The organism is Shewanella maritima (assembly GCF_043643735.1).
GTDB lineage: Bacteria > Pseudomonadota > Gammaproteobacteria > Enterobacterales > Shewanellaceae > Shewanella > Shewanella maritima_A.
Genome location: NZ_JBHZSM010000003.1, coordinates 329,678 through 387,348 on the forward strand (window position 1 = coordinate 329,678; position 57,671 = coordinate 387,348).

The window sequence follows — 57,671 nt, forward strand, 5'->3', positions numbered from 1 at the left end:
CCCTATGGGATACCAATTCTTTTCATTTGAAAAGAGCTTAAAACCACCGCCAGGTGGTTTTTTTGTACCTGTAATTTGAGGTAAAGCAAAGTAATTGAAAAGTTGTCATTCTCTTACCTAAAGATATTTCCCATTTGTTTACAAGGCTCGGTAACAGAAGGCCAAACCTCACAAGGAATACCAATCCTCTTCCATAAAAGCCCTTGAAGCATCCACAAGGGGGCTCTAAGCGGTAGCGAGCATTACGATTTAAAAGTTATTCTTTGCCATGGTTTACACTAATATATTCCTGCTTTTGCTTGTTTTGATTATTTACTCTAATGCAGTTCCCCAGTAAGGTAAAACAACGTGTTTGTTTTTGAGAGTAGCGGCAATGGAAAATGCCAAGTTATTTAATCTGAGCTCACTGATCCTTGCGCCAGTATTTTTGTTGCAGGGTAAATGGGTGAGGTTTCGAACCACTAAGTTACCTGAACCTGATGGTGATAGAGCTGGCGTGAGTGGAAAGGGAGATGAACTTCGTGTGATGATAGCTGGAGATTCCGCTGGTGCAGGGGTAGGCGTGCCAGAGCAAAGTCTGGCATTGTCAGGACAGCTTGCCCTATCTTTATCGCATTCTTATCAAGTCACTTGGCAATTACATGCCAAAGATGGAGATACATCTTCTCAGTTGTTGTCGCGCCTTCAATCTTTGCCAAAGCAGCAATACGATTATGTGGTGCTGTCTATTGGCGTAAATGATGTCACTAAGCAAACTTCATCTGGGCAGTGGCGAACTAATATCCAAGCCATTATTGAACTGTTACAGCAAAAATTTGCTGTAAAGGGGATTTTGTTCACTGCTATTCCACCGGTTCATCAATTTCCCGCCTTACCCAATCCACTTCGATGGTGGTTAGGCCAACGTGCGTCCAAGCTCAACCATTTGCTTGAAAAGGTATGTGCACAACACAAAGGAGTGAGCTTTGAGGCCATTCCCTTTCCGTTTGATGCAACACTTATGGCCAGTGACGGCTTTCATCCTGGTAAGCAGGCTTATCAAGTGTGGGGGCAATATATGGCACAGCGAATAGATCAGTTAACTACTGAAGCATAAAAAAGCCAGCAATGATGCCGGCTTTTTTGGACTAAATACAATCTAGCAGGGTAATCACTTCAATTTAATCGATTCCCAAAAAGCCGCCAGTTTGATGTGACCAAAGTTGGGCGTAAATTCCACCAGACTCGATTAATTGTTGGTGTGTACCCTGTTCTACGATTTGGCCGTTATCTAACACGATTAGTCTATCCATAGAGGCAATGGTCGATAATCTGTGCGCAATGGCAATCACGGTTTTGCCTTCCATCAATTGATACAGTGACTCCTGAATTGCTGCTTCAACTTCAGAATCGAGGGCTGATGTTGCTTCATCAAGCACCAAAATGGGCGCATTTTTCAATAAGACTCGGGCAATGGCAATTCGCTGACGCTGGCCGCCTGATAATTTAACACCTCTTTCTCCGACTTGTGCATCTAACCCTTGGTTACCGTATGGGTCAGTGAGATCATCAATAAAACCGGAGGCTTGTGCTTGTTCAATCGCTTTGAGCAGACTTTCTTCATCAGCATTAGGGTCACCATAAAGAATATTCTCACGGATTGAACGGTGCAGCAGTGAAGTATCCTGTGTCACCATGCCAATATGCGCTCGCAATGACTCTTGCGTGACATCAGTGAGCTTTTGGTTATCAATCAAAATGTCGCCTTGTTCAACATCGTGAAAGCGCAATAACAAATTAACGAGTGTTGATTTACCTGCGCCTGAGCGACCCACTAACCCTACTTTTTCACCTGGTTTGATATTGAGATTTAGGTTGTCGATGACGCCTGATTTTTCACCGTAATGGAAACTAACCTGCCTAAAATCTATTTCACCATGATTGACAACAATATCGGGTGCGTTAGGTTTATCTTGAATAAGAATCGGTTTAGACAAGGTATTCATGCCATCTGTGACTGTACCAATATTTTCAAATAGAGAACTGATCTCCCACATGATCCACTGTGACATACCGTTAAGTCGCAACGCCAAACTCACCGCGATAGCAATTGCACCTACGGTAATAGCATCATCTGCCCAAAGCCAAATCGAGATAGCGGCAATGGTAAAGGCGAGTATGTAGTTGATAACTTGGACAGATACATTAATCACTGTCACTAAGCGCATTTGTTTATAAACTGTTTGCAAAAAGCCAAACATGCTGTCCTTAGCGTATTCAGCTTCTTGGTTGGTGTGTGAGAATAGTTTCACGGTTGAGATATTGGTATAACTATCGACCACACGTCCAGTCATGGTTGAGCGTGCATCAGCTTGTTCAGCTGATACAGCTTTTAACTTAGGTACTAATTTCCATTGAATCGCCACATAAGCAAATAGCCAAATCAACATTGGCAGCATTAAACGCACGTCAGCGCTAGCAATCATCACTAACATCGAGGTGAAATACACCAAAATATACATCAACACATCGAGTAGCTTCATCACACTTTCACGCACCGCGAGGGATGTTTGCATGACTTTAGTGGCGACACGGCCGGCAAAATCATCTTGATAAAACGCAATACTTTGCTTGAGTAAATACCTGTGGGATTGCCAACGAATTGCCATTGGGTAATTACCCAATAACCCTTGGTAAACAATAGATGCATGCAACCAAGTCAGAAGTGGAATAATCACCAATACTATTACCGACATCATAATCAGTGTGCTGGCTTCATCTTGCCATAAAGTGTCTGATTCTTTGCTCACTAGCCAGTCTACCAATTGCCCCATAAAACCAAACAGCGATACTTCTAATATCGCGAGGGTTGACGTTAGAATTGACATGATGATCAGTAATTTGCCGAAACCTTTTGTGTAGTGACGGCAAAAAGCCACTAGTTCTTTAGGCGGCTGGCTTGGTGTTTCATCAGGCATAGGTTGAGTCAAAGACTCGAAAAATTTAAACATATGATGTGTATCACTTGCGGGCAACAATTGGGACATAGGATACAGGAGTGAGTGTAATTAGCAGCTTATTTTGCCCTTGGTAAATAGATTCACATTATTAAGTTCCGTTTTCCGCTAGTTTAAAAAGGCATCTGGTGTAACATGAAAAACTAATTAAACACCTAATCTATTTTAACTGGGCGAGCAAATGACCAAGTCCACAGCATTAACTGATTGCCAAGTTCCACAACAAGTGTGTCGTCAGGCGCGTCTCAGTCGCGACCCTCGATTTGATGGCAAGTTTTTTACAGGGGTGCTGTCTACTGGTATCTATTGTCGCTCTATTTGCCCTGCCACGGCTCCGCTTGAGAAAAATGTACGTTATTTCGACTCACCGATCCAAGCATCTAACGCAGGGTTAAGACCGTGTTTACGTTGCCGACCCGATAGTGCGCCACATTCACCCGCTTGGTTAGGCGTACAGACGACAGTTCATCGCGCAGTAAGTATTATTGAAAGTGGCTATTTGCAAGGTGAAACTGCAGCGAGTGTCACTGATTTAGCAACTCGTCTTGGGATCAGTAGCCGATATCTCTCTCAATTGTTCAATCGTCATATTGGCTGCTCTCCCAAGCAGTATGCTTTGTATCAACAACTGATGTTTGCTAAGCAGTTACTGGTTGAATCTCAACTATCTGTGACTGATATTGCCAGCGCGAGCGGTTTCAGCAGTATTCGTCGTTTTAATGAAGCGTTTAAGCAAACATTGCAGCTGACACCAAGTCAGGTGAGAAAACGACAAAATTTTGCTGGTGTCCGCAATAAGGGGAACAATACAAAAACAATCGTAAACGAAGCTTCCGATAAAGATAATTTACTCAATGTAGAGACTGCACCTGATGTCAGTATTGCGCTAAGTTATCGCCCCCCATTTGATTGGCAATACTTGATAGATTTTTACAAATTACGACAAATTAACCAAATGGAGTGGGTGAGTGAAGGGGGATATCAGCGTACTTTTGATATTGAAGGTGTAAAAGGATTACTGTGCATAACGCATAAGGCAGATAAACATCAACTGCAGTTATCCTTATACTTAGCTGAACAGTCTGACATTTCGCAGTTAATGCCGGTGATTAAAACACTGCGACGATGTTTTGATTTAGATGCAGATATGCAGATCATTGATGCCAATATGGCTCACATTCTAAATAAACATTATTTACCCCAGTCAATACGCATTCCTGGCGTTCCTAGTGCATTTGAGGCGGCATGTAGAGCAGTATTAGGTCAGCAGGTGAGTGTTAAGCAAGCGACCAATCTGGTCAATACATTAGTCAAGGAATGTGGTCAGTCAATTCATGTGGCAAATGGTCAATCGGTGAAGCTGTTTCCGACACCTAAAATTGTTGCTAATGCTGATTTGAGCAACCTGAAAATGCCAGCTTCTCGTCATCAAACATTAAGAAGCTTAGCGCAATATATTGTTGAAAACCCATTGGCTGAAATTGATGATTGGCTGACCGTTAAAGGTATCGGTCCTTGGACTGTCGCTTACACTAAGATGCGAGGTTGTCAGGCTCCTGATATCCTTTTATCTGGCGATCTGATTGTTAAAAATACCCTTAAATCCATGTGGCAGCAGCAAGGGCGGAATATCGAATCGAATAAAGCGTATCAGCAACAGGTCGAAGCACTGGCAAAGCAAATTAGCCCATGGGGCAGTTATTTAACACTGCAATTATGGCATTTGTCTGTCCATGGTAATGAAAATTATTAAACACTTGTTTACCTCAGTTTGGAAAAAGTAGAAAATTAAATTGTATACTGAATCAGTATTTTAGGAACTGAAGCATGAGTCATCAATCTATTCAATATCAAGCGCCTTGTATCCAAGCAACGGTTGTGTGCCCTGTGGGGACGATATCAGTAAGTGCTTCACACCTTGGCATTACGCATTTAACCATGGCATCAGTGGCTGAAACACCTGACGAAGCCATAGAAACCCAGTTGTTAGATACGTTGCTATTAGAAAATGGCAGTGGTGAACCGCATCCTACTCACTTGTTTCATGCTCGGATCCACTTAATTAAAATGATCCGCCAATTACAAGAATATTTTGCAGGCACGAGGCTAACCTTTGATGTGCCATTAGCCGCTAAAGGCACTGAATTTCAACAACAGGTTTGGCAAGCGCTAACACAAATGCAGTACGGTGAAGCATGTTGTTATTCAGATATCGCCGAACAAATTAATCGACCTAAAGCCATGCGGGCGGTGGGTGCGGCAAATGGCGCAAACCCAATTGCGATAGTGGTACCGTGTCATCGTGTCATTGGTAAAAATGGTAAATTGACTGGCTATGCGCATGGACTGCCGATGAAATCATATCTATTGTCTCTCGAATCCAAGTATCGTGTGAGCCAATAAGTGTTGCCGTTACAGCTTGCTATGAGGTGGCTGGTAGTGCTTGGCTAAACGATTGGACGCATGTTGTTTTTTCACCCAAACTTAAATGGATTAATATTAGTATTCGTACAGCTTGATGAGGTAAAATGTCAGGCTGACTTTGTATCTACCTGGCGCCTCCTATGACCCAAGCTGTTGCTTCATTCTCTGATTTTGCTTTTGCCCCTTCGATTGTTGAGCGTTTACAGACGCTAAATTATCAACAACCGACACCTGTTCAAGCTCAGGCAATTCCATTAATCCTGGCGGGCAAAGATATCATCGCTGGCGCAAATACAGGGGCTGGTAAAACAGCTGCATTTGCTCTGCCAATAATTCAGAATGTGATTACAGGTAAAGCCAGAGATAAAGGTAATTGGGTATCTCACTTGATTGTGGTACCCACGCGTGAGTTAGCTAAACAGGTTGCCGATAACATTGTGTCTTACAGTGCACACACCAATGGCAAAGTCAAAGTCGTTAGTGTTTTTGGTGGTGTCTCTGTTAATTCACAGATGTTGTCTTTACGTGGTGGCGCAGATGTTATTGTTGCCACCCCTGGTCGGTTGCTGGATTTGATTTCATCCAATGCTGTGAAGCTAGACAAAGTTACCCACCTCGTGCTTGATGAAGCAGACAGATTACTTAATCTGGGTTTTACTCAAGAATTGCAACAAATCTTAGCCTTATTGCCCAAGCAAAAACAGACGCTATTGTTCTCAGCAACCTTTCCTGAAGAAGTAATAGGGTTAGCTAAAGAGTTACTCGTTAATCCTGTAGAACTCGCGCTTCAAAATGAGCAAGAAAGCACACTCGTTCAGCGTGTGTTTACGGTAAACCGTGAAACTAAAACAGCGTTACTTGCGCATTTAATTAAACAGCATCAATGGCAGCAAGCGTTGATTTTTGTGAGTGCGAAGAAAAGTTGTCATCACTTGTCGCAAAAACTGGCAAAGCGTGGCATCAATGCCCAAGTATTTCATGGTGATCAAGCTCAAGGTGCCAGAACCCGTGTGCTCAATGAGTTTAAGAATGGTGACATTGATGTGCTTATTGCCACAGATATCGCAGCGCGTGGTATCGACATCGATAAGCTGCCTGTTGTGATTAACTATGACTTACCTAGAAGCCCTGCTGATTATATGCACCGAATCGGCCGCAGTGGCCGTGCTGGTGAGGTGGGCTTAGCGGTAACATTGTTGAGTCATGATGAGTATCACCACTTCAAAGTAATTGAGAAGAAAAATAAGATCAGCTTGCCACGTGAGCAGGAAGCTGGCTTTGAAGCGGATGAAGCCATGCCAGAAGACATTAAAACAGTGGCAGTGGCTAAACCTGAAGGTACAGGTAAGAAAAAACGCAAGAAAGTACCCGCAGCCAATCAAGATATCTGGTCAAAAAGCTAGTTTTGAATTAGTGGCATGTAAATAGCGGAAGGCTTAACAGTGAGTACAGCATTTTTCTGGTTAGTAGAGCAACAAATCGCTGGCGCAAGTCGTCAGCATCTTGATGCAAATATGATTGAGCAATTAGCATGTGATGACATTAACCAAGTTATTTGCATTGGGAACCAACATACTGTTGAACATGCTCTAGCCGCAAAATTCGGTGTGTCAGTCACATCTGTTGCTTTACTAGAGATGATAACGTGCAATACCAACTCACTTGATGTGTGGACAGAGGTTTTACCTGCAGTTGTGCAAAAAATGCAGCAGTCTGACACATGTTTGCTTTTAGGTGATGAACAAGTGGTGGCGGTTTCAATGGCATATTATTTAATGGATATAGGTGCCGCACCAGTTAATGCTGTCAGTCAAGTGCGTGCAGCGAATGAGAGTGCATTTCAAAGTCCTTGGGATCAATTTGTATATGATGTGCTATATCATTTACAGTAAAGTGATATAGGCATATTTTAGCGTGTAATTCGTGTGGAGGAATCACATTGAAAATCATAGGGAAATGCTGTTTTTTAGCCTTTATCATTATCGTCTTTTCAGGCTGTACCAGCCATTATATTTACCCTAATGCTCCGCTAGAATATAAGTTACCTCAACCGATAGGTACGCCATTAGCTGACTATTATCAGCAATACTTTGAGCAATACCCTATTGCACATCAAAACACAGCTCTCTACCCCTTAGGTGATGGCATTGATGCCTTTATTGCGCGGCTTGCGACCGTTGAGATGGCCACTGAAGCAGTTGATGTGCAGTATTATATTTACCGTAATGATGACACCAGCAAAATCTTGACCTTATTTTTAATGCATGCCGCTAACCGAGGTGTAAGGGTTAGGTTGTTACTCGATGATATGGGCACCTCTGGCTTAGATTCGCCATTAATGTCTCTGTCAAATCATCCTAATGTTTCAGTACGCATGTTTAATCCAATCAAAGATAGGAAAAAACGAGTTTGGTCGTTTCTCAGTGACTTTGGCAGAGTCAATCATCGCATGCACAACAAGTCATTGACCGTAGATAACATGCTGAGCATTGTAGGAGGGCGCAACATTGGGAATGAGTATTTCTCTGCAGATGAAAATGTCGAGTTTGGTGATTTCGATGTGCTATTGATGGGGCCTGCGGTAGATGAGGTTTCAGATCAATTTGATCTATATTGGAATGCGTCTCAGGTTAAGCCTATTGAGCAATTAGTGGAGGCATTCGATGATTTATCATGGGACGTAGAGCTTAATCGGTTAGCTGAGTTTCAGCAAATATTTGAACAAAGCCAATATTATACTCGTTTAAATGAAAGTGAATTCCTTAAACAATTATTGAATGACAAATTGCACTGGTACCATGTGAACGCCAACGTGATTTTTGACCCTCCAAACAAACTAAGCCAAATTGAGCAGGCCAATATCGTTGATGATTTAACCTCATTCTTTGATACAGCAGCAAGTAAGGTGCTTATCATATCTCCTTACTTTGTACCCACCCAAGCAGGCACAGACTCAATTATTGCTAAAGTGGAGCAAGGTATTGAGGTGAGAGTTGTCACCAATAGTTTAGCGGCAACTGATGTATTAGCTGTGCATTCCGGTTATACGCAATACCGTAGACAGTTAGTTGAAGCGGGGGTGATTGTTTATGAGCTTAAGGCCAATCTAGCCAGCCGTTATAAGAAAGAAAAGAAGATATCATTTAAAGGCAGCTCACGTTCTAGCTTACATGCCAAAACATTTGTGGTGGATGATACAGCGTCTTTTGTCGGATCATTTAATTTTGACCCTAGGAGTGCTGTGCTAAACACTGAAATGGGGGTGATCATTGACGATCAGCCGTTTACTCAACTTTATCTTGCGGAAATTGACGCTAAATTAAACAATAAAGTCTATCAGGTAAAAGTTGAGCAAGGTAGGCTTGTATGGCTTGATCTAGCCACGGGGGAAAAACTTACCCATGAGCCTGATACAAGTTTATGGCAACGTTTTATGGCGAACTTATTGTCTTACTTGCCAATCGAGTCGCAACTATAACAGTAAAATTAGCCATAGTTCGCAGACCGTTATCCACTTGTAATGCTATAGTCTTATTTAGGCGACAATTAGATAGGCAAAGGGTACGATGGCAGTGATGAAAAATAAAGCGAATCAATCTCAAGGGTTACTGCTTTTTAAACTGAATCATACGCAGTTATTTGCTCTGGGCACCCTGAAGATTCGTGAATTAATGCCGTTTACTCCATTAACTAAGTTACCTAAGTCTCATCCCTCTATTGCCGGTACCGCAACGGTACGTGGTAAAACCATTCCCGTGATTGATATGGCTGCTGCTATTGGCTTTAAACCTCTGTCTCAAGAAGAACTCGCCAAAAGCTATATCGTTGTAACGGATTGTCAGCGCATGGTCATCGGATTCATTGTGCGTGGCATTGAAAAAATCATTGAATGCAACTGGCGCGATATTGAGCCGCCGAGTAATAATTTAGGTGCTAATGCTTTCTTAACTGGGGTTACCCATGTTGATGATCGCATCGTGCAGTTACTGGATGTGGAATTGTTATTGTCCAAGATATTTCCTGGTGATCCTGCTACCAACAAAGCCATCATTACCGATGTGCAACGTGAGCAATTAAAACCGCTAAACATATTGTTAGTTGATGACTCTAAAGTGGCAAGGAAGCAGCTATCTGATGCGTTAGATTTGCTCAATATTCCTTATCAAGTCACATCAGATGGTCGAGACGCGTTATCTTTGATGGAGCAAGCTGCCCAAAATCAGGCGGCAATAGACATTCTAGTTAGTGATATTGAAATGCCTGGATTAGATGGCTATGAGCTCGCTTTTGAAGTGAAAAATAACCCTCTTACAGCCGATGCGTACATTATTTTGCATACTTCGTTATCCAGTGAGATAAGTGTCGGTCAAGCTAAGCAAGTTGGAGCAAATGAAGCTTTAACTAAATTTGATGCTAAAGAATTGATTGAAGCTATGCTTCGTGGTGCACAAGCGCCCAAAGAGTAAGCATCTTTAATGCATGGGTTTGTTGTGAAAATGTGTTTTGAATGCACTTGCGAAGTAAAGTTCTACAGTAAATTCATCTGATTGCTAGACTTTATCTGCTCCAAACTGATATATACCTATCATAGGCTTTACGATATAAATAACCAGAAACTGGGTTTGTATCGACATAAAATAAAAAAGCCATAAAAATATTATAATCCATAGGTCAAGACATGAATCAAAATACATCACTATTAGCACGTATTGCTAATGGCAGCCTCGTGCTACAAATTATTTGCGGCATTATCTTAGGTGTGATCCTCGCATCTATTTCTCCAACTGCAGCGGGTTATGTTTCTTTTTTAGGCAGCTTATTCGTTGAAGCGTTAAAAGCTATCGCTCCTGTTTTAGTATTTGTACTGGTCGCATCTTCTATTGCAAACCAAAAGAAAAATGCTCATACCAATATGCGCCCAATTATCGGCCTATATTTAGTGGGCACATTAGCGGCTTCGTTAACTGCAGTACTATTTAGCTTTGCATTTCCAACGACATTACTGTTGGCAACAGGCATCGAAGGTTCTAACCCACCACAAGGTATCGGCGAAGTATTGAGCACGCTGATGTATAAACTTGTCGATAATCCAGTCAATGCACTGATGACCAGTAACTATATTGGTATTCTAGCTTGGGGTGTTGGTTTAGGTATTGCGCTGCACCACGCGTCAGATACAACCAAAAAAGCGTTATCTGATGTCAGTGACGGCGTATCTTCTATTGTTCGCTTTGTTATTCGCTTAGCGCCAATTGGTATTTTTGGTTTAGTAGCGACAACGTTCGCAGAAACAGGCTTTGAAGCATTAGCGGGTTATGCGCAGTTACTCTCCGTATTAGTCGGTGCAATGCTGTTTATTGCATTAGTTGTAAACCCATTGATTGTTTACATCAAAATCAAACGTAACCCATACCCGCTAGTACTAAAATGTTTACGTGAAAGTGGTGTAACGGCATTTTTCACTCGCTCAAGTGCGGCTAATATCCCAGTGAACATGGCGTTGTGTGACAAGCTAAAACTTCACAAAGATACTTACTCAGTGTCTATTCCACTAGGTGCGACTATTAACATGGGTGGTGCTGCAATTACGATTACAGTATTAACGCTGGCTGCAGTTCACACACTAGGTATTTCAATTGATTTTGGTACGGCATTATTATTGAGTGTTATTGCTGCCGTTTCAGCTTGTGGCGCATCTGGTGTTGCTGGTGGTTCACTACTGCTTATTCCACTAGCATGTAGCTTGTTTGGTATTTCTAACGATGTAGCAATGCAGGTTGTTGCAGTTGGCTTCATTATTGGTGTTATTCAAGATTCAGCTGAGACAGCATTGAACAGCTCGACTGACGTAGTGTTCACTGCTGCGGCGTGTGAAGCTGCAGAGAATGCACAAAAAACTGCCTAAACCTAGGTATATAACTACAAAAGAGCGACAAAAAAGCGAAGCATGAGCTTCGCTTTTTTTATGGAACATCTTGGAAGAATATGTCATTCCTACTATGCGAAACAGCGACTGCTAATCGTATAAGGCGTTATTTAATGTATGAACCAACATGTTACTGAAATGGATGACGGCTGTGGAACGTCATCGGCTTATTTTTATAAGGATGTTCTATGGTGAGCGATTGAGCGTGGAGTCGTAATCTAGAGCTTGCTGCAACGCACTGCGAATCTCCATAGAATTGATCTCCCAAAATACAATGGCCTAACGCGAGCATATGCACTCTTAACTGATGAGTTCTCCCTGTTTGCGGCGTTAACTTAACCAATGTGGATTGTACTCTATGGTCTATCAGTTCAAAATCAGTTACCGCTGTTTTCCCATCAGGGTTGATCATTTGCAGTGGGCGTTTGTCTTTATTTGGCGCAATGGCGAGAGCGATTTGCCCATGTTGTTGCTCAAGCTTACCTTCAACTTCCGCGATATACACCTTGGTAGTAGTGCGGTTTTGAAACTGGGTTTTGATATGTGACTCAGCTTGTTTCGTTCGAGCAAATACCATGACCCCTGAAGTGTCACAATCTAGCCTGTGCACCAATATGACTTCTGGATATAAGGCCTGCAAACGCGTTAAGGCACAGTCGTGGGTGACTTCTGCAATACCTGGGTTTGATAATAACCCTGAAGGTTTATTGATGACGATAATGTCGCGATCAATATAGCGAATATCGAGCCAAGGAATTGAAGGTGGATTGTATTGAAAAACTTGCATGCAGTGCTCGGTTGGTTGGCTGAAACAGTTACAGGGGTGTTGTCTTTTGCTTATAATAACAAAACTACCAAAATTCCACAGGAATTAATCGAGCTAACTCAGGCCTAATTAGTTGGTATTTGCGGCTAACCACATTCTTATTTTCATTCCCCAAGTGGATGTCGCTCCCTGAGTGACATAACGGATTTGTTGCTTGTCATCGATAATATAAATTGCAGGCAGTGCGAATGCACCCCATTGTTCACTCATATCAGGTTGATTATCTGGTGCATCTTGATTGATAACCTCAAATTGATATTCATTTTCCTGCATATAGCGTTGAATATGATTGTCTGTATTTGATGCTACCGCAATAGTCAGCACTTGATAGTCATCAAGGTGTAACTGATTTACCATCGGAGAAGTAATACGACACACTGCGCACCAAGTGCCCCAAAAATACAGCAGAGTAGGCCGATCGGATTGTAAAGTATCGCTCGAAGAGAGTGTACTGAATGCTGGGTTTTGGGTTTGAGATAATGGCAGCTTGTCTTGTTTATCAAGATTAAACCCATGAACGGCTTGGCCATGAATATTTATGCCATTAATGGCTATCGCTTGTCCCCGATGCATATCTCTTTGCAAATAACTGCTAATGGCAAATAATATTACGAATAAAATGAGTAAATCTCTAAGCTGTGTTAACCAAAAGCGACCACTTCGAAGTTGTTGTTTAAGTGTCAGCTTTGTCGCTTTATTTGTCATTGTGCCCACTCATTTTGAGAAAGTGCTGTGTGAGGTTTACAGCGATTATTCTGGTAAATACAGTTCAGGGGTTTTACGTGAGTATATTTTGCTATATGCCATTAACTGTGGGTAGAAGGTTCGAAACGCAATTTCTATATCCACATACAGTTTGTCGATATCTTTGATTGCTGTATTAAATAACTCCGGCTTACTCAGACGTTTACTCACACCTTTAATAGCTTGGTTTAAGCCTTCTCGATGTTGATAACTCCCTAGCCAATCTTGCTCAATGATATTTGGCACGATAGTTTGCAATTTTTCAGGTAACTGAGTTGTCTGTTGAATATCTAGATAGGCTTTTTGGCAAAAATCTTTCAAAGATTGATGATGATACTCATCCCAGTAGTAGGCAAGGTAGTGATCAAACGTGAGGTCAATTAAGATTGGTGCGACTCGGCGAGAGCTATTTGGAAAGGATTTAATTAAATCCACAATTATTTCATGGTTATCGGTGATGTTATCAATTTTTCTATGTAGCCAGATCCCCTGCTTTAAATGTTGAGGGTGGTGATTAATATCGCCTTTGGCGAAATCGCCAGCTAAGTTTGCTGCTAAACCAGTTTCACTAATGTCAGCCAAGTGCAAATGTGCGAGAAAGTTCATAAATCGCTCTTTTAATTTAAAATAGTTCGCGTAATATGTTGCTTATAAGTTATACAGCATAGCTCGCATGAGACCTGACTTTATCTTCTTAATAGGGCTAATGTCGAGGGTTAACTTAGAAATATTAGCAAGATAAACCAATAGTTAGCTTAACAGTACGCTATTGGTGATGATAAATTATTGAGTTCGGTTTTAAGGATCAAGGATGATGAAAAACTGGTTTAACAAATTGTTAGGGAAAGACGCTGCGCCTAAACGCAAAAAAGTTCAAATCAATCTTAACTATGAAGCCCATAGCTTTAAGCTACAGGACTTAGATACAGAGGTTGTTGAAGATTTGAATAAGCAAGATGCGCGATTGTCTCAAGAAAAACTGACAAAATAAGCTTTACGCTTGATATTATACGGCCGCAGTCATAGACTAGCGGCCGTTTTTGTTTGCAGAGAAATAATACTATGCGTGTTGCTGATTTTAACTTTGATTTACCTGATGAATTGATTGCGCGTTACCCAACCGCTGAGCGAAATGCATCACGCTTATTGACTCTTGATGGGCCTACTGGCGCATTATCTGACAAACATTTCACTGATATATTGGCAATGATTGAGCCAGGCGACCTGATGGTATTTAACAATACTCGGGTTATTCCAGCACGTTTATTCGGCCAAAAATCTACAGGCGGTAAGCTTGAAATATTAGTTGAGCGTATGCTTGATGATAAGCGTGTGCTTGCGCATGTTCGCTGCTCTAAATCGCCAAAAGTGGATAGCATGATTGAGCTTGATAATGGTTATCAAATGAAAATGCTTGCCAGACATGACGCGCTATTTGAGCTTGAGCTGCAGCAAGACAACACTATTTTGGCCGTATTAGAAGAAATCGGTCACATGCCATTACCGCCATACATTGACCGCCCTGATGAAGAGACAGACAAAGAGCGTTATCAAACCGTTTATAACGATAAACCTGGTGCAGTTGCAGCCCCAACGGCAGGGCTTCACTTTGATGATGCTATGCTGGCGGCATTGAAAGAAAAGGGCGTAGATGTCGCCTTTGTGACATTGCATGTTGGCGCGGGTACGTTTCAGCCGGTGAGAGTTGATAATGTTCTTGAGCATAAAATGCACTCTGAGTGGGCTGATGTGCCAGAAGATGTTGTGCAAAAGATTGCCGAGACTAAAGCAAATGGTAACCGTGTTATTGCAGTGGGCACTACATCCGTACGTTCATTAGAAAGTGCAGCAAAAGCTTCTGGTGAGCAACCATTAGCCCCGTTTAGTGGCGATACCGATATTTTTATTTACCCTGGTTACAAGTTTAAAGTGATTGATGCCATGGTGACTAATTTCCATTTACCAGAATCAACATTAATCATGTTATTAAGTGCATTTGCCGGCTATGACGAAGTGATGAGTGCTTACCAACATGCAATATCACAAAAATATCGCTTTTTTAGCTATGGCGATGCCATGTTTGTGACAAAAAAAGCCGACTAACGCTGGTTTTTGCTTTAAAATAACCGCCCACAATCATGTGGGCTTTTTTGTTTTTGCAGCTTGTTTATTTTAAACATGCTTGAAGCACAGAAATTAGCCCTTATCTCTATTGATATAAAGGTAGTCAGACTGTTTATCTGGCAAGGTGATATATGAAATTTGAATTAGACACCACAGACGGCCGTGCTCGTCGTGGTCGATTAGTATTTGAACGCGGTACCGTTGAGACACCGGCATTTATGCCAGTGGGTACATACGGCACAGTGAAAGGTATGACGCCTGAAGAAGTTCGAGCAACAGGTGCCGATATCCTATTGGGCAACACATTCCATTTATGGTTACGCCCTGGTGAAGAAATCATGCGTAAGCATGGCGATTTACACGACTTCATGAATTGGCAGCGTCCAATTTTAACTGACTCAGGCGGGTTCCAAGTATTTAGTTTGGGCGACATCCGCAAAATCACCGAAGAAGGGGTTCACTTCCGTTCGCCTATCAACGGTGAGAAAATCTTCCTCGACCCTGAAAAGTCGATGCAGATCCAAGATAGTTTAGGCAGTGATGTGGTGATGATTTTTGATGAATGTACACCGTATCCAGCCACACACGATGAAGCGCGTAAGTCAATGCAGATGTCACTGCGTTGGGCTCAGCGATCTCGTGATGAGTTCGACCGCTTAGAAAACCCTAACTCACTATTTGGTATTATCCAAGGTGGTGTTTACGAAGATCTTCGTGACGAAAGCATTAAAGGGTTAACCGACATTGGTTTTGATGGTTATGCAGTAGGTGGTTTAGCCGTTGGTGAGCCAAAAGAAGATATGCACCGCATTCTTGAGCATGTTTGCCCACAAATTCCAGAAGACAAACCGCGTTACTTAATGGGTGTCGGTAAGCCTGAGGATTTAGTAGAAGGCGTACGCCGTGGCGTAGATATGTTTGACTGTGTTATGCCAACACGGAATGCGCGTAATGGCCATTTATTCACCAGTGAAGGTGTGATTAAAATTCGTAATGCTCGTCATCGCGATGACACATCACCATTGGATGAGAAGTGTGATTGTTATACCTGTAAAAACTATTCACGTGCCTATTTGTACCATTTAGACCGTTGTAATGAAATCCTAGGTGCGCGTTTAAACACCATTCACAACCTACGTTACTATCAAATGTTGATGGAAGGTTTGCGTGGCGCCATCGAGACAGGTACATTAGACGACTTTGTTAAAGACTTCTACACCAGTTTAGGCCGTGAAGTGCCGGAACTGACTGAGTAATTTTACGTAAATAAGAAGAGAGAACTATGTTTATTTCAAACGCATATGCAAACGCAGCTGGCGCACCTCAAGGTGGCGAAACCATGCAACTTATTTTCATGTTAGTTGTGTTCGGTTTAATTTTTTACTTTATGATTTTCCGCCCTCAATCTAAGCGCGTAAAAGAACATAAGAACCTTATGGGGTCACTCTCTAAAGGTGATGAAGTGCTAACTAATGGTGGCATTTTAGGCAAGATTACTAAGATCACGGCTGAGAATGATTACGTGCTATTAGAAATCAATGACAATAACCAAATTACCATTAAAAAGGATTATATCGCGGCAGTACTACCGAAAGGTTCTATTAAGTCGCTGTAAGCCAAGAGGGCTCAGTAGTGTTAAATAAATATCCAATGTGGAAAAACATCATGGTGGTGCTTATCATCGCCATTGGTGGTTTTTACGCAATTCCTAACCTGTTTGGTGAGGACCATGCAGTGCAGGTTGTGGCGACCCGAGGCGCAGAAGTCACGGCAAGTACGCAAGCAACTGTAAATGACTTATTAGCGAGTAAAGACATTGCGGTAAAACGCTCTGAGCTCGAAAATGGCCAGTTATTAGTACGTGTTCAAAATGCTGAGCAACAATTATTAGCTCGTGAAACCATTGCTGCTGGTTTAGCTGATAACTATACCGTGGCCTTGAACCTTGCACCGGCAACCCCTCAATGGTTAGAAGCCTTGGGTGGTGGACCAATGAAGCTTGGTTTGGATTTACGTGGTGGTGTGCACTTCTTAATGGAAGTGGATATGAGTGAAGCCATCCGTAAAATGGAAGAAGCTAAAATTGCAGATTTCAGAGGCCAATTACGTGAAGAACGTATTCGTTACTCTGGTGTACGTAAAACACCTCGTGGTATCGAAATCAAGTTCCGTGATGCTGACACTGTGTCAAAAGCCGAGCGTTACTTGAAAACCCTGGGCAACGATATGGTTTATTCTGATATCAGCTCAAACGGTAACTTTGCTTTATTGGCAACTATGAGTGAGGTGTACCTCAAGCAAATCAAGGAAGAAGCACTTCAGCAAAACATTACCACTATTCGTAACCGTGTTAACGAGTTAGGTGTGGCTGAGCCCGTCGTTCAACGCCAAGGTGCTGAGCGTATTGTTGTGCAGCTTCCAGGTGTTCAAGATACTGCACGTGCTAAAGAGATTTTAGGCGCTACGGCTTCTATTGAGTTCCGTATGGTTGATGACAACGCTGATCCTGCTGCAGCAGCAAGTGGTCGTGTTTCAGGGCTTTCTGAAGTTTATCCTCGCCGCGGCGGTGGTGTTGCCGTACTGCGTAAAGAAGTCATGTTAACTGGTGATCATATTACCGGCGCACAGCCTTCATTCGATGAATACAGTCGTCCACAAGTATCAATTCAACTTGATGCTAAAGGCGGTAACATCTTCTCAAACGTGACTCGCGATAACATTGGTAAGCCAATGGCAACGCTGTTTATTGAATATAAAGACAGTGGCGAGCGTAATGAAGATGGCAGTGTGAAGATGAACAAGATTGAAGAAGTCATCTCTGTTGCGACTATTCAAGCCCGTCTTGGTCGTAACTTTGTGATCACAGGTCTTGAGCATAAAGAAGCGCAAAGCTTAGCGTTACTACTTCGCGCTGGTGCATTGATTGCACCTGTCACGATTGTTGAAGAACGCACAATTGGTCCAAGTCTTGGTCAGCAAAACATTGAAAACGGTATGCAGGCGATGATTTGGGGCATGATTATCGTGCTTCTCTTTATGCTGGTTTATTACCGTGCATTTGGTGTGATTGCTAACTTAGCTCTGATGGCTAACCTGATTATGGTTGTGGGCGTGATGTCGATGATCCCTGGCGCCGTACTTACCTTACCAGGTATTGCCGGTATGGTATTAACGGTCGGTATGGCAGTTGACGGAAACGTGCTGATTTATGAGCGTATCCGTGAAGAGCTATTAGCTGGACGAAGTGTACAGCAAGCTATTCATGAAGGTTATGCCAATGCATTCTCAACCATTGCCGATGCTAACATCACCACCTTTATGACAGCACTTATCTTGTTTGCTGTGGGTACGGGTGCCGTCAAAGGTTTTGCCGTGACACTGATGATTGGTATTGCCACTTCGATGTTTACTTCTATCGTGGGTACTCGCTCTATCGTGAATGCGATGTGGGGTGGTAAACGCGTTAAGAAACTATCGATTTAAGGAGAAGTTGAGCATGTTTCAAATATTTTCAGTAAAGAAGACTATCAACTTCTTACGCCATGGCAAGGTCATGAGCATCTTCTCGCTCTTGATTATTTTGGCGTCATTTGGCTCTTTAGCCACAAAGGGCATTAACTGGGGCTTAGACTTTACCGGCGGTACAGTGGTAGAGCTTGAGTTCCAAGAAGTGGTTAACCTTGAAGAGTTACGTACAACGCTAAACAACGACATAACTGAAGGCGCATTGGTACAAAACTTTGGCTCTAGCCGCGATATCCTTATTCGCCTACAGGTGAAGGAAGGTATTAAGAGTGATGACCAAGTTTCTCAAGTCATGATTGCTGCTAGCAGCCTTGATGAGAATGTTATCCAAAAGCGTGTTGAGTTTGTTGGTCCACAAGTGGGTAAAGAACTCGCTGAGCAAGGCGGATTAGCGGTATTAGTTGCGCTAATTTGTATCTTGATTTATGTGTCATTCCGTTTCGAGTGGCGCTTAGCATTAGGTTCTGTATCCGCATTGGCGCATGACGTTATCGTTACCTTAGGTATTTTCTCAATCTTACAGCTTGAGTTTGACCTAACTGTTTTAGCGGGTCTACTCACCGTTGTCGGTTACTCGCTTAACGATACAATCGTTGTATTTGACCGTATCCGTGAAAACTTCCTCAAAATGCGTAAAGGTAGTTCTGAAGAAGTGGTTAACCGCTCGATTACTCAAACGATGAGTCGTACAGTGATTACCACAGGTACAACATTGATTGTGGTTGCAGCACTTTTCCTAAAAGGTGGTGCAATGATCCACGGTTTTGCTACCGCATTATTACTCGGTATTTTTGTGGGTACTTACTCGTCGATTTACGTCGCAAGTTACTTAGCAATTAAACTGGGGATTAATCGTGAGCACATGATGCCAGTTGAAGTTGAAAAAGAGGGCGCAGATCAGCCTTCTATGATGCCTTAATTGCTAACAAGTTTTACTTGATTAAGCCCACCTACATGGTGGGCTTTTTATTTTCAGCCCTAAACCACCTACTTCAGTAGGTGGTTATCATCAATTAGGGTTTGCCTGTATCTTTGTTTGTATGGCATGCCAGCTTGAGGTTGATTCAGCTATGCAATGATATTTAAAGCACGCAGCAAGCACATCCCTGTGGGCTCGACGAAAACATCCATGTTTTCAACGGCTTTAAATATCATTACTCATAGATGCTACTGAGGCTACAAAATAACTGAATCGCCCCCTTTTAGGGGGCTGAATGAAAGCCACCTTCTTCAGAAGGTGGATTCTTTACTGCCAAAATGAATGTAAAAATTAAAGCTAATAAATAATAGTGGTTTTGATTTTAACGGTGACATAAAGGTGACGAGAGTAGCCACTTTGTTGTTGCATTAGGCTACAGTCATGTTCGATTAACACCTGAAAAATAATGCTAGGTGTTAGCATCAGAGTTGAATCTTAAGTGTTTATGGACAGATTAATCTATAGTAAGTGATGAGACATTGATGCTTGCGGGTGAGCTAGAGTTAGCGATTAAAGTTCCAGTGGGTGCTGAATGCCTTCGTAAGTTAACCCGAATGCCGCTTATTCTATAAAAAGAACTCGCTGTATTTTAGTCAATCGATGCAATGCCTATTGCTCTGATGGCAGGCACACACTGGTGCCTGTTTGAGCCAGTTGATTAAGATTTTTACTGATCACATTGGCACCAACATGGTGTGAGGTTTCAGGGCGTGCAATAAGATACCCTTGTACACAATGAATGCCTAAGTTTTTCACTAGCTCAAATTGAGATGCTGTCTCTACACCTTCTGCAACAATCTTAAGGTCGAGTTGTTTACCTAGGTCACTGATAGAGTTTAATATTTTCTGGTATTTAGGATTTATGTTGGCTTGGTCGATAAACAATTTGTCAATCTTAATCACATCCACAGGGAGGTTAGCTAATGTTGATAAAGAACTGAAGCCAGTTCCAAAATCATCAATCGCAATCAGCACACCATCATCTCTGAGCCTTTGTAAGTTATTAATGACTTTCTCAGACGCATCAATGAAACAAGACTCTGTTATTTCGAGTAAAATGGCAGTGGTTGGTAAGTCGACTTTCTCGAGCGTATCCATCAACAATTGATGTAAATCTAAATGCTTGAGTTGCACTCCAGAAATATTAATCGAAATTCTAACTTTGTTCATGCCTGCGTTATACCAGGCTGACATTTGTCTACATGCCTCAAACAATATCCAGTTACCGAGTTCTAATATCAAGTTTGATTCTTCTGCAATGGGGATGAACTCCGCAGGAGAGATGTTACCTTCAACCGGATGATGCCAGCGAATGAGGCACTCAAAATAATCAATACTGAAATCATTGACCTTTACAATAGGTTGGAAAGACAATTTGAAGTTCTGACTAGCAATGGCTAAGCGCATTTCTTCGAGTAGGTAATGATAACGTCTTATCTTGCTACCCATTTCAGGTGAGTACACTCTAAAGATACCGCGACCGTCGGTTTTGGCACGATACATAGCCACATCAGCCATTTGCAATAGCGCGTTGGGATTTGCCGCGCTATCAGGGTAGACAGCGATACCGATACTGGCACCAATCTTTATCACTTTATTGCCCAGTACAAAGTCACGTTCAATCTCTTGTAGGATATTGGTTGCAACTTCGATAATGGCTTCGTCTGAAGTGATGTTTTCAATGAAAATAGAAAATTCATCACCACCTAGACGCGATAAGTTGAGTTCAAGGTTAGCATTATTACTGGTTTTACTTAGCCCATGGTTGCGTACGACTGTCGTTAGACGTTGTGCTACTTGGATTAACACTTCATCACCAAAAGAGTGGCCAAATGAGTCATTAACTTGTTTGAATCCATCTAAATCGATAAACAATAATGCCTGACGCTTATTGAATTTTTGTGCATCATCAAGCTCATTTTGCAAGTGTTTTAGATAGGCGTGTCGATCAGCTAAACCTGTGAGTTTATCTTGAAAAATGCTGATTTCATTAGATTTTAAATGTTCAGCGACACTCTTGTTTATTTCAATAAGTGCCTGGTTTAGTTTGGCAATAGGATCTTGTAGTTGGATTGGGGCTAACTCAATATTGAATACATCAATCAACTTTTCAGTTTCTTCATTTACTTGTCTTAGTGAGCGATTGATTTTTCTGGAGGCTTTTGCATTGATGTAATAAGGCACAATGAATGCTAGCAGTACGATTAATAACAGTGGGATATTACTGAACATAATTACTTCAGTGAAAATATCTTTTATTTTCACCGCTGAAATATTGCCTGAGTCGTCGCGACCTATGACGGCAAAATAGGCATTATTATTATGGACAATTTCATAATCGAGGAAAAATAGTGTCGTGATTTTTTTGTCGATATCCGTGACATGATTCTGGTTTAATTGTTGAATTTTAGGATGAAAATTTTGGTTTTGTAATACACTCATTCCCTGACTGAATGCCACAACCGAAATAAATAGCATAATGGCTAAAGCGCTTAAGAAACTTAAAATAGTTTTTGATGTGCGCAACATAAAAAAATCCAAATTAATACTATAGAAAATACAAAGAAAATTATAAGTTAAGATTTGTTTGGGTACAATTAAATAACAGTGTTAAGAATGTTGCTATTGTGGTTCGGGCGTTGTTGTAAAACTTGTATTTTAGTGGTTTCTCACTATCAAAATGAATAGTTAAGTTCAGTTTAAGCACATTGAAAGCACCTTTGTCAGTGATAAAATTATTTTATGATTTCAAAATTGAATACAGTCAAAATACTCATGCGAGTAAGAAGGTGTTCGGCAGTGAAATATTGGTATATTTAATTCAATACTCATGGCGTCAATTGATGTTCTGAACACAATAATATGAAGTGAATTTAGTTTGATGCAAAGAAAAAAATTTTTTCATTCAATGATTCTGACCCAGTGCTGTAACCTCGTACTAAATATACAAACAAATGTGGCTAAAGATTGCCCACAATCAAACCTCGACACTGCATATCTATGTCGGTTAGGATGAATAAAATTTGCCAACAAGAGCAATGCAGTAGGGATAGCATGGAACAACGAAAAGTTTTTCTCACGGGCGGTAATTTGTTACAGGCTCACACATGGAAAGGGTTACTTGAAACGCGCGGTATTACGGTTGAACTAAAAGGTGAAGCGTTAATGGGTGGCGTAGGTGAATTACCGGTTGACATGCAAAATGTTGAGCTTTGGGTAATGGAGCAACAACTTGAGTTGGCACAATCCGTTTTAGACTCCCAAGATGCTCAGCGCCCACAATGGCAATGTATGCAATGCCATGAAATCAATGATGGTAATTTTGAGTTGTGTTGGCAATGCAGTGCTCAAAAAAGTGAATCTCATAACTAATCTCATAGCTAACTCATAGCTAACTCATAGCTAAGTCAGAACTAAGCATCAAATGGGGACTGCACAGAGCTTTTTTCGTATGTGTAGTTAAGGCTTGTAACCCCAACAGCAAGTATTAATTTTCGCACAGTAAAAGTCATTTTTGCTGTGCATGAGCTTGTGTATTATCTGTGTTTTTTTAATGCTTCCATGTAGTTGTAATGACTAGGCAAAGCCTGATTTAACAGGTATTCTGAAAACCATTCCCGTACAGTATTTTTAGCTTTTTTGGAGCGTATATGCAGCATTCCCCAGGTTTTGTCTCTTTAGTTGAATCTATCCGTCCGAGTGTTACTGAAATTTCAATTGAGGCGTTTCAAGCTGAACCACAATTAATACTAATCGATGTAAGAGAAGATCATGAATGGCAGCAAGGGCATATACCTAATGCTGTCCACATGGGGCGCGGTATTATCGAACGCGATATTGAAAAGCGCTTTACTGATTTTAATGTCAGCTTGGTACTGTATTGTGGTGGCGGTCATCGCTCTGTGATGGCTGCAAGTCACCTACAAAAGATGGGCTATACCAATGTAAAATCGCTTATTGGTGGTTATAAATCATGGATGGCTGCAGGTTTACCGATAGCGAAAGAATCAAAATAAAATGCAGTATTTCCCTTTATTCGTCGATACTAACAAATTGTCAGTCTTGATTGTTGGGGCGGGAGATGTTGCCACTCGCAAGCTCGATTTACTGGCTAGAACAGAAGCTCAAATCGATGTTATTGCCCCAGAAGTAGCAGAAGATATTCGTGCTTATGCGGCGCGTGGCAGAGTCAGTTTGATTGAGCGCAAAATACAAGAACAAGATCTACAAGGCTATGAGTTAGTTTATTTAGCCACGGCAGATGAACAGTTGAACAGTCAGTTAGCAGTGCTGGCGAAGCAGCGGGGCATTTGGGCCAATGTTGTCGATAATCCTGCTTTTTGTCAGTTCATTACCCCCTCGATAGTTGACAGAGGTCGGTTAACCGTTGCCATCAGTACATCTGGTGCAGCACCTGTATTTGCGCGGACTATTCGCGCTAAACTTGAAACCATGCTGCCGCAATCTTTATCACCCTTATTTGATTTTGTTGCCCAAAAACGGGGAGAAGTGCAACAACGTCTTACCAATGGTAAAGACAGGCGATTATTCTGGGAGCGTTTTTTTACGCTGAACCAGGATAAATTTGATGAGCATACTACATCACACTATCAGGCTTCGTTTGAACAATACGCGGCATCTGGCGAGTTAATCATATTAGATGCAGCGACATCCGCAGATTTATTACCATTAGCTGCAATGCCGATACTGCAACGAGTCGATAATGTATATTGTGATACTGAGCTGCCATTAGCGTTAATGGAACTTGTGAGAAGAGATGCTGGTCGTCATCAGATGCTGCTCAAAAGCCAAATTAGCCAAAATGTCGAGCATGGTGAACGGATGTTGTTAATTCTACCTAGTAACGCAATTGAGGAGTTTGTTGCTCACTTCCCAAATGCTAAGCATATTCGCCCAGGTAAGCTTTAGAATCGTGCTATTGACTTTTATTCAGTTCGTTAGATGCCTTAGAGTCGTTTCTTTTTCTATCGGTTCTTGTGGTGTCTATTTTTTTTGTGTCTATCAATGGCAATATCATGATAATAGCTTCAATCTCAATTAAAAAACTCCTTAAGGTTATAGGTTTTAGTCGATCTACAGCCTTTATTAATTCTTAGACTTCTGGAACATACATGGCACTTAAATCCACCGTTTTTAAGGTAACACTGCAAATTGCAGATATGGACAGACATTACTATCAAGATCATCAACTGACTATTGCCCAACATCCATCTGAAACCGATGAACGCATGATGGTGCGATTATTAGCATTTGCCCTAAATGCCAGTGAAAGCTTGGCATTCAGTAAGGGGCTTTGTGTGGATGATGAAGCCGAATTATGGGATGTAGAGTTAAACGGTGATATCAATTTATGGGTTGCCTTTGGTCAGAGTGATGAAAAATGGTTACGCAAGGCAGCTGGACGGGCAAAACAAGTTATTTTGTACACCTATGGTGGCCGGAGTGTGCCTGTATGGTGGCAGCAAAACCAATCAAGTTTTACCCGATATAAAAACCTTAATGTAGTGAATATCCCCGAAGATGTCGTGAAAGCAATGGCGGCATTTGTTGATAGAACAATGACACTTCAATTTACGATTACAGATGGTGAGGTTTTGTTGTCTAACGCCAGTGATAGTTTGACCATTGCACTAGAGACACTCAAATAAAGCAATAGCAAAGATGCTTATCGAGTGGAATGATGCGAGTTAAAGGGAATTATTTATGATCAGAAAAGCGGGTGCTGAAGATGCCATAGTGGCATTTGATATTCGCAATCGCGCTATCATGGCACAGTGTGTGGCTGAGTATCCATTAGATGATATGCAGCGCTGGACAAAAGGCATAATGCCAATCCTCTTTGCTAAAGCATTTGCTCAGGAAGCTTATGTCTATGAACTAGAGGGACAAATTGTGGCTACTGGCATGCTGTCATTGTCTTTGAATCAGCTTGATGCCTTGTTTGTTGACCCACAATTTATGGGAAAAGGTATAGGAGCTCAGATGGTTGGCTACCTTGAAAGGATAGCGCTTCAACATGGTGTAAAGGCGCTTGCGTTAGAGGCAACATTAAACGCAGCAGCTTTCTATAGACAGTGTGGTTACATAGGTGATGACGTTGGCGTATATCATTCACCTAAAGGGTTTGATTTAGCTTGTATTCCAATGGTGAAAACACTGTAATCCGTTTATTTGGGCTTTGTCACTGAAAGGTACTGAAGTCCGCCACCGTTATACGTGTCAGTGTATCCCGCTTTTACTAACTCCTCATGAGCAATGCCGCTGCGTCTTCCGCTGCGGCAATACAACACAATGTTTTGGCCTTTATCAATATTCAGTTTTGCTAGCTCAGTGACTATTCGCTCAAATGGGATGTTGATTGCCCCGGGCAAGTGGCCGGCATCAAATTCTTGTTGAGTACGCACGTCAATAATTTGAGCGCCTTGATTGATTTTTTGCCAAGCAACCTGAGGGTCTTTCTGTGCCGTACCCTTTGAAGGTGAAATAGGCGCAGATGAATTATCAGCTGTTGCATTGCTAAAATTACTGATGGCAAAAAACAATAAACCAAATACCACAATCAGGCTTAGTTTTAGGCGTAATTGTTTAACTGAGAGCATATTTATCCTATTACTGAATGACCGACGTATTTTATGCCGTGTGAGTAATAGTTTTTATCAGCTTTTAGTGTCTGATGCTAGTGCGATTTGTGCTGCAGTTTTGACCCCGAAGCGCTTAAACACCATAGCTGCAGGGCAAAAGCCGGTAAATGCACTCTGAAATAAATTTGCACCCACAAACACGGTTAGCCAAATAAAATGGTGACTGACCATCGCTGTTAACAATACCGATACCAGCACCATAAAACCGGCAAATGCCATTATTGTTCTTTCTAAGCTCATGATGTTACTCCTTTAGTTAGCATGAATTTCATTTTGATAAGTTTGCTTATTCATCACTGCGTAATACAACACTGGGATCACTACTAAAGTGAGAACAGTGGAGATGAATATACCGAAGATGAGGCTGATGGCGAGGCCATTGAATATGGGATCATCAATAATAAATAGCGCGCCTATCATGGCAGCAAATGCAGTTAACATAATCGGTTTAGCTCGCACCGCGCCCGCGTTAATCACTGCCTGTTCTAAATTAATCCCTTCAGCTGTTTGTTGATTGATAAAATCAACCAGCAAAATAGAGTTACGCACAATAATGCCGGCCAGCGCAATCATGCCTATCATAGATGGTGCGGTAAACTGAGCCCCTAACAAAGCATGCCCAGGCAGTACACCAATCACAGTAAGTGGAATTGGCGCCATGATGACTAATGGCACTGTGTAAGATTTAAATTGTGCTACCACCAACAAGTAAATGGCAATCATGCCAACAGCGTATGCCAGCCCCATATCGCGGAAGGTTTCATAGGTGATTTTCCATTCTCCGTCCCATAATATGGCCACTTCATTATTTGCGTTCGGCTTGTTGATAAAGTACTGATTAACTTCATAATCCATGCTTCCATCAGCCTGCTGCTGGTTAATTTGCCCCACCATATCGAACATGCCATATAAGGGGCTGCCAGTTGGTCCTGCCATATCGGCAACGACCATGATCATCGGCTGCATATCTTTATGGATAATCGTGGTGTCGATATGGGTTTTATTGATACTAACCAGTGACGCCAAAGGGATAGATGCACCAGATTGACTCGGCACATTGAGGGCTAGCAACTGTTGCATATCTAACTTGCTTGATTCATCTAGCTGTAAGTGAATCGGTGTTGGTTTAGTTAGGTGTGCTTGATAAAGGTAACTCGCGGTTTTTCCGTTAATTAAACTTGAAATCGTATTGACGATGTTAGGTGTTGCCACGCCTAGTAACGCTGCGCGTTGATGATCAATGTTTACCTGCCATTTTTGTTGTAAATGCGGTAAATAAATGTCCACGTCAACCACGTCTTGGGTATTGTTGAAGCGCTCTAGTAAGTCATTGGCGGCTTGTTCACGTAGCGCGGCAGTGGGTGCGTAGACTTCAGCCACAATCGGTGACCATACAGGCGGCCCAGGAGGTACTTCTACAATTTTGATGTTGGCATTGTAACTAAGACCAATCTGCTGCAAAGGTGCTCTCATGGATTTAGCAATGGTATGGCTGTCATCTGAGCGTTGACTTTTGTCGACTAAATTAACTTGAATATCGCCCAACTCTTGGCTTTGGCGCATAAAGTAATGCCTAACTAGTCCATTGAAGTTGATCGGTGAGTGATGACCTGCATACAACTGCACATGCGCCACATCTGGTTGCGCTGTTAGGTAAAGTCCAAGCTCTTGTAACAACCTTTGTGTTTGCTCAACAGGGGTGCCCTCAGGCATATCGACAATAACCTGAAATTCAGATTTATTATCAAATGGCAGCATTTTAAGCACCACGGCTTGCATAAAGGGCAGGGACACTGCGAGGGCAATCAGCAATATAATACCGCCTGCTAAAGCCATTCTCGCTTTGAATGCATGTTGACCAATGAGGAACGGCGTCATGATTATGCTGAACAACTTAAGCAGCTTGCCTGACGCTGTATCAACCGCGCCATTGTTGCTTGGATCAGCACTATGATGTGCAGCAGTTTCACTTTTAGGGTTAAGCCACTTTTGACTTAACCAAGGTGTAATAATAAAAGCAATCAGTAAAGACAGTAGCATGCCCATGCTTGAATTAATCGGGATAGGGCTCATATACGGGCCCATTAACCCCGATACAAATGCCATTGGCAGCAATGCGGCTATAACAGTGAATGTAGCTAAAATAGTCGGACCGCCAACTTCATCGACGGCTTTTGGGATCAAGCTTGATAACGGCTCTTGACTCATTGCCATATGTCGATGGATGTTCTCTACCACCACGATGGCATCATCAACCAAAATCCCAATGGAAAAAATCAACGCAAATAATGAAATTCGATTAAGGGTAAAGCCCCATGCCCAAGAGGCAAATAAAGTTAATGACAGCGTAATAATTATCGCAACACCGACAATGGCAGACTCTCTTGCCCCCATGGTTAGTAAAACCAATACCACGACTGCTACTGTGGCAAAAATAAGTTTAAGAATAAGTGTGGTGGCTTTCTCACCTGCAGTGGCACCATAATCTCGCGATATGGTGATGTTGACATTTTCTGGGATCAGAATATTGTCCACGCTGGCCAATTTTTTCTTGATTGCCGCTGCGATATCCACCGCATTTTCACCCGCTTGCTTACCTATGGCTATGGTGACAGCGGGGAACATACCTTGTTTATTACCATTAATGACTTGTTGCTTGGGCAAGTCTGATTTAAGCGTGATATCGGCAACATCAGATAAATACACTGCAGTTGTGACACTGTGAGCTTCAGTTGCCGGGTTGACTTTAATCACCAAATTTTTTACATCATCTAAAGTTTGTAAAAATTGGCCTGCTTGGACTTTAATCTCTTGATTGTTTTGTGTCATTGACCCTGTCATTGACACTTGGTTGTAGCTAGCGAGCATGGTTTCGATTTGTTCGATACTCACATTGAAGCGATTTAATTGACTTGGGTCTATTCGCACGTTTAGCTGTAATTCATGCCGACCATGAGTTTGGATTTCACGTGTACCTGGAATACGTTTAAGTTCATTTTCCAGCACATCGGCAACTTGAGTCAGCTGCTCGGTTGACACATTGGCATCTTCTGACCATAACGTGATACCAAAAATAGGCACGTCATCAATCCCCCTTGGTTTGATTAAGGGGTCGCCAATACCAGCATGGTGATTAAACTTATCTTTGTTCGAATGCAGCTGGTTATAAATTTTAACAATTGCTTGCTCACGTGGAATGCCAACTTCAAATACCACGATAATCATTGCACCATCAGGTTGAGAAAAAGAATATAAGGTATCTATTCCTTTTATTTCTGAAATGATCTTCTCTGCAGGTAAAGTCACCTGACTGGCAACTTGCTCAGGCGACGCACCAATGTAGGGGATATAGACGTCAGCAAAGGTGACATCAATTTGTGGCTCTTCTTCTTTTGGCGTGATGAGTACAGCAAATAGACCCAGAAGTAGACTGAGCATGGCTAATATGGGGGTTAGTGCACTTTGCTGAAAGTAACTGGCAACCCTACCTGAAATACCCAATTTTACAGTTGTTTCTGTCGACGAGTTGCTTGATTTAGACTCAAGTGATGACATGGCTTAGTCCTCACCTTGCGATGCTAGTTGATGTGCACCGGAGATAATAAACGTGTCAGCATTAATAATGATTTCATCACCTGCCATTACACCAGATTGCACTTCGAATGTGTTGTTGTGTTTATCTACATTAGTCACTCTAACCTGAGTTAATAGATAGTTGCTACCCACCTTTCGATAGACACCATCAAGTTGGTGTCTACGAACTAATGCCGACATAGGCAGGATAAACCCTTTGGTTTCAGATACAGTAAATTGGCCTTTTACCCACTGACCGGCGTAACCTTGAGGATGATTAAAGTTCACTCGCACTTGGTGTTGCTGCGACTGCGGGTCGGCGAAATCAAATACTTGAATATCATGGCTCGTCAGCTGCTCACCATTAGCGAGAGTTAGAGTGAAAGTGTCGGCTTGTTTTGCAGCGACTAGAAATTGCGGTGCAATTGAAAAGGTTGCACGAAGGTTTTCAGTACTGTACCCCGAAAATAACGGTTGCCCATAGGTGATAGTTTCACCTTGCTCGATAAATCGTTGGGTGACTCTGCCTTTGAATGGCGCAGAAACTACCGTGTAATTGAGGCTCTGCTTGGCCTTATTAAGCTGTGCTTGTGCCGCAGTGACCGCTTGCTCTGTACTGCTAGCATTAGCCGTGGCCTCATCCATTTGTCCTTGCGATATCGCCCCTTGGGGAAACAAGGCTTTAAACCTGCTGAGTGTCGCTTGAGCTTCATTGTTGCGTGCAATGGCTTGAGCTAAGTTGGCTTGTGCTGCATTAAACTCTGCAGTTTGTTCATCACTTGTTATTTCTAGCAGGGGCGAACCCGCTAGCACTTCATCATTCACATCATAATTAACTGTGATGATCCGCCCTGAGGTTTGAGCTGAAACCGTGGCTGCTTTAATGGGTTCTATAATGCCGTCGATGGTAAGGTCATGTTGCTTAAAATGGGGCTGAACAGTCAGGGTCGCTAACGCTTGCTCATCGCTATCTGCTGACACAGATAGGCTAAAAATGAGCATGAAACTTGTTACAACCACAGTTAATGGGCTGTATTTAACTGGCATGAAAGTTCGAGGCAATGTCATAGTGATAAATTTTAATCTGAAGTCCATGAGTAAATTCTAATGAACTTTATGATATATCGCAATCTATTTATGAGAAAAATCTAATGAATATAGTGCGGGCACAAAAAAACCGTCTATGAAGACGGTTTTTATTACACTACTCTACGACTAGAAGTTGTAGTTGTACTGCAGTGCGAAGTAGTTAGCACCTGATTTAGTGTAAGCACTTACTGGGCCTACAATTGCACTTTCTTCGATTACGTGTACTTTTTCACCTTGTACAAGCGTATAACCAAAATCAACGCTGTGGTGTTTATCGAAGCTATAAGTTAAACCTGCAGAGTACCAAGTACGGTCTGAATCAGGAATAGATAGAGATGAAACTTCACCTACAACACCTTGGTCTTTCGCAAAACCAGCACGAACAGTCCAATTTTCATTGATGTCATAAGTTGCACCAATACTTAAGAACCAAGAATCTTCCCAGTTATATTCTTTCAAGATAGCTTGATCTAACAAATCGTGACCACCAGTCACTGAGATATTGTCAAAGCTGCTCCACTGAGTCCATTGTGCTGTGTAATGAACAGCAAACTTGTCAGTTAATTGATGGAAACCAGCAAACTGAGCAATGTCAGCCATAGGGATTTCAATATCACTGAAATTTTGAGGCGCCACTAAACCAGGGTTATACATGATATCGCCAGATGCTTTCATTTCTGGGCTGAAACGGTAGCTTAGGCCAAAACGGTGATTTTCATTTACTTCGTAGGCTAAGCCAACGATACCACCAAACGCCCAACCATCGGCATCGACATCGACTAGGTTTACAGGCACTGCGCCAATTGGGTCTGGAAGAGACACATTACCGTTACGTGTTAACTCACCCGTACCTTTGATAATGTCTAGACCTAAGCCTAAACTGAGTGAATCATTAATGCGGTATGACACACTAGCATTAAAGTTAATTGTCACAACTTCCGTATTACCGAGTAAGTCGATCGGAGTTTGTATACCTTCAACTTTAGTTAAAGGCGTTAAATCAGTACCAGTACCATAGTTGGTAAAGGCCGCTACACCGTAGGCGAACTTATCATTAATTGGGCTGATGTAGTAAAAGTTAGGAATTACTTTACCGCTAGCAGCATCATCTAAGCTGCCAACTGGAACTAAGCCACCAGCATATTCAACATCATTTATTTCAACATTTACATCTGCATATGTTGCGCCTACTGATAGCGCTTTACTATCAAATAAGGCCATTGCCGCAGGGTTACGCGCTAAAACAGATGCATTGTCTGCAATGATTGCATCACCAGCCATTGCACGGCCGATACCAGTTGCAGATTGGCTGTTTAATTGGAAGCCTGCTGCAAAAGTTTGGGTACTTGCAAGAGTGATAGCAGCTGCTAGCAATGTCTTATTAAATTTAGTCATGATTTAGTTCTCATCGGTGCGTACAACCTAAGCTTAAGGTTAACCTTAAGATGGTCGCACTTTTATAATTGAGCGCATCTTAGGTAACACTTGTTAGCTATACAACTCCGACCAGTACTTAAAGTTGTTAAAATTCAGTTAATTAACTATGGTTTATTTTCATTCAAACAATGAGTATCATTTTTTTATTGCAAAAACCTAATAAAATCTGCAACTTAATTTTTAGTGCTGAACGAAGTAAATGTTACTGGTTTGTGGTTGGGGTGGTGATAAAAGTTGAAGTTTCGGCTAACACGTGTTCGCTAGGTGTAGAGTTTAAACTCTAATTCATTGGTTTTTTACGGAGTAAATACTCTAACCTTTGCCATGGCTATATGCAAAAAACGGCTACATTTTAGTAGCCGCTCTTTTATTGTTTACAGCAAATCTGCGGGGTAAAAGTAAAGCTGTGAAGCACTAGAACTAAAGTGACTTCTCAAATTGAGCGAAAGCCTCAGTGGTCTTAGACTTAGGTGGCGACAGTTTACTGGCAATGACACCTGCTAAAGTTGCAAAGATAAAGCCGGGGACGATTTCATATAGATCGAATATTCCGCCTGATAATTGTTTCCAAATAACCACAGTCAATGCACCTACGAGAATGGTTGCAACAGCGCCATTGCGGCTATATTGCTGCCAGAATAAAGCTAGGATAACAACAGGGCCAAATGCCGCACCAAAACCTGCCCAAGCATAGCTGACTAATCCTAGCACGCTGCTTTCAGGGTTGAATGCAATGATCACAGCGATAATGGCAATGGCCACAACACCAAAACGACCAATAAGCATTAGCTCTTTGCTGGTGGCGTCAGGTTTCACCCACTTACGGTAGAAGTCTTCGGTGATCACGCTCGAGCAAACCAGTAATTGTGAATCAATGGTACTCATGATGGCCGATAAGATAGCGGCAATCAGCAAGCCGCCAATCCAAGGATTGAAGGCTGCATCAACAAGGTGAATAAATACAGTTTCAGGGTTCTCAATTGGGGTGCCTGTAAAATAAACTGCACCGGCAATACCTGTGGCTAACGCACCAATCAGAGATAAAACCATCCAACTCATGGCAATGCGACGGGATACAGGAATATCATCTGCACTACCTATCGCCATAAAGCGTGACAAAATATGCGGTTGACCAAAGTAACCTAAGCCCCAAGCCAGTAATGAAATCAGACCAATTGCAGTGGTGTTGTCGCTGATAAAGGTCAGCATACTTGGGTCCATGGCTTCGAAGTTTTGTTGAGATTCAGGCTGGCTGAAAATCGCAATAGGTACAATTAGCAGGGCAACTAACATGATGCAGCCTTGGAAAAAGTCAGTCCAACTGACCGCAAAAAAACCACCCACGAAGGTATATGACACAATCACAATCGAACCGACAATCAAGGCGAGTGTGTAATCTAAGCCAAAGACTTTTTCGAATAAGATTGCACCGCCAACCATGCCCGATGAAGTGTAGAAGGTGAAAAACAGTAAGATGGTTGCAGCTGCAACGACTTTTAGAATGCCTTTGTCATCATGGAAACGATTTTCAAAGAAGTCCGGTAATGTGAGAGCGTTGTCAGCAAATTGCGTGTAAATTCTGAGACGTTTTGCGACGAATAACCAGTTTAACCAAGCGCCGAAAATAAGGCCAAAGCCAATCCATGCCTCGCCAAGGCCGCCTAAGTATACCGCACCGGGTAAGCCCAGAAGTAGCCAACCCGACATATCTGATGCGCCCACACTTAATGCTGTTACAGTGGGACCCATTTGACGGCCGCCAAGAATGTAATCATCAAAAGTGTCTGTTTTACGATAGGCCCAGTAACCAATGGCCATCATTAGCGCTAGGTAGCCGATAAAAGTGATCAGAATGGGAGTTTGGATTTCCATGTTTTATCCATTTTTTGTTATTTGCATATATGCTAACAGAAGTTGGATACAGTTCACACTTTTGCGGGGCTTAGCGGTATAAAAACAAACAGCCACCTTTTGAATGGTGGCTGTAATGGATGCATATGTTGTTGAGGTTAATTTATTTTAAATAAATGTTTGTTCAACTTCACGTTTAACATAGTCAAGGTCACTGTCTTCCTCACCCACAAGCAACATATAGGCATCTGCTGACTCAAAGCCTTTACCTTTGTACTGTGAATCGGCAAAACTTGATTCAAGTTTAAATCGCTCTTCGGTTGGCACGATAAATAAAGTTACCTTCTTGCCGTGTTCATCAGACATGACCATGTGTAATGACTTTACCCCTCTAAAATTACAATAAGTGGTGTAATACACTTGCCCTGGCTGTTGAGTAAACTTATTTTGCTCTAAACCTGAAATCCCCGCGAGCTTGAAGTTAACATCTTCATAGCCAATGCTGCGAGTAGAGGTTAATGCGTCGGGCTCATGGTAGATATGCGCGATAGCATGGTTTCCTAAATTGACCGGTGCCAAGTTAAGGTAACTAAAGCCCACACCAACAGCGAAGGCTACTGAAGCTGCTAGCGCCATGAAATAGCGACTACGGCGTTTGTTTTGCTGGTGGCTGTTTAGCTGTTGGCGCAAAATGAGTTTGTCAGCTAAGTCTTCTGGCACATCAATATTAAGTGCTTTAGTTATCTTATCGTCCAAACTTTTTAAATCATTGACTAGCTTTTCATCATCTGGGTTTTGCGCAAGATGAGATAAAAACTCTTCAGACTGATCATTTGGGTCGTCATAGGCTTTGCGACGAAATTTTAAATCATCCATGGACTGCCCCCTTTGCTTCTGTCGTCTCAAGTGCTTCTTTTAATTGATTACGTGCTCTAAATAATCGGGTCATAACTGTGTTTCTATTTAATTCAAGCATATTGGCAATTTCATCACCGCTGAAACCACCAATCAGTTGCAGCAATAAGGGCTCGCGATACTCGACATCAAGCTTTGCGATTTGTTTTCTTAACCAATATTGTTCGGTTTGGTCTTCGTTTGTGCTGGAGAACACATCTTCAAGGTGCTCTTGTTCCACATCTGAATAATCAAACTGTTTACGTTCAAAACGGCGGGCATTTTCTCGGCGTAAAATAGTAATTAGCCAAGCTTTAGCGGCTTTATCATCTTTTAAAGAGTCTAACGCGCGCCACGCCCTTAAGAAGGTTTCTTGTGTGATATCTTCAGCCACTTGCTTTTCACCACATAACCAGTAGGCGTAGCGGTAAATATCAGTGTGAAGTGCCCTGACAAGGCTATCGTATCGTCTTTGTTTACTCAGCATGTCAGATAAGACCGTGGGTTCTGAGTTTTTCTTTCGTAAACTATCGAACATTTTTTAACTTTTTTAGTTAATCATGTTCGATAGCTTAAAACCATTGAGGTTATTAGCAAGTAAATTTGGTTACAAACTATGGGTTTAATGGTGCGATAGTATGGCTTTGACTTGTTTGGACAGAAGGCTGATAAGCTTTAACAACCGCCATCACATTCGCACCATCGATAGAGGACGTTTGTTTGGCATATTGGGCTGTTTGCAGCTGGGCAATGACCTCGTTGAGTTGTGTCGATAGCTTGGAGATATCAGCTAAGTTCATTGGTTTTTGATGCAGTTGGGTAAAGTACAGCTGTAACTGCTGCAGTATTTGACTAACATCTTTTTGCTTACATGCTAGGGTTAAGCTGAGCATGGCATCTTTGGGTTGATTAACTACCATATTTGAATTGGCATGTTGAGGTGTTGGGGTGTTATTTCTCGCCTTTAACCATAAACCCAATGTCATTAACCATAAGGTTGCAAAAAGAGCGGTTAACCAAGGCCAATATCTGCCTGTGTCAGTTTGTACCGTATTGATAGGCTGTAGGTTTAGCTCTGGCGCTGCTTGGCCGGGCTCAACGGTGATTTGTTTCGCGGGCAGCGTGGCGTATTCTTGTTTATTTGTACGTGGATTCCACCATGGCACACTGATTTCTGGCAGGGTAAATTCGCCTGCTTGAGTCGGTACAATTGCCATGGAAATTTGATATTGCGAGACAACTTGGCCATTTCGAACAAAAGATTGGCGTTGCGGCTTTTCTGGGTACGCTTTCATGCTATCGGGAAGTGGAATAGCAAAATTGGGGATGCTGTTATCATCACTGCCTGTCGCAATTAAATTAATGGTGCGAGTGATAGGGCTACCGACTTGGTATTCTTGTTGTTCATCTCCCCAATCTTCTTGTAACACCACGATATCAGCAACTAACCAGTCGCCTTGGAAGCTTGCTGGTGCAGGTTTGATATTAATCACTTGTTTATCTGTTTTGGCTTGCATTGGGCGACTTTCATTAAAGCCGAACATACCGCCACGGCGTGGTGCTTCCACAAGTACATCACCAGAGAAACTCGCTCCCTCAATGGTAAGCTCACCGGGTAAGTCAGCAATGATGCCGTAGGTACGCTCTAATACTCTAAAGCGGCGACCGTTAACTATTTCAGTACCGTCCTTGTCTTCACCGATTTGTTTTATTTGTGCGCCGTCGATTTCAGGGGCGTGAATAGCACCACGCTGTAGTTCGACTGCAAGATACAGTTTGACTTTGTAGGTCATGAGCTGACCGACAAAAGCTTCATTGTCCAATTCTGTGGCCTTTAAAAATACTGATTGCTGGCTTTGAACTTGGCTACCTTGTGGCGCGACTTCGAGTTTAATTGGTTGCGAGCTGGCACCTTGAATGGTAATGGCGGGGATGGTTACCGTGCCAGTCGATTTAGGTGAAAGCAGTACCTGCCATCGAGTTTCTTTGGTGGTATCAAAATTAACCATTTTGGTACTGCGCCCAACGCTAGTTCTGCCAACTATGAAGTCTGCTAATAGCATCGACGTATTAAACTCGCCGGCATTAAGGTCGTCATCTGCGGTTACCGTGAGTACAAAGTACTCGCCCATGATAGCGGGGTTGCGATCAACACTGGCGACGACTTGGCTCACCGCTTGGGCTGAAATACTGGTAAACATTGCTGATACAAAGATCAGTGCACTTATAATTAATCGAATTACCACTGTTGTTGGTCCTTTGGTAATAAGCCGTTTTGTCGACGTTTTTGATATTCAAGCTGCATCTTATTGCGAATGAGCACTTGGGGATCTTCACTGACCGCGCGCAATGCTCGCTCCATGTCAGCGGGCAATGGCTGTTGTTCCATTGAAGTTGGTGAAACTTGAACAGCTTGGGTATTATCAGGCTCTTCATCTGTTTGGGCTTCTGCTTTTCGCGCTTCACTTTGACTTAGTGATGTAGCCTCATGTTGCTCGCTTTGCTCATTTGGCTGTTGATTAGCTTGTGCTTCAGCGGCACTTTGAGCATCCGCTTGCATCTGAGCTTCATTAGTGGGGTCACTTTGGCTGTTATTGCCAGCGTTTGATCCCGCATCATCGCTTTGTTGTTGGCTCTGCTGATCTTGGCTTTGGCCTTGGCCTTGTTGCTCTTGTTGCAGACCTTGGGTTTGCTGCTCGCTATCTGATTGCTGTTCTGAAGATTGCTCATCGCCAGATTGGCCAGATTGTTGTCCGTCATCTGGCTGAGATTGACTTGACTGGTCTTCATTTGACTGATCTTCATTTGGCTGCGATTGAGACTGCTCTTCAGATTGAGACTGTTGCTTATCTTGCTCACTTTGATCTTGAGGCTGCTGCTCTTGTTCTTGTTGTTGGTTCTGATCTTGTTGTTGATTTTGTTCTTGTTCTTGTTGCTGCGACTGCTGCAACAGTTGCTTTGCCAGTTCAAGGTTTTCAGCTGCTTGCGGGAAATCAGCTTGTAACGATAAAGCTTGTTGATACTTGTCAATGGCTTTTTCAAATTGATGCAGCTGCATCAAGCTGTTGCCTTGATTAAAGAAACCATTGGCTGATGAGTCTTGTTCAAACAAGTTCAACGCTTGTTCATAATCACCGGCTTTATATTGAGCACTTGCTTGCCATTGAGCGTCTTCAAAAGTGTTGGCTGCTTGTTGGTATTCGCCTCGCTGATATGCTTTATCCCCTTGTTGGTTTTTGGTTGACCAAAAGTCATTCCAACCAAATGCCTGGGCTGTGTTTGGCATCAACAGACTTGCACTTGTTAAGCTGATAATAAACGTGGGGGCTAACACGCCGCTTGCGATGCCATGTCGGAAACTCAATAACACTGGCAGTAACAGTAACAAGGCTAAATAAGGCCCCAAGTCGTGCCAGTCTTCACCTGATAATTCTGTTTCGCTGGTATCGCCATCGGTGCTTAGCCAATGGGTTAATGCGCTAATATCGGAACCATCTGTTTGGAGCGGGAACAATTGACCGTTGTGATGTTTGGCCAGCTTAGACAATAAGTTCATATTGGTGCGAGCGACTACAACTTCATTGCGGTGATCACGCAAAAATTGACCATCAGGTAGCTTAATTGGTGAGCCTTGCTGAGTGCCAATTGCCAAAATCCCCAATCTGAAGTTTGGATCTAAACTGCCATATGCGTGATCAAACTGCGCTGGGCTCATACCATCTGTCACTAATATGACATCACCGCTTTGATGGCCACCTTGCACTAATAGCTCTTGGGCTAAGGTTAAGGCCGATGCGGCGTTAGAGCCTCTTACAGGCATAATGTCTGGTGATAATGTGGGTAACAGATTCAGTAATGTGCCTTTATCTCTTGTTAGTGGACTGATAGTAAAGGCATCGCCTGCATAAGCAATAAGCCCAGTTTCGCCATCAGTTAAAGAGTCGACTAAGTCAGTGGCCCTAAATCTTAAATGTGATAAACGATTGGGGGTAAGGTCTGTGGCATACATAGAGAGCGACATATCTAACACGATGATGCGGCCATTCTCTTTAGCATAAACAGGTAAATGTTGTTTGCTCACAGCTGGGCCAGATAGTGCAACAATCGCAATGACCCAACAACACAATAACAACCACTTAGGTTTTGATTGTGTTTCTGTTTCAGAGGTTATTAATGCTTGGCTTAAATGCGGCGCAATATACTGTTGCCATGCTGAAGATTGCTGTTTGCGCCTAACCATGAAAATGAAAATGAATATGGCTGGAATTAAGCCAAGTAACCATTCAGGGCGAATAAAGTGGATCATGATTGCCCCTTTTGGTTTTTGTTAATCATGTCTTGCAACGACTTTCTACTTATCATTAAATGCGGTGAAATAGCCTGATATAAGCTTAATAGTAAGCTCAGTATTAATGGCCAGTAAAATAGCTCCGTTTTAGGAAGATAGCTCAATGAGTCACGGCTAACGGGTTCTAGTTGGTCAATTTTTTGGTAGATTTGTGCCAACTCATCTGCGTTTCGAGCACGGAAATATTGCCCATTAGTTTGCGCTGAAATATCAATTAATTGCTGTTCATCAAGATCGTAAGAAGGGTTGACTTTCTCGGTACCAAATAGCGTTCTTCTTTCTAGTACTTCCGCGCCGACACCCACGGTATAGATGGTAATGTTTCGCTCAGCGGCAATACGGGTCGCTGTCATTGGGTCGATGTTACCCGCATTATTGGAACCATCTGTGAGTAACACTAATACCCGGTTACTTTCATCTACTTTTTCAAAGCGTTTTACTGCTAATGCAATCGCTTCACCAATGGCAGTTTGTTTACCCACTAGACCAATTTGCGCGTCAGTTAAGAATGTCGCAACAGAGCGTCTATCTTGAGTTAATGGTGCTTGTAGATAGGCGTGGTCGGCAAATAAAATCAGGCCGATGCGATCACCTTGTCTGCGCTCGATAAAGTCGGATAACACATGTTGGATCAGGGTAAAGCGATCAACCGTTTGACCATTGACCTGCATATCTTCAATTTGCATACTGCCAGAAAGGTCTACAGCTACCATCAAATCACGACCTGAAGCAGGGATTTCAATGGGGTCGCCTAGCCATTGCGGGCGAGTTAATGCGAATAACAGAAACAACCAAATTAACCACTGAAGTTTTCTTGATTGCTGGGATTGATGTCCTTGCTCAATAGCATCATTGCCTTCAATACCAGGTAATGACAAATGGCCCGTTTGGACTGCCTTATGCTTTGATTTAATGAGAAAAGGGAGCGGCAGTAGGATTAATATCCATAACCATGCAAACGTTATCATGCGACCTCCTTGTGAGGAGCGTCAAAACGGATGGTGCTATTCAGCCATAAGCGAGCAAGGTGAGTTAGTTGCTGTTGCTGTGGTTCAGTTAATGGTGTGGCGCTATACCTAAGCGCTAGCAAGGGAGCAAGCTTTCCTTGCTCTTGCTTGGGTAAGCGTAACTCTAGCCACTGTGTCCATGCATCGCCATCGAGGTGTGCTATCTGAGCTCGAGGGAGATAACTCATTGCAGTCCGTTTAAATAAGCTATTAATGTCGATGGCCAAATTCTGGGAATTATTCGGTAATTGCTCTAGTAGCAGTAGCGCTTGTTTTCTTGGTTGATGGTACTGCTTGGCTTTACGCCAACGGCTGAACAACCACAATAATGTTGCTAGGACAAGGATTAACATAACCCAGTAACCAGGGGCGATAGGAAGTTGATGGACCTGTGGTGGCAACACTATGTCGTGCATTTGATCCAATGGTGATGGGGCTGACATCATTAGCGTAATCGCTCTAGTTGTTGGCTTAATGGCAGTGCGGCATCAATAAAGCGAGGTTGAACTCTAAATGTACTCATGAGATCGATAAACTGCTGTTGTTTAGCCTGCTGAGAGGCGAGCCAAAACTCATAACTTTGACGCGTTAGCATGAGTTTTTTGTTGCCATCTTTCACAGGCAGCGAAAATTGCTTTGGTAAATCCATCGTGCCTTGACGAATGGGGTCGGTTATCACAAACGCGCCAAGGTCACAGTGACGAGATAATTCAGTTAGCGGCGCAATGCATTGGTCATTAAATTGCTGCCCATCAGTTATTATCCAGATTAATGATCCAGGTTTTGCTAACCGTTGTAAGCGCTGGCAAGCCTTAATCAGGTGATTTGGGTCTTTATCTAGGGTATCGAAGTGTTCTAACTGTTTATTGTGAACATCTATTAACCCCGAGGTTAATTGTAAAATACCTTGATGACGGCTGCGTGGTTTAAGTTCTAAATGGGTTGTTTCACTGGCTATGACGCCGCCAATTCGGTCTGAGTTGCCAATGGCACTCCAGCCTAGCGTCGCGGCTAAATGGCAAGCTTGCACAGATTGCATTAATAACTGCGAACCAAAATAGAGGCTATGACTCAAATCAACCAGTAATAGAATAGGGCGCTCACGTTCTTCAACAAAAAGCTTGGTATGTGCTACCCCTGTTCTTGCCGTCACACGCCAATCAATGGTGCGTACATCGTCGCCATTTTGATAATGGCGAACTTCAGCAAACTCCATGCCTCGACCTTTAATTAGGCTATTTCTGTGCCCTGAAAGAGAGGCTCTAGCGCGGGAACGAACATCTGGAATTGCCTTGGCCAATGCTTGGCAGGCAATCAACTCTTTGTCAGTTAATTTAACACCGTTACTGAATAGCGGTAATTTTTCTCTTGCGGCCATTGGTTTTTAAGGTACCGCGACTAAGCTAAGAATATGGTTAATGACATGTTCGGCATTAATACCTTCGGCTTGTGCTTGGTAACTGAGCAACAGTCGATGCCTTAATACATTTCCAGCCACTGCTTGCACATCTTCAGGTGAGACAAAATCACGGTTATGTACCCATGCGCGAGCACGGGCACAACGTTCAAGCGAAATAGTTGCACGCGGGCTAACGCCGTATTCTAACCAAGATGCTAATTCATCACTGTATTTTTGGGGCTGTCGCGTGGCCATGATTATTTCGACAATGTATTTCTCAAGTGGCTCAGCTAGATATATATCAAGTGCTTGTTCTCTGGCGGCAAAAATGTCTGCCTGAGAGATAGGCTCCATGGTCGGCAATTGTTGCGTTTTCGCCTCAGTTCTTGATTGTCGTAAAATCTCAAACTCTGTTTCGGCGCTTGGGTAATCAAGGTTCAAATGCATTAAAAAGCGGTCAAGCTGCGCTTCAGGTAAAGGATAAGTCCCTTCATTCTCTAATGGGTTTTGGGTTGCCATCACTAAGAATAATGGCGGCAAAGGGTAACTGTTTTTACCAACAGTTACCTGGCCTTCGGCCATCGCCTCTAATAAAGCCGATTGTACTTTAGCTGGGGCACGGTTAATTTCGTCAGCCAAAATTAAATTATGGAAAATAGGCCCTGCTTCAAATTCAAAGTTGCCTGTTTGCTGACGGTAAATGTCTGTGCCGGTTAAATCGGCTGGCAGTAAGTCTGGGGTGAACTGAATACGGTGAAAGTCCCCCTGAATGCCATCACATAATGCTTTGACTGCACGAGTTTTTGCTAAGCCTGGCGGGCCTTCTACTAATAAATGCCCGTCCGCGATTAATGCAATGAGCAGGTTTTCAGTTAATACAGGTTGGCCAAGCACAACCTTATCTAAGTATTCTCTCAGTGAGTGGAAACGACTTAATGGCATTAAAAATACTCGTATTTAGTGTGATTACATAACGCAAAATGAGCCCCTATGTTATGAATTCTATTGGGTTTTGGCTAGTAGGATTAACAGTTTTTAACTGAAGCTTGGACAGTTTCTTGTAAACGGGTGTTTAAAACTCACAAATAAAAAGTTAGAATCAGATCACACTTTAATGGTCTGACCAGCATAGGTTAGGCAGAAATGGATATTTTCGGTTCGTTGAAGACGGGCTCATAAAACAAGAGGGTGACCAATGAGTGATAGACAGCAAGTAACAAATGCCAAGGGAGAGCGAATTGCGATTGTCGCGGGTTTGCGTACTCCTTTTGCCAAACAGGCGACAGCTTTTCATGGTGTATCAGCCCTCGATATGGGCAAAATGGTTGTCAACGAGTTGCTATCTCGCTCGGAGCTTGACCCTAAGTTAATTGAGCAGTTGGTATATGGCCAAGTAGTTCAAATGCCGAAAGCCCCCAATATTGCCCGTGAAATTGTACTGGGTACTGGTATGGATGTCTTCACTGATGCTTATAGTGTCACCCGTGCTTGTGCAACCAGCTTTCAATCAACCGTTAATGTAGCTGAGTCAATCATGACCGGTAATATTGATATCGGTATTGCTGGTGGTGCTGACTCTTCATCTGTTTTACCTATTGGTGTATCAGAAAAGCTGGCCAGAGCACTGGTCGACTTAAACAAAGCGCGTACCTTCCAACAAAAGTTTGCCATTGCCAGACGTTTAGGCTTAAAAGATTTACTTCCAGTTCCGCCAGCTGTTGCTGAATATTCAACCGGTTTATCTATGGGACAAACAGCAGAGCAAATGGCTAAGACCCATGGCATTACACGTGCTGAACAAGATGCTATGGCACATCGTTCTCATTCGCTGGCGACTGAAACATGGAATTCAGGCCATTTGGCTGGTGAAGTCATGACATGTCATGTACCGCCTTATAAGCAGTTTATCGAGCGTGATAATAATATCCGTGAAAATTCTGTTCTTGAGTCATATGCCAAACTGCGTCCTGCTTTTGATCGTAAGCACGGTAGTGTGACTGCAGCGAACAGTACGCCGTTAACTGATGGTGCATCTGCGGTATTGCTAATGAGTGAAGGTAAAGCTAAGGCTTTAGGTTATGACCCGATTGGTTACATTAAGAGTTATGCATTCTCGGCAATTGATGTGTGGGAAGACATGTTGATGGGGCCTTCTTATGCGACTCCGATGGCACTGAAACGTGCAGGTATGGAGCTTGAGGACTTAACCTTAATTGAAATGCATGAGGCATTTGCTGCTCAAGCGCTTTCAAATGTGAAGATGTTTGCTTCGAAAAAGTTTGCTGAAGAAAAATTAGGTCGCAGCCGTGCAATTGGTGAAATTGACATGGATAAATTCAATGTATTAGGTGGCTCGCTTGCTTACGGTCATCCCTTTGCTGCAACCGGCACCCGATTAATTACCCAATTATGTCGTGAGTTGAAGCGTCGTGGTGGTGGTACAGGGTTAACAACGGCGTGTGCTGCTGGTGGTTTAGGCGCTGCAATGATTGTGGAAGTGGAGTAATAGAACATGGAAAAAACATTTGAATTAAGTCGCCGTGAAGATGGTATTGCCATTTTATCAATGGATGTTCCAGGCGAAACCATGAATACCCTCAAGGCTGAGTTTGGCCCTGAGATCAGTGAGATTTTGGCTGAAGTTAAACAAGACTCAAGCATTACTGGCCTAGTGATTGTGTCGGGTAAGTCTGATTCTTTTGTCGCTGGTGCAGATATCACTATGTTGGATGCATGTACAAGTGAAGAAGCTGCTAAGACACTTTCACAACAAGGGCATGTGGTTTTCAATGAATTGGCCAACTTATCTATTCCTGTGGTGGCAGCTATTCATGGCGCATGTTTAGGTGGTGGTTTAGAACTCGCGTTGGCATGTCACTTACGCGTATGTAGTGATAGCAAGAAAACAATTATGGGCGTGCCAGAAGTGCAATTAGGTTTATTACCTGGTGGCGGTGGTACGCAACGTTTACCTCGATTGGTCGGTGTAACAACTGCATTAGATATGATGCTGACGGGTAAGCAAATCCGTCCAAAACAAGCCTTAAAAATGGGGCTGGTTGACGATATGGTGCCGCAATCAATCTTACTTGAAACCGCAATTCAAATTGCCCATAAAGGCAAGAAAGCAGCGCGCAAAATTAAGCCAACGCTGATGAACAAGGTGCTTGAGTCAACCTCATTTACTCGAGATATCGTGTTTAATCAGGCTGCAAAACAAGTTCAGAAAAAAACTCAAGGCAATTACCCTGCGCCGAATAAAATCATTGACTGTGTTCGCCAAGGGTTAAATAAAGGGATCACTAAAGGGCTTGAGATTGAAGCGAGCCATTTTGCTAACTTGGTGATGTCGAAAGAGTCTGAATCTCTGCGTAGTATCTTTTTTGCCACCACAGAGATGAAAAAAGAAACGGGCGCTGAAGGTGTTGAGCCAAGAGAAGTAAACAAAGCGATGGTATTAGGTGGTGGACTAATGGGTGGCGGTATTGCGTCTGTGACCACGACGAAGGCGAAAATTCCTGTACGTGTAAAAGATATTTCTGAGCAAGGCTTAAGCAATGCGCTATCTTACGCATATAAGTTGCTAGCCAAAGGTGTAAAGCGTCGTCATATGACACCCGCCGCTCGTGATGGATTGATGGCTTTAATGACCACCACAACAGAATATAAAGGCATTAAAGATGCAGATATTGTAGTTGAGGCTGTTTTTGAAGACTTAGATTTGAAACATCAGATGGTGAAAGATGTTGAACGTGAATGCGGTGAAAACACCATTTTTGCCTCTAATACTTCATCACTCCCAATTGGACAAATTGCAGAGGCGGCTAGTCGTCCTGAAAATGTAATTGGTCTTCATTATTTCTCACCAGTGGAAAAAATGCCGCTGGTAGAAGTCATAGCACATAAGAAAACTTTGCCAGAAACGATTGCAACGACAGTGGCATTTGCCCGTAAACAAGGTAAAACACCTATTGTTGTTCAAGATGGTGCTGGTTTCTATGTTAACCGTATTCTCGCGCTTTATATGAATGAAGCTGCTCAGTGGTTGTTAGAAGGCCAGCGTGTTGAGAACCTTGATAAGGCTCTGGTTAAGTTTGGTTTCCCTGTGGGACCTATGACGCTGCTAGATGAAGTAGGTATTGATGTAGGCGCGAAGATTTCACCCATTCTAGAAAAAGAATTAGGGTCACGTTTTAGTGCACCGAAAGCATTTGATCAACTATTAGCTGACGATCGTAAAGGCCGTAAAAATGGTAAAGGTTTTTATCAGTATGGCGCCAAGGCTAAGAAAGCAAAGTTAGTTGATGAATCTGTTTATGGCGTGTTAGGTATTAGCACAGCATCTGACAAACCAATTAAAGATGTCGCCGAGCGCTGTGTGGTGCAAATGCTAAATGAAGCGGTAAGGTGTTTGGAAGAAAGTATTATCGCTTCACCACGAGATGGTGATATTGGCGCAATTTTCGGTATTGGCTTCCCACCATTTTTGGGCGGTCCATTTAAGTATATTGACTCACTAGGCGCGGCTAATTTAGTCAGTACTTTAGAAAGTTATCAAAAGCTGTACGGTGAGCGTTTTGAGCCAGCAGAATATTTGAAGCAAATGGCTGAAAAGGGCGAAACTTTTTATAAGAAAAGCTAAAAGATACTCATTGAAAAGTATTAAAATCTAAAAAGTGTTAAAAAAGCGGCAATCACATGCCGCTTTTTTTTGACGCTTGGGAATACTTTTGCCTGATTTTTAATCGATATTTGTCATTGTTTAGTGTATATTCTGCGCAAATGTAATGCTTTGGGCTAGTATTGCGTCAGTATTTCGTCAGGAATACACAGTAGAATAGCCATGCACTAGAGGTTTTCTGTAACTAAGATTTGTTGGCTATGTATTAGCGGCATGAGTAGACCTTGTACAAGGTATGATGTAAGTCTTGATACAACGTAAAAGTTTGGCAGTAACTGAAGAAGTATGAGGTTTCAGTGGTTTTTCAATTTGAAGTAGTTGTAATGTGTGCCGCATGGTTAGCTTGTGGCTATATGTTTGGTTTAGCAGCCTTTAAAGAAGGGTTAGCGGTCAAACGATGGGCAGTAACAGGTATGGTATTAGGCCCGTTAGCTTACCCATTATTCAATACTCACAAACGCTATGCTAATGGTAAGACGTTAGAGCGATATGAAGCTATTAGACGTTTTTAATTGTTGTATAGCGAACAAAAAAAGGAGCCTTAGGGCTCCTTTTTTAATGCATATTACATTAGAGCTTACTTCCACCAGGCTTTGGCTTTTACCACTTCAAGATGAAGTAGACCTTCAGGAAGTTGTACTTTTTTACGAGCAGGCTTTGCTAATCCTAGTGCTATTTTTAATGAATTAAACATAAGTTTCCCCTCCTGAGTTAAGCTGTTTGAGTTTCTAATACTTTGATGTGTGGAATACCACCAGCTACTTGGGTATCTAATACTTTGATGTGTGGAATACCACCAGCCACTTGGATGTCTAATACTTTGATGTGTGGAATACCACCAGCTACTTGGGTGTCTAGCACTTTGATGTGTGGGATGCCGCCAGCCACTTGGGTGTCGAGTACTTTGATGTGTGGAATACCACCAGCTACTTGGGTATCTAATACTTTGATGTGTGGAATGCCGCCAGCCACTTGGGTGTCTAATACTTTGATGTGTGGAATGCCGCCAGCCACTTGGGTGTCTAGCACTTTGATGTGTGGAATGCCGCCAGCCACTTGGGTGTCGAGTACTTTGATGTGTGGAATGCCACCAGCTACTTGGGTATCTAATACTTTTATGTGTGGAATGCCGCCGGCCACTTGGGTGTCGAGTACTTTGATATGTGGAATGCCACCAGCTACTTGGGTATCTAATACTTTGATGTGTGGAATGCCGCCTGCTACTTGGGTGTCGAGTACTTTGATATGTGGAATGCCACCAGCTACTTGGGTGTCTAACACTTTGATGTGTGGGATCCCACCTGCAGTTAGTTGACTATCGAGCTGTGAATGTTCTAATTCAGATATTGGTGAACTTTGAGTGAGTGACTTATAAACATCCATGTTCATTGCATTATCGTTGAAAGCTGAAACAGGGTTAGCAAAACTTGTGATGATTGCAGCTGCAATAATTCCTTTAAGCATCTTCTTATCTCTCTATTAGTTGTAATTTATGTCAAAACGTTTTTTTGACAACTTAAAGAGTAATAAGCAGAAGTTGTGCCAACCTGTAAAATGTTAGTAACAAATGTCTTATTTATGTTGCTTTCTGGAGTGTTTCATTTTTGTGTCTGTAATTAATAATTTTGAAAAGTCTTTCTCAGGTATCGGTTTACTATAAATATACCCTTGTATTTCTTCACAGTTAAGTGCTTTCAATATGTTCAGTTGTGCGGTTTGTTCGACACCTTCCCCCACAACTGAAAGCCCCATGTTATGGGCTATAGTGATGATCGAATCAACCATTTTTAAGTCACGGTCAGATTTATCAATATCGTCTACAAAACTCTTGTCAATTTTTAAACAGTTGATTGGGAAACGCTTTAAATAAGATAATGATGAATAACCGGTACCAAAGTCATCTAATGCAAGGCTAACCCCCATTTTTGATAGTTGTTGCATGACTTTAATCGCATTTTCCGGATTTTTAATGACAGTTCCTTCTGTGATTTCTAGCTCTAAGTGATGTGGGGGTAACTTAGTTAGTTGTAATATAGATTCAATACGCTGCTTGAGATCAGGTAGGGCAAATTGTCGTGAAGATAAGTTAACAGCCACACGACCACTGAAAATGCCTTGTTCAAGCCATTTATGAGCTGAGAAACAGGCTTTTCTAAGCACAACATCACCAATCTCGACAATAAGACCATTTTCTTCAGCTAATGGTATGAAATCATTAGGCGCGATAATGCCAAGAGTTGGATGATTGAGTCTTACCAGGGCTTCCATACCAGCTAAGCAATCATTTTTAACGTCGACTTTAGGCTGGTAATATACCTCAAAATAGTCTTCTTTGAGGGCTTCACGGATTAAGTTTTCAACCTCTAATTGCTTTAAGGCATTCTGATTTAGAGACTCTGAATAGAATTGGTAACGGTTGCCACCCGCTGATTTAGCATGGTACATAGCAATATCTGCTTTTCTCAACAATGCCTGTTCATTTTGCTCATCTTCAGGATAAAGCACGATACCAATACTTATCCCTAGAACTAGCGATTCGCAATCTATTTCAAATGATGGTGATAAAGATTGGATAATTTTTGAGGCAATGGCTGCACAAGAGCCAATATCAGGCATTTGATCAATAAGAAGAGCAAATTCATCACCGCCTAGACGATACAAGCTGGCGTGCGGGGGAATTGACATCTTGATTCGGTCTGCAACGCCTATTAATAAATCATCACCCACTTGATGGCCTAAAGAATCATTAATACGTTTAAAGTTATCAACATCAAGCACCATCAAGGTATGGTGTATATCTTTTTTGACGAGGTTACTTAGCGTTACTTGTAAACTAGAACGGTTAGGTAGCCCTGTAAGTAAGTCATTATTGGTCAGTTTGCGTAATTCTTCTTCTTGCTGTTTACGACGGGTGATATCGGAGAACACACCAACATAATGGCTAGTGCCACCTTGCTCATTGTAGATAGTATCAATGGTGAGCTCCATTAAGAAAAAGGTACCATCACCACGATTAGCCTCAACCTCACCAGTCCAGCGACCATGCTGTTTCAGTAGTGAACGAATCTGTTCAGAATATGCTTTCGGGTAACGATTAAACTCTAATAGTTCACCATTGAATTTTTCTCGTGTCATTGCCGATATTTCACAACATGCTTCATTTACCTCAACAAACTGATACTTTTCATCGAGTATAAACATTCCTTCTGAAATATTTTCAATTGCACGAGCAAATAGCCTTAATTGCTCTTCTGCTTGCTTAATTTTGTTGATGTTTTTAATTGTTCCCGTCATACGCAGAGGGAGCTCTTTTTGATCACGCTCAACAATTTTAGCTCTGTCCAATATCCAAACCCAATCAGGATCTCTACCTTTGACTCGGTATGCGATCTCAAAGTGGTCAGTGAGTCCTTCAAAATGGTCATTTAGTGCTTTTTGAACTCTGTCTTGATCTAAGGGGTGAATATTGCTTTGTTCGCCATCTTTACCTGAACGTCTACCATCACGAGGAAAGTCGAGTGTGCCCCAAATGTTTGAGCGGTAAATTTCACCTGATTCAATATCCCAGTCCCACATTTCATCACCACTTCCCCAAAGGGAAAGTTTTAGCCGCTCTTCACTCATGGCTATTTGTTTTTGGACTTGTCTTCGACGTAATAGGGCTCTGAATATCAAGTAAGAAATAAGAATTATTGCAAATCCATAAACTACAAGAGCATTTGTGGATGCCCACCATGGGGGAGTGATTATGATGGTCAGGTTTCGAACCTCGCCCTTTTGACCCGTTAATAAATCAACGGCATATATGCTGAACGTATATTCACCTGACGATAAATTAGTATAGGTTGCAGAGTTATTGCCTTTAGCTGGGATCCACTCTTCATCTAACCCTTTTAAAATATAGTAAAAATCTGTTGTTTTATAAGTTCGTCCAACAGAGCTAAATTTGATTGTGAAAGGGTAATCAGAATATTTTAGTTTAATGCTATCTTGGGTATTTAGTGTCGTTTTTAGGATCTCTGAGCCAACATCAACAGGAGTGTTAAAAAGTAGTAGCTCTTTCAAGTTTGTTTTAATCGATTTCTGTTCGTTTAATTCAGATAGAACCTCATTAATATCAATGAGGCTAAGGCCTGTGGTGCCGCCAAATAATATTTGCTCTCCAATTGAGAGTAAAGACCTTATGTTGTAGTCCGCTAGAACACCATTTTCTTCTGTTAATCTAATATGTGAATTATTTATTAAGCTAATTATATTTACTTCATAAGCCGAAGCAGTAATAAAAAATGAGTCTATATGTTGTGTGGAATAAATCGCTTTATTGTTGTTAAAAACTTGTTTTACTACTGATGGTCTTGAACTACTTACACTGTATAGTGACTTTGTTGTCCCGAAGAAAATGTCCCCATTAGAGTATGAAAGGCTCAAAGTTATTTCTTTGTCAAAAATTGTTTTTATATCATTATTGTTAATGAGGTAGACACCAAGTTGGGAAGCTATCCACCTGTCTTCACCAATTAGAAGTGAATCATAAATTGGGTAATTAAGGTTGGTTTGAAAGCGGGATAACGTTTTTTTAGAGTCACTATACTCCAGAATGTCACCTAGGAACGTACCTGCAATAACTTTATCACCTTCAGTTTTTAAATGAGTAATGTAGTCATCTGATATCTTCTCTTGAACTCCATTATTCATAAGGAATAAGCCGCTATGATCCCCTAAATACAAGTTCTCATTTATAACAGTGATGTACTTGGGACCTTCATTATTTGAAAACGGGTACGTTTCAATTAGGTTTAAAGTTTTATCATATTTTTTTATATTGCTTTCATTTGTTGCTATATATACATATTCATCATCTTTAGATATTGACCAAATATTGTTGAGCTCTGGTTTAACTCTTTTTACTAAATTATTTATAGTGGAAATGGAAATAAATCCATCTTCAATATTTGATGCTAATATTTTGCTTTCGTTTTTTGATAAATATAGAGCACGTGACTTTTGTAAATTTACACTTGTTCTTCCAACTTTATTTATTTTGTAATTGGATAGGATTTTAAATATTTCCTGGCTAGTTACGCCTATTAAAGTATTTGAGGTTGTAGGGGTGTTGAAGTTGTAAAATACAGTTTCTGATAGTTTTGTTAATTCCCCTCTATATATTTTAAAAAGACCTTCACTAGTCGATACTACGAAGTCATCTTCAAAATTTGAAATGTCATTGGTCTGATCTAGTACCTTTGTTATAATATTATTTGAATGTAGAAATAGTTCCCCGTCATAATTTCTTATATATATATAATTATGGCTTTTAACTACCTTTTTTATTTCTTTTAGGGATTTGTCATTTACAACTGAAACTACCTGGTTTTTATTTGTATCGACAACGATCATCTCATTGTTCATGCCAATATACAGGAAATTGTCAAATTGACTTAGAGACCAAATAGCTTTGTTGCCTATATAAGCTTGAAACTGAGTGGTTTCAAAGCTTTCTGTTTGTGGTATAAATCTTACCAACCCCTTATCTGTGCCAACTAGGAGCGATTCATCTTTATCTACCAGTAGGTTTCTCACAAACGAACTTGGTAACCCGTTGTCTTGGTCTGCGTGAAAATGCTTAAATTCATTACCATCAAATCGATTTAGGCCATTTACTGTACCAACCCAAATATAGCCACTTTTATCTTCTGCAAAGCTCGAAACGGTATTTTGCGATAATCCATCAGCGACGGAATAAGAGTCATAATTTAATGCGATATCAAATTGACTTGTGGAAGACTCGGTACTGAAACCAGCAGCGGAGGAGAAGCTAATCAATGTTAAGCAAAGAAACAAAGCATACAGCGATAATTTAGGCATAAAATGGGTACTTTTAGTGGTAATACCGATCTAAATTGTAAAAGATATACTTTTTCAGAAAGCAACATACTTGTCAAAAATATGTTACCCAATTTAACCCTAAGTGATAGAAATTTAGACAGCTTTTTCACCTTAAGGTGGTACGTACGGTTTAATTGTAGACGAAATAATACGGTATATCGCATATATGCCAGATAATTATCTATTTTATACCGTAAGATTAGCGATAAGTTGTAAATTCTACTGTTTTACAAAAACAGCGCGCTAAAACTCAAATTTTATGGCGTCGGTTTTAAATTGTTTCAAATCTTCAATCATATTGTCTGATATTAAGGGGATTTGATCTGTATGGGTATCGCCATTATTGAAGAGCACTAAGCGATTACTGTTTTTACTGCGCATGTGCTTCATCATAAATTTAATTAGATCAGCTCGCGTAAGCTTGGAAATTTCAGCTGCAACCAGTTCCCTTTGATTAAACTCATAATCTCTATTGCCTAAACTGACCCAATATCGTTGGCTGCGAGTTTTTATGTTGGCATCTTGCTCCATTACTTGATTGACCAAACCTTGCTTTGTGACCTCCCATTGCTCATTGGTGATTTGCATCACGGCATAGCTAAAATCAGCAATGAATTCGTCAATAGCTTCGAGTAACTTTCTTGGTCCTGCACTCGGTGATTGTATATAGAAAATAATGCCCGGGTGGCGGTTTAAGGGGAGGTAGCCTGTTCCTACCATGTACCCCAGCTGTTGTTGGGTTCTCAACTCATGGAAAAAGTTCGATGACATGGTGTGATTAAGTAAGCTAAACAACGCCATTCTATCAGGTGTTGTTTCAGCCGATTGATAATAGACGATGATTGCACTGTCTTGATGGTTGACTTGTTTTTCTCTGAGCAAGGTTCCTCTATCACGTAAGTCCACCAATTCTCTTGAGGATTCACCACTAGGCTTAGTCACTAGCGATAGTAATAATTCTAATCGTCTACCTAGAGCTTGAGCTTCGCTAATCAACCAATCACCATAAACAAGCCCCTCTAAATAAATTTTCTCATAGAACTCACTGACATGATTATGTAAGTCGTTAATGGTGACAGATTCTAACTCTTCAGCCATTCTTACTGGTTCATAACTGCGCTTTTGTAATGTGACAGTTAAACTTGAAAATAATTGTGAAATTGGCTTTGCTTGTGCTGCATTATTCCAGCTTCTTAATATTTGCTTCTTAATTACCTCAAAGCGTTTTTGAGAGAAATTGCGCTCTCTCGCTTTATTGATAATGAGTGCTAGCAAGGTTTCTTGATTGCCACTGAAACCGGTAATGTGCAGGGTAATTCCCCCTTGGTGAGGGTAAATATTGTAGTAAAGCCCTGCGACTTCAGCTTGGTAAGTAGATTCGCTCAAGTAATCGATGACCATTTCGACATAAAGGCGAGTCAGTGCTGCATGACGTGGCGTTTTACTCGCACATTGTGAATCGAGTGAGAGAAATAAGTGCCCTTTAGGGACATTAAACTCATCATCTTTTTTATGCCAAATTCGGTAGCCTTTCCCCTCAGTCACGATAACAGGCACATTGCTGACGGCTTCATCGGTTCTTTGTTGTGGATTTTCAACAATGAATGGATTCTTAAGTGGTAAGGAAAGCGCTTCTCGAACAGAATTATCTCGCCAACTTGCCATCCTAATCTGACTAATTGAGCTTATTTTGAACGGTGTGTTATACCAGTCAGCATACTGGTCGACTGATAACTCAGGACAGACTAATTGCAAACGCATGTTTTCGACGTTGAAGTGTTGCAGTAAAAAATCGGCCTCATCAACATCTAAGTTATCCATACGGTAGTCGCCGTAAACCGTATCCTGAACCTCATAATGATGCATGTTGATACTTAAATGCGAGGCTAAGTCGAGCACTTTTATTTGTTCTTGAAAGCGAAATGAGGTTTCCAGCAAACTGGCTCTTTCTCGGTATCGCCAGTCTTCGAGGCCATTTTTTTGGATTAAAGTAATGTATTCAAATACACATTTTATAATGTCATCGACTTGAGTTAGGCCATACTCTGTTAATTGAATATTTACGGTGTAATCTTTAAAGTTATAGCCATTGACACCGCCTCCAGCAGACAAATTACTGGCAAGGTTTTGTTGTTTTAAATAGGCTAATAAACTACCCGGCCCTTCATTTCCCAATAGGTGGCTAATAAACGTCAGCGGTTTTCGTTGATAAAACTGATCAATACCAGGCAAATCAAAACTGATAGCAATTCGACGTTGCTCTTTCAGAGGAATAATGTCGACCTGCTGGCACTTTTGCTGCTTAGTGAGAAAAGGCTGATCAGGATATTGCTTGCTAATATTTCTATTGATAATTCCTGAAAAATATTTCTCAGCTAATTGGGTTAGCTCAGAGATTGGTTGAGGGGCAACCAAGCATAACGTCATAATATTCGCGCTGTAATGTTGCTGATAAAATGCCAGCAGTTCAGCGCGAATTTGCTGCTGATCTCCCGCTAGCGTTTTTAAGTTGCCAACAGAAAACTTTGAAAAAGGGTGTCGCTGATTTATTGAAGCTTTTTGAACCTGATAAATGCGTCGAATATCATCTTTAAGCTTTAAGCTATATTCAGACTCAATGGCTTGGCGTTCTCTATCAACCAATTCAAGATCAAATTTGGGCGCAATGAAAAATTGACTGAATCTATCCAGTGACTCTTCGAATGCGTCAGCATCAATACTGTAAAAGAAGTTAGTATGTTCAGTGCCAGTCCATGCGTTGTTATTGCCCCCATGTTGATTAATAAATGCATTGTATTCGCCAGAATCAGGAAATTTGTCTGTGCCCAAAAATAGCATATGTTCAAGAAAGTGTGCCATGCCTGGTCTTTCAACAGGATCATCAAAGTGACCCACGCCGACAGCCATTGAAGCTGCAGCTTGGTGAGTTTGATTATCCTCGACTAACAATACTCTTAGTTCATTAGTTAAACGTAAGTATTGATACTGACGGTGATCATTGGGGCTTTTTATGATTGGTGGAAAATCAGACAATGAGTGGCTCCACAATTTAAATCTCACTATATATTGATCTGCTTCTAGGTTTTTAGCAAATAACTCATGTGATTATCGACTAAAGAATAATGATTGTCAGTGTTTTGTCTCATCAATTAACGATACAATTAACCAATAACAAAACAAATATTGCTAGCGAGAGAAGTATGCAGCTATTTTTAATGCGTCACGGTGAAGCCAGTTTCGATGCGCCTTCTGATAGAGAAAGAAAATTAACTGACAGTGGGCGGTATCACACTCGCAAAATGGCAAATTGGTTAACAATGAACATCGGCCAAATCGACCTAGTCATTGTTAGCCCTTACCTTCGTGCGCAACAGACGTGGCAGGAAGTCAGTAAGCACTTACCTGAACCTCGTAAATTAGTGACGTTAGATGACATTACTCCTAATGGCTCACCTCAAACTGCAACCGATGCAATTCTTGCTTATGCCGAGGAATATTATGCGGATACAGTGTTAGTGATTACTCACATGCCTGTGGTTGGTTACATGGTTAATGAATTGGATAAGACTGTCGAGCCGCCAATTTTTGCGACATCAGCCATTGCTCAACTTGATAAACATGCAGAGCAGGTTAGTTTTGTTGCAATGAATACGCCGCAGTCTGTTGCTTAGCTATCTGTAGATCACGATGCTAGAAAGGATTTTAATTATTTAGACTGGGGTATTGAAGCTAAAGACTTGGAATAACTACATTATGTTGGAATAGGGGTGTAGGACACTCGCTAAGCTACTCTTTTCATAAACATCTTAATTCTAAAGACGATGTTCTTTTTAGCCTGAATAAAGCACAAAAGCCAGTAAGTGACTACTTACTGGCTTTTTGTTTTTGATACTGTGAATGTTGCTTAAACTTAGTCTTTCTGAGCTATAGCTAACGACGGTGTGGTTGCTCGCCAATGTCGATTAATACTAACAGTGCAGCATCACCACCCCATTCTTTGGGAGCTTGATGAAAGGCTTTAACATTTGGATGTTGAGCTAGCCACATGGGGACTTGTTGCTTCAAAATGCCAGTGCCATAGCCATGCATGACACAGCAACATAGGCTTTGTTGTTTAATACTGGCTTGAATTAGGGCGACGATTTCAAGTTTTGCCTGTGACTGGCGCATGCCATGTAAGTCGAGTAACAGGTCTGGCACATAGTCGCCACGGCGTAACCTCTTCAGCTCTAGCTTATCCACACCTTCATTGATCCACTTCATTGGCCCACTAGTGGGTAACAGTGGTTGATATAAATCTGAGAAATAAGTATCTGCATGTACCTTTTGCGCGTTCAGCTCAACACTTTGCTTAACTTTTACCGGCTGCTTAAAGTGGTGTGCACGTTGATTTAATGGTTTTACATCATCAAATAGGGCGCTAAAGTCCGAAATATCTTGGTTTTTATCATCTTTCATCTGGATATTATATGGAATTCTAGGTCTTCATGGTAGACATCAGTTACAATGGGCGCGAACCAATTTTCAGGAGTGTGTTTTGGATAAAATATTTGTAGATGAAGCTGTGACAGAGCTTAGAACCATTGGCGATATGTTGCGTTGGGCGGTAAGCCGTTTTAATGATGCAGATATTTATTATGGTCACGGCACCGATAATGCGTGGGATGAAGCTATTTCTTTGGTTTTTCATGCATTGCACCTACCTGAAGAAATTGGTCAACAAGTATTACTGAGCAACTTAACGAGCAGTGAAAAGCATAAAATTGTTGAGCTGATTATACGCCGTGTTCGTGAGCGCTTACCTGTACCGTATTTAACCAATAAAGCGCGATTTGCAGGGTTAGATTTCTACGTTGATGAGCGAGTGCTCGTCCCTAGATCGCCAATTGCTGAAATGATTAACAACCAATTCAGTCCTTGGTTATACAATAAACAAGTTAACCGAGTGATGGACTTGTGTACGGGTAGTGGCTGTATTGCCATTGCGTGCGCCTATGCATTTGAAGATGCTGAAGTTGATGCCTTGGATATCAGTGAAGATGCTTTAGAGGTCGCTCAAATCAATATTGAATCTCTTGGGGTGATGGATAGAGTTTTCCCAATTCAATCTGATATTTTTTCTAATATCCCAAAAGGGCCGCAGTACGACTTAATTGTATCTAACCCTCCGTACGTTGATGAAGAAGACATTAGCGACATGCCTGAAGAGTATCATCACGAGCCTGAATTAGGTTTGGCTTCAGGTCGAGACGGATTAGATTTAACTAAGCGCATTTTAGCAAATGCAGCGGATTACTTAA

At 41.8% G+C, this 57,671-nt stretch carries 47 protein-coding genes (1 of these 47 cut by a window edge); 24 read left to right on the plus strand and 23 right to left on the minus strand.

The window, feature by feature from the left end:
- The first annotated feature begins 373 nt into the window (after positions 1-373).
- Positions 374-1,096, plus strand: coding sequence for an SGNH/GDSL hydrolase family protein (locus ACHUGF_RS05675; RefSeq protein ID WP_394129802.1), 723 nt, complete (start codon positions 374-376; stop codon positions 1,094-1,096).
- A gap of 64 nt (positions 1,097-1,160) precedes the next feature.
- On the opposite strand, the gene ACHUGF_RS05680 is transcribed toward ACHUGF_RS05675, so the two are convergent.
- Complete coding sequence (locus ACHUGF_RS05680) at positions 1,161-2,990, minus strand: ABC transporter ATP-binding protein (protein ID WP_394129803.1); 1,830 nt, start codon at positions 2,988-2,990, stop codon at positions 1,161-1,163.
- Positions 2,991-3,177: 187 nt separating this feature from the next.
- Between ACHUGF_RS05680 and ACHUGF_RS05685 the strand changes: the two genes are divergently transcribed.
- The 7 genes from ACHUGF_RS05685 (at position 3,178) to sstT (ending at position 11,325) form a co-directional block, all read left to right on the plus strand.
- Positions 3,178-4,749, plus strand: a complete 1,572-nt coding sequence (locus ACHUGF_RS05685; protein WP_394129804.1) for a DNA-3-methyladenine glycosylase 2 family protein — start codon at positions 3,178-3,180, stop codon at positions 4,747-4,749.
- A gap of 74 nt (positions 4,750-4,823) precedes the next feature.
- Positions 4,824-5,399 carry a methylated-DNA--[protein]-cysteine S-methyltransferase gene (locus ACHUGF_RS05690; protein WP_394129805.1) on the plus strand — a complete coding sequence of 192 codons (576 nt, stop codon included), beginning with the start codon at positions 4,824-4,826 and terminating at the stop codon, positions 5,397-5,399.
- Between the two features lie 161 nt (positions 5,400-5,560).
- Positions 5,561-6,823 (plus strand): DEAD/DEAH box helicase, encoded by a 1,263-nt coding sequence (locus ACHUGF_RS05695; protein ID WP_394129806.1) that lies wholly within the window; start codon positions 5,561-5,563, stop codon positions 6,821-6,823.
- A 39-nt stretch (positions 6,824-6,862) separates the two neighbouring features.
- A complete protein-coding gene (locus tag ACHUGF_RS05700) occupies positions 6,863-7,312 on the plus strand; it encodes a hypothetical protein (RefSeq protein WP_394129807.1) in 450 nt (149 codons plus the stop codon).
- A 47-nt stretch (positions 7,313-7,359) separates the two neighbouring features.
- Positions 7,360-8,898 carry a phospholipase D family protein gene (locus ACHUGF_RS05705; protein ID WP_394129808.1) on the plus strand — a complete coding sequence of 513 codons (1,539 nt, stop codon included), beginning with the start codon at positions 7,360-7,362 and terminating at the stop codon, positions 8,896-8,898.
- 97 nt (positions 8,899-8,995) lie between these two features.
- On the plus strand, positions 8,996-9,886 hold the full coding sequence (locus tag ACHUGF_RS05710) for a chemotaxis protein (RefSeq protein ID WP_394129870.1): 891 nt from the start codon (positions 8,996-8,998) through the stop codon (positions 9,884-9,886).
- A gap of 212 nt (positions 9,887-10,098) precedes the next feature.
- On the plus strand, positions 10,099-11,325 hold the full coding sequence (gene sstT, locus ACHUGF_RS05715; protein ID WP_394129809.1) for a serine/threonine transporter SstT: 1,227 nt from the start codon (positions 10,099-10,101) through the stop codon (positions 11,323-11,325).
- 151 nt (positions 11,326-11,476) lie between these two features.
- Here the strand turns inward: sstT and ACHUGF_RS05720 are convergent, their stop codons facing one another.
- From ACHUGF_RS05720 to ACHUGF_RS05730, 3 genes are all read right to left on the minus strand, one after another.
- The gene (locus tag ACHUGF_RS05720; protein ID WP_394129810.1) at positions 11,477-12,133 is read right to left on the minus strand and encodes an RluA family pseudouridine synthase; all 657 of its coding nucleotides are present in this window, start codon (positions 12,131-12,133) and stop codon (positions 11,477-11,479) included.
- Positions 12,134-12,241: 108 nt separating this feature from the next.
- On the minus strand, positions 12,242-12,877 hold the full coding sequence (locus ACHUGF_RS05725) for a protein disulfide oxidoreductase (RefSeq protein WP_394129811.1): 636 nt from the start codon (positions 12,875-12,877) through the stop codon (positions 12,242-12,244).
- 45 nt (positions 12,878-12,922) lie between these two features.
- The gene (locus ACHUGF_RS05730) at positions 12,923-13,522 is read right to left on the minus strand and encodes an acyl carrier protein phosphodiesterase (RefSeq protein WP_394129812.1); all 600 of its coding nucleotides are present in this window, start codon (positions 13,520-13,522) and stop codon (positions 12,923-12,925) included.
- A gap of 205 nt (positions 13,523-13,727) precedes the next feature.
- On the opposite strand from ACHUGF_RS05730, the gene ACHUGF_RS05735 reads away from it, so the two are divergent.
- The 6 genes from ACHUGF_RS05735 (at position 13,728) to secF (ending at position 19,484) form a co-directional block, all read left to right on the plus strand.
- Positions 13,728-13,907 carry a hypothetical protein gene (locus ACHUGF_RS05735; protein ID WP_394129813.1) on the plus strand — a complete coding sequence of 60 codons (180 nt, stop codon included), beginning with the start codon at positions 13,728-13,730 and terminating at the stop codon, positions 13,905-13,907.
- Between the two features lie 71 nt (positions 13,908-13,978).
- Complete coding sequence (gene queA, locus ACHUGF_RS05740) at positions 13,979-15,019, plus strand: tRNA preQ1(34) S-adenosylmethionine ribosyltransferase-isomerase QueA (RefSeq protein WP_394129814.1); 1,041 nt, start codon at positions 13,979-13,981, stop codon at positions 15,017-15,019.
- A gap of 152 nt (positions 15,020-15,171) precedes the next feature.
- The gene (gene tgt, locus ACHUGF_RS05745) at positions 15,172-16,296 is read left to right on the plus strand and encodes a tRNA guanosine(34) transglycosylase Tgt (RefSeq protein ID WP_394129815.1); all 1,125 of its coding nucleotides are present in this window, start codon (positions 15,172-15,174) and stop codon (positions 16,294-16,296) included.
- Positions 16,297-16,322: 26 nt separating this feature from the next.
- A complete protein-coding gene (gene yajC / locus ACHUGF_RS05750; RefSeq protein WP_394129816.1) occupies positions 16,323-16,655 on the plus strand; it encodes a preprotein translocase subunit YajC in 333 nt (110 codons plus the stop codon).
- Positions 16,656-16,672: 17 nt separating this feature from the next.
- Entirely contained in the window at positions 16,673-18,523 is a 1,851-nt protein-coding gene (gene secD / locus ACHUGF_RS05755) for a protein translocase subunit SecD (protein WP_394129817.1), read from the plus strand.
- A gap of 13 nt (positions 18,524-18,536) precedes the next feature.
- Complete coding sequence (secF, locus tag ACHUGF_RS05760) at positions 18,537-19,484, plus strand: protein translocase subunit SecF (protein WP_394129818.1); 948 nt, start codon at positions 18,537-18,539, stop codon at positions 19,482-19,484.
- Between the two features lie 669 nt (positions 19,485-20,153).
- On the opposite strand, the gene ACHUGF_RS05765 is transcribed toward secF, so the two are convergent.
- A complete protein-coding gene (locus ACHUGF_RS05765; RefSeq protein ID WP_394129819.1) occupies positions 20,154-22,073 on the minus strand; it encodes a putative bifunctional diguanylate cyclase/phosphodiesterase in 1,920 nt (639 codons plus the stop codon).
- 525 nt (positions 22,074-22,598) lie between these two features.
- Between ACHUGF_RS05765 and ACHUGF_RS05770 the strand changes: the two genes are divergently transcribed.
- The 5 genes from ACHUGF_RS05770 to ACHUGF_RS05790 all read left to right on the plus strand — a co-directional run bounded on the left by ACHUGF_RS05770 (position 22,599) and on the right by ACHUGF_RS05790 (position 25,727).
- Positions 22,599-22,916, plus strand: a complete 318-nt coding sequence (locus tag ACHUGF_RS05770; protein ID WP_394129820.1) for a putative signal transducing protein — start codon at positions 22,599-22,601, stop codon at positions 22,914-22,916.
- 278 nt (positions 22,917-23,194) lie between these two features.
- The gene (locus tag ACHUGF_RS05775) at positions 23,195-23,560 is read left to right on the plus strand and encodes a rhodanese-like domain-containing protein (protein ID WP_394129821.1); all 366 of its coding nucleotides are present in this window, start codon (positions 23,195-23,197) and stop codon (positions 23,558-23,560) included.
- A gap of 1 nt (position 23,561) precedes the next feature.
- On the plus strand, positions 23,562-24,473 hold the full coding sequence (locus ACHUGF_RS05780) for a precorrin-2 dehydrogenase/sirohydrochlorin ferrochelatase family protein (protein ID WP_394129822.1): 912 nt from the start codon (positions 23,562-23,564) through the stop codon (positions 24,471-24,473).
- 203 nt (positions 24,474-24,676) lie between these two features.
- Complete coding sequence (locus ACHUGF_RS05785) at positions 24,677-25,213, plus strand: YaeQ family protein (protein WP_394129823.1); 537 nt, start codon at positions 24,677-24,679, stop codon at positions 25,211-25,213.
- A gap of 55 nt (positions 25,214-25,268) precedes the next feature.
- Positions 25,269-25,727, plus strand: a complete 459-nt coding sequence (locus tag ACHUGF_RS05790; RefSeq protein WP_394129824.1) for a GNAT family N-acetyltransferase — start codon at positions 25,269-25,271, stop codon at positions 25,725-25,727.
- A gap of 5 nt (positions 25,728-25,732) precedes the next feature.
- Here the strand turns inward: ACHUGF_RS05790 and ACHUGF_RS05795 are convergent, their stop codons facing one another.
- The 14 genes from ACHUGF_RS05795 to ACHUGF_RS05860 form a co-directional block, all read right to left on the minus strand.
- Positions 25,733-26,164 (minus strand): rhodanese-like domain-containing protein, encoded by a 432-nt coding sequence (locus ACHUGF_RS05795; protein ID WP_394129825.1) that lies wholly within the window; start codon positions 26,162-26,164, stop codon positions 25,733-25,735.
- Positions 26,165-26,221: 57 nt separating this feature from the next.
- Positions 26,222-26,446 (minus strand): YgaP family membrane protein, encoded by a 225-nt coding sequence (locus tag ACHUGF_RS05800; protein WP_394129826.1) that lies wholly within the window; start codon positions 26,444-26,446, stop codon positions 26,222-26,224.
- A gap of 12 nt (positions 26,447-26,458) precedes the next feature.
- Complete coding sequence (locus tag ACHUGF_RS05805) at positions 26,459-29,761, minus strand: efflux RND transporter permease subunit (RefSeq protein WP_394129827.1); 3,303 nt, start codon at positions 29,759-29,761, stop codon at positions 26,459-26,461.
- Between the two features lie 3 nt (positions 29,762-29,764).
- The gene (locus tag ACHUGF_RS05810) at positions 29,765-30,874 is read right to left on the minus strand and encodes an efflux RND transporter periplasmic adaptor subunit (protein ID WP_394129828.1); all 1,110 of its coding nucleotides are present in this window, start codon (positions 30,872-30,874) and stop codon (positions 29,765-29,767) included.
- Positions 30,875-30,994: 120 nt separating this feature from the next.
- Positions 30,995-32,263, minus strand: a complete 1,269-nt coding sequence (locus tag ACHUGF_RS05815) for an OmpP1/FadL family transporter (RefSeq protein ID WP_394129829.1) — start codon at positions 32,261-32,263, stop codon at positions 30,995-30,997.
- Positions 32,264-32,725: 462 nt separating this feature from the next.
- The gene (putP, locus tag ACHUGF_RS05820; RefSeq protein WP_394129830.1) at positions 32,726-34,177 is read right to left on the minus strand and encodes a sodium/proline symporter PutP; all 1,452 of its coding nucleotides are present in this window, start codon (positions 34,175-34,177) and stop codon (positions 32,726-32,728) included.
- Positions 34,178-34,324: 147 nt separating this feature from the next.
- Entirely contained in the window at positions 34,325-35,032 is a 708-nt protein-coding gene (locus ACHUGF_RS05825; protein WP_394129831.1) for a DUF3379 domain-containing protein, read from the minus strand.
- Positions 35,025-35,588 carry a sigma-70 family RNA polymerase sigma factor gene (locus ACHUGF_RS05830; RefSeq protein ID WP_394129832.1) on the minus strand — a complete coding sequence of 188 codons (564 nt, stop codon included), beginning with the start codon at positions 35,586-35,588 and terminating at the stop codon, positions 35,025-35,027. The genes ACHUGF_RS05825 and ACHUGF_RS05830 overlap by 8 nt, the downstream gene beginning before the upstream one ends.
- A gap of 76 nt (positions 35,589-35,664) precedes the next feature.
- A complete protein-coding gene (locus tag ACHUGF_RS05835) occupies positions 35,665-37,296 on the minus strand; it encodes a BatD family protein (protein WP_394129833.1) in 1,632 nt (543 codons plus the stop codon).
- A complete protein-coding gene (locus ACHUGF_RS05840; RefSeq protein WP_394129834.1) occupies positions 37,290-39,356 on the minus strand; it encodes a VWA domain-containing protein in 2,067 nt (688 codons plus the stop codon). The genes ACHUGF_RS05835 and ACHUGF_RS05840 overlap by 7 nt, the downstream gene beginning before the upstream one ends.
- On the minus strand, positions 39,353-40,366 hold the full coding sequence (locus tag ACHUGF_RS05845; RefSeq protein ID WP_394129835.1) for a vWA domain-containing protein: 1,014 nt from the start codon (positions 40,364-40,366) through the stop codon (positions 39,353-39,355). The genes ACHUGF_RS05840 and ACHUGF_RS05845 overlap by 4 nt, the downstream gene beginning before the upstream one ends.
- On the minus strand, positions 40,363-40,851 hold the full coding sequence (locus tag ACHUGF_RS05850) for a DUF4381 domain-containing protein (protein ID WP_394129836.1): 489 nt from the start codon (positions 40,849-40,851) through the stop codon (positions 40,363-40,365). Before ACHUGF_RS05850 ends, ACHUGF_RS05845 begins: the two co-directional genes overlap by 4 nt.
- Positions 40,851-41,783 carry a DUF58 domain-containing protein gene (locus ACHUGF_RS05855; RefSeq protein ID WP_394129837.1) on the minus strand — a complete coding sequence of 311 codons (933 nt, stop codon included), beginning with the start codon at positions 41,781-41,783 and terminating at the stop codon, positions 40,851-40,853. Before ACHUGF_RS05855 ends, ACHUGF_RS05850 begins: the two co-directional genes overlap by 1 nt.
- A 6-nt stretch (positions 41,784-41,789) precedes the next feature.
- Positions 41,790-42,746, minus strand: a complete 957-nt coding sequence (locus ACHUGF_RS05860) for an AAA family ATPase (protein ID WP_394129838.1) — start codon at positions 42,744-42,746, stop codon at positions 41,790-41,792.
- Positions 42,747-42,999: 253 nt separating this feature from the next.
- Here ACHUGF_RS05860 and fadI point away from each other — a divergent pair, with 253 nt between their 5' ends.
- The 3 genes from fadI to ACHUGF_RS05875 all read left to right on the plus strand — a co-directional run bounded on the left by fadI (position 43,000) and on the right by ACHUGF_RS05875 (position 46,997).
- Positions 43,000-44,310 carry an acetyl-CoA C-acyltransferase FadI gene (fadI, locus tag ACHUGF_RS05865; RefSeq protein WP_394129839.1) on the plus strand — a complete coding sequence of 437 codons (1,311 nt, stop codon included), beginning with the start codon at positions 43,000-43,002 and terminating at the stop codon, positions 44,308-44,310.
- A gap of 6 nt (positions 44,311-44,316) precedes the next feature.
- Positions 44,317-46,446 carry a fatty acid oxidation complex subunit alpha FadJ gene (gene fadJ, locus ACHUGF_RS05870; protein WP_394129840.1) on the plus strand — a complete coding sequence of 710 codons (2,130 nt, stop codon included), beginning with the start codon at positions 44,317-44,319 and terminating at the stop codon, positions 46,444-46,446.
- Between the two features lie 362 nt (positions 46,447-46,808).
- On the plus strand, positions 46,809-46,997 hold the full coding sequence (locus tag ACHUGF_RS05875) for a hypothetical protein (protein WP_394129871.1): 189 nt from the start codon (positions 46,809-46,811) through the stop codon (positions 46,995-46,997).
- 199 nt (positions 46,998-47,196) lie between these two features.
- On the opposite strand, the gene ACHUGF_RS05880 is transcribed toward ACHUGF_RS05875, so the two are convergent.
- The 3 genes from ACHUGF_RS05880 to ACHUGF_RS05890 form a co-directional block, all read right to left on the minus strand.
- A complete protein-coding gene (locus tag ACHUGF_RS05880) occupies positions 47,197-47,949 on the minus strand; it encodes a hypothetical protein (RefSeq protein ID WP_394129841.1) in 753 nt (250 codons plus the stop codon).
- A 108-nt stretch (positions 47,950-48,057) separates the two neighbouring features.
- Complete coding sequence (locus ACHUGF_RS05885) at positions 48,058-52,350, minus strand: EAL domain-containing protein (RefSeq protein ID WP_394129842.1); 4,293 nt, start codon at positions 52,348-52,350, stop codon at positions 48,058-48,060.
- Positions 52,351-52,614: 264 nt separating this feature from the next.
- Positions 52,615-55,404, minus strand: a complete 2,790-nt coding sequence (locus ACHUGF_RS05890; RefSeq protein WP_394129843.1) for an insulinase family protein — start codon at positions 55,402-55,404, stop codon at positions 52,615-52,617.
- A gap of 167 nt (positions 55,405-55,571) precedes the next feature.
- Between ACHUGF_RS05890 and sixA the strand changes: the two genes are divergently transcribed.
- Complete coding sequence (gene sixA / locus ACHUGF_RS05895) at positions 55,572-56,042, plus strand: phosphohistidine phosphatase SixA (RefSeq protein ID WP_394129844.1); 471 nt, start codon at positions 55,572-55,574, stop codon at positions 56,040-56,042.
- Between the two features lie 259 nt (positions 56,043-56,301).
- Here the strand turns inward: sixA and smrB are convergent, their stop codons facing one another.
- Positions 56,302-56,829 carry an endonuclease SmrB gene (gene smrB, locus ACHUGF_RS05900; protein WP_394129845.1) on the minus strand — a complete coding sequence of 176 codons (528 nt, stop codon included), beginning with the start codon at positions 56,827-56,829 and terminating at the stop codon, positions 56,302-56,304.
- A gap of 79 nt (positions 56,830-56,908) precedes the next feature.
- Here smrB and prmB point away from each other — a divergent pair, with 79 nt between their 5' ends.
- Positions 56,909-57,671, plus strand: partial view of a 50S ribosomal protein L3 N(5)-glutamine methyltransferase gene (gene prmB / locus ACHUGF_RS05905; protein ID WP_394129846.1) — the 5' portion only. 182 nt of this gene lie beyond the right edge of the window; only the first 763 of its 945 coding nucleotides appear in the window; the start codon lies at positions 56,909-56,911; the stop codon falls past the right edge of the window.

What these genes read in the sequence shown, in the direction of transcription:
- queA (WP_394129814.1), top strand. Translation starts at nt 13,979, where the DNA reads ATGCGTGTTGCTGATTTTAACTTTGATTTACCTGATGAATTGATTGCG.
- ACHUGF_RS05675 (WP_394129802.1), top strand. Translation starts at nt 374, where the DNA reads ATGGAAAATGCCAAGTTATTTAATCTGAGCTCACTGATCCTTGCGCCA.
- ACHUGF_RS05850 (WP_394129836.1), bottom strand. Translation starts at nt 40,851, where the DNA reads ATGATGTCAGCCCCATCACCATTGGATCAAATGCACGACATAGTGTTG.
- ACHUGF_RS05720 (WP_394129810.1), bottom strand. Translation starts at nt 12,133, where the DNA reads ATGCAAGTTTTTCAATACAATCCACCTTCAATTCCTTGGCTCGATATT.
- ACHUGF_RS05765 (WP_394129819.1), bottom strand. Translation starts at nt 22,073, where the DNA reads ATGTTGCGCACATCAAAAACTATTTTAAGTTTCTTAAGCGCTTTAGCC.
- ACHUGF_RS05810 (WP_394129828.1), bottom strand. Translation starts at nt 30,874, where the DNA reads ATGGACTTCAGATTAAAATTTATCACTATGACATTGCCTCGAACTTTC.
- ACHUGF_RS05815 (WP_394129829.1), bottom strand. Translation starts at nt 32,263, where the DNA reads ATGACTAAATTTAATAAGACATTGCTAGCAGCTGCTATCACTCTTGCA.
- ACHUGF_RS05840 (WP_394129834.1), bottom strand. Translation starts at nt 39,356, where the DNA reads ATGATCCACTTTATTCGCCCTGAATGGTTACTTGGCTTAATTCCAGCC.
- ACHUGF_RS05695 (WP_394129806.1), top strand. Translation starts at nt 5,561, where the DNA reads ATGACCCAAGCTGTTGCTTCATTCTCTGATTTTGCTTTTGCCCCTTCG.
- ACHUGF_RS05830 (WP_394129832.1), bottom strand. Translation starts at nt 35,588, where the DNA reads ATGTTCGATAGTTTACGAAAGAAAAACTCAGAACCCACGGTCTTATCT.
- ACHUGF_RS05780 (WP_394129822.1), top strand. Translation starts at nt 23,562, where the DNA reads ATGCAGTATTTCCCTTTATTCGTCGATACTAACAAATTGTCAGTCTTG.
- ACHUGF_RS05795 (WP_394129825.1), bottom strand. Translation starts at nt 26,164, where the DNA reads ATGCTCTCAGTTAAACAATTACGCCTAAAACTAAGCCTGATTGTGGTA.
- ACHUGF_RS05770 (WP_394129820.1), top strand. Translation starts at nt 22,599, where the DNA reads ATGGAACAACGAAAAGTTTTTCTCACGGGCGGTAATTTGTTACAGGCT.
- yajC (WP_394129816.1), top strand. Translation starts at nt 16,323, where the DNA reads ATGTTTATTTCAAACGCATATGCAAACGCAGCTGGCGCACCTCAAGGT.
- ACHUGF_RS05845 (WP_394129835.1), bottom strand. Translation starts at nt 40,366, where the DNA reads ATGATAACGTTTGCATGGTTATGGATATTAATCCTACTGCCGCTCCCT.
- fadJ (WP_394129840.1), top strand. Translation starts at nt 44,317, where the DNA reads ATGGAAAAAACATTTGAATTAAGTCGCCGTGAAGATGGTATTGCCATT.
- ACHUGF_RS05860 (WP_394129838.1), bottom strand. Translation starts at nt 42,746, where the DNA reads ATGCCATTAAGTCGTTTCCACTCACTGAGAGAATACTTAGATAAGGTT.
- ACHUGF_RS05685 (WP_394129804.1), top strand. Translation starts at nt 3,178, where the DNA reads ATGACCAAGTCCACAGCATTAACTGATTGCCAAGTTCCACAACAAGTG.
- ACHUGF_RS05790 (WP_394129824.1), top strand. Translation starts at nt 25,269, where the DNA reads ATGATCAGAAAAGCGGGTGCTGAAGATGCCATAGTGGCATTTGATATT.
- ACHUGF_RS05735 (WP_394129813.1), top strand. Translation starts at nt 13,728, where the DNA reads ATGATGAAAAACTGGTTTAACAAATTGTTAGGGAAAGACGCTGCGCCT.
- ACHUGF_RS05805 (WP_394129827.1), bottom strand. Translation starts at nt 29,761, where the DNA reads ATGTCATCACTTGAGTCTAAATCAAGCAACTCGTCGACAGAAACAACT.
- ACHUGF_RS05725 (WP_394129811.1), bottom strand. Translation starts at nt 12,877, where the DNA reads ATGACAAATAAAGCGACAAAGCTGACACTTAAACAACAACTTCGAAGT.
- ACHUGF_RS05885 (WP_394129842.1), bottom strand. Translation starts at nt 52,350, where the DNA reads ATGCCTAAATTATCGCTGTATGCTTTGTTTCTTTGCTTAACATTGATT.
- sixA (WP_394129844.1), top strand. Translation starts at nt 55,572, where the DNA reads ATGCAGCTATTTTTAATGCGTCACGGTGAAGCCAGTTTCGATGCGCCT.
- ACHUGF_RS05880 (WP_394129841.1), bottom strand. Translation starts at nt 47,949, where the DNA reads ATGCTTAAAGGAATTATTGCAGCTGCAATCATCACAAGTTTTGCTAAC.
- ACHUGF_RS05775 (WP_394129821.1), top strand. Translation starts at nt 23,195, where the DNA reads ATGCAGCATTCCCCAGGTTTTGTCTCTTTAGTTGAATCTATCCGTCCG.
- smrB (WP_394129845.1), bottom strand. Translation starts at nt 56,829, where the DNA reads ATGAAAGATGATAAAAACCAAGATATTTCGGACTTTAGCGCCCTATTT.
- sstT (WP_394129809.1), top strand. Translation starts at nt 10,099, where the DNA reads ATGAATCAAAATACATCACTATTAGCACGTATTGCTAATGGCAGCCTC.
- fadI (WP_394129839.1), top strand. Translation starts at nt 43,000, where the DNA reads ATGAGTGATAGACAGCAAGTAACAAATGCCAAGGGAGAGCGAATTGCG.
- ACHUGF_RS05785 (WP_394129823.1), top strand. Translation starts at nt 24,677, where the DNA reads ATGGCACTTAAATCCACCGTTTTTAAGGTAACACTGCAAATTGCAGAT.
- ACHUGF_RS05875 (WP_394129871.1), top strand. Translation starts at nt 46,809, where the DNA reads ATGTGTGCCGCATGGTTAGCTTGTGGCTATATGTTTGGTTTAGCAGCC.
- ACHUGF_RS05855 (WP_394129837.1), bottom strand. Translation starts at nt 41,783, where the DNA reads ATGGCCGCAAGAGAAAAATTACCGCTATTCAGTAACGGTGTTAAATTA.
- ACHUGF_RS05680 (WP_394129803.1), bottom strand. Translation starts at nt 2,990, where the DNA reads ATGTTTAAATTTTTCGAGTCTTTGACTCAACCTATGCCTGATGAAACA.
- ACHUGF_RS05800 (WP_394129826.1), bottom strand. Translation starts at nt 26,446, where the DNA reads ATGAGCTTAGAAAGAACAATAATGGCATTTGCCGGTTTTATGGTGCTG.
- ACHUGF_RS05690 (WP_394129805.1), top strand. Translation starts at nt 4,824, where the DNA reads ATGAGTCATCAATCTATTCAATATCAAGCGCCTTGTATCCAAGCAACG.
- tgt (WP_394129815.1), top strand. Translation starts at nt 15,172, where the DNA reads ATGAAATTTGAATTAGACACCACAGACGGCCGTGCTCGTCGTGGTCGA.
- secF (WP_394129818.1), top strand. Translation starts at nt 18,537, where the DNA reads ATGTTTCAAATATTTTCAGTAAAGAAGACTATCAACTTCTTACGCCAT.
- ACHUGF_RS05825 (WP_394129831.1), bottom strand. Translation starts at nt 35,032, where the DNA reads ATGGATGATTTAAAATTTCGTCGCAAAGCCTATGACGACCCAAATGAT.
- ACHUGF_RS05730 (WP_394129812.1), bottom strand. Translation starts at nt 13,522, where the DNA reads ATGAACTTTCTCGCACATTTGCACTTGGCTGACATTAGTGAAACTGGT.
- ACHUGF_RS05710 (WP_394129870.1), top strand. Translation starts at nt 8,996, where the DNA reads ATGAAAAATAAAGCGAATCAATCTCAAGGGTTACTGCTTTTTAAACTG.
- putP (WP_394129830.1), bottom strand. Translation starts at nt 34,177, where the DNA reads ATGGAAATCCAAACTCCCATTCTGATCACTTTTATCGGCTACCTAGCG.